Origin of the sequence: Chitinivorax sp. PXF-14, assembly GCF_040812015.1 — a bacterium.
In the GTDB taxonomy this organism is placed as follows: domain Bacteria; phylum Pseudomonadota; class Gammaproteobacteria; order Burkholderiales; family SCOH01; genus JBFNXJ01.
On record NZ_JBFNXJ010000005.1, the window covers coordinates 172,093 to 229,763 of the forward strand.

At 65.8% G+C, this 57,671-nt stretch carries 50 protein-coding genes (2 of these 50 only partly in view); 20 read left to right on the top strand and 30 right to left on the bottom strand.

Going from position 1 to position 57,671, the window contains the following annotated elements; genetic code table 11:
* The 4 genes from fusA to ABWL39_RS08515 all read left to right on the top strand — a co-directional run.
* Positions 1–1,355 carry the 3' portion of an elongation factor G gene (gene fusA, locus ABWL39_RS08500; RefSeq protein WP_367789031.1) on the top strand. The gene continues 691 nt to the left of window position 1, outside the view, so 1,355 of the gene's 2,046 nt are visible here — the last part of the coding sequence; its start codon lies off the left edge, out of view; the stop codon is at positions 1,353–1,355.
* Between the two features lie 43 nt (positions 1,356–1,398).
* Positions 1,399–2,298, top strand: a complete 900-nt coding sequence (locus tag ABWL39_RS08505) for a gamma-glutamyl-gamma-aminobutyrate hydrolase family protein (RefSeq protein ID WP_367789033.1) — start codon at positions 1,399–1,401, stop codon at positions 2,296–2,298.
* A 161-nt stretch (positions 2,299–2,459) separates the two neighbouring features.
* Positions 2,460–2,948, top strand: a complete 489-nt coding sequence (locus ABWL39_RS08510) for a YbhB/YbcL family Raf kinase inhibitor-like protein (protein WP_367789312.1) — start codon at positions 2,460–2,462, stop codon at positions 2,946–2,948.
* Between the two features lie 12 nt (positions 2,949–2,960).
* Positions 2,961–3,812, top strand: a complete 852-nt coding sequence (locus tag ABWL39_RS08515; protein ID WP_367789035.1) for a helix-turn-helix transcriptional regulator — start codon at positions 2,961–2,963, stop codon at positions 3,810–3,812.
* Position 3,813: 1 nt separating this feature from the next.
* Here the strand turns inward: ABWL39_RS08515 and ABWL39_RS08520 are convergent, their stop codons facing one another.
* Complete coding sequence (locus ABWL39_RS08520; RefSeq protein ID WP_367789037.1) at positions 3,814–5,214, bottom strand: sensor histidine kinase N-terminal domain-containing protein; 1,401 nt, start codon at positions 5,212–5,214, stop codon at positions 3,814–3,816.
* Positions 5,204–5,869 carry a response regulator gene (locus ABWL39_RS08525; protein WP_367789039.1) on the bottom strand — a complete coding sequence of 222 codons (666 nt, stop codon included), beginning with the start codon at positions 5,867–5,869 and terminating at the stop codon, positions 5,204–5,206. The genes ABWL39_RS08520 and ABWL39_RS08525 overlap by 11 nt, the downstream gene beginning before the upstream one ends.
* Before the next feature lie 272 nt (positions 5,870–6,141).
* On the opposite strand from ABWL39_RS08525, the gene ABWL39_RS08530 reads away from it, so the two are divergent.
* Positions 6,142–6,711 carry a FixH family protein gene (locus ABWL39_RS08530; RefSeq protein WP_367789041.1) on the top strand — a complete coding sequence of 190 codons (570 nt, stop codon included), beginning with the start codon at positions 6,142–6,144 and terminating at the stop codon, positions 6,709–6,711.
* Positions 6,712–6,751: 40 nt separating this feature from the next.
* On the top strand, positions 6,752–8,491 hold the full coding sequence (locus ABWL39_RS08535; protein ID WP_367789043.1) for an ArnT family glycosyltransferase: 1,740 nt from the start codon (positions 6,752–6,754) through the stop codon (positions 8,489–8,491).
* Here ABWL39_RS08535 and ABWL39_RS08540 read toward each other — a convergent pair.
* Entirely contained in the window at positions 8,463–9,425 is a 963-nt protein-coding gene (locus tag ABWL39_RS08540) for a LysR family transcriptional regulator (protein ID WP_367789045.1), read from the bottom strand. The genes ABWL39_RS08535 and ABWL39_RS08540 overlap by 29 nt on opposite strands.
* Positions 9,426–9,502: 77 nt before the next feature.
* Between ABWL39_RS08540 and ABWL39_RS08545 the strand changes: the two genes are divergently transcribed.
* From ABWL39_RS08545 to mgtA, 4 genes are all read left to right on the top strand, one after another.
* On the top strand, positions 9,503–11,005 hold the full coding sequence (locus tag ABWL39_RS08545) for an MFS transporter (protein WP_367789047.1): 1,503 nt from the start codon (positions 9,503–9,505) through the stop codon (positions 11,003–11,005).
* A gap of 142 nt (positions 11,006–11,147) precedes the next feature.
* Complete coding sequence (locus ABWL39_RS08550; protein WP_367789049.1) at positions 11,148–12,371, top strand: MFS transporter; 1,224 nt, start codon at positions 11,148–11,150, stop codon at positions 12,369–12,371.
* A gap of 233 nt (positions 12,372–12,604) precedes the next feature.
* Positions 12,605–13,048: a universal stress protein gene (locus ABWL39_RS08555; RefSeq protein ID WP_367789052.1), complete on the top strand. Its 444-nt coding sequence runs from the start codon at positions 12,605–12,607 to the stop codon at positions 13,046–13,048.
* A 122-nt stretch (positions 13,049–13,170) separates the two neighbouring features.
* Positions 13,171–15,738: a magnesium-translocating P-type ATPase gene (gene mgtA / locus ABWL39_RS08560; protein WP_367789056.1), complete on the top strand. Its 2,568-nt coding sequence runs from the start codon at positions 13,171–13,173 to the stop codon at positions 15,736–15,738.
* A gap of 10 nt (positions 15,739–15,748) precedes the next feature.
* Here mgtA and ABWL39_RS08565 read toward each other — a convergent pair whose 3' ends face one another.
* The 12 genes from ABWL39_RS08565 to ABWL39_RS08620 form a co-directional block, all read right to left on the bottom strand.
* On the bottom strand, positions 15,749–16,000 hold the full coding sequence (locus ABWL39_RS08565; protein WP_367789059.1) for a VF530 family DNA-binding protein: 252 nt from the start codon (positions 15,998–16,000) through the stop codon (positions 15,749–15,751).
* A gap of 98 nt (positions 16,001–16,098) precedes the next feature.
* Entirely contained in the window at positions 16,099–17,259 is a 1,161-nt protein-coding gene (locus ABWL39_RS08570; protein WP_367789062.1) for an NnrS family protein, read from the bottom strand.
* Positions 17,256–17,684 carry a hypothetical protein gene (locus tag ABWL39_RS08575; protein WP_367789064.1) on the bottom strand — a complete coding sequence of 143 codons (429 nt, stop codon included), beginning with the start codon at positions 17,682–17,684 and terminating at the stop codon, positions 17,256–17,258. The genes ABWL39_RS08570 and ABWL39_RS08575 overlap by 4 nt, the downstream gene beginning before the upstream one ends.
* A 10-nt stretch (positions 17,685–17,694) precedes the next feature.
* Entirely contained in the window at positions 17,695–17,958 is a 264-nt protein-coding gene (locus tag ABWL39_RS08580) for a DUF2249 domain-containing protein (RefSeq protein ID WP_367789067.1), read from the bottom strand.
* 43 nt (positions 17,959–18,001) lie between these two features.
* Positions 18,002–19,846, bottom strand: a complete 1,845-nt coding sequence (locus ABWL39_RS08585; RefSeq protein WP_367789070.1) for a nitric oxide reductase activation protein NorD — start codon at positions 19,844–19,846, stop codon at positions 18,002–18,004.
* Between the two features lies 1 nt (position 19,847).
* Positions 19,848–20,873 (bottom strand): 4Fe-4S binding protein, encoded by a 1,026-nt coding sequence (locus ABWL39_RS08590; protein WP_367789073.1) that lies wholly within the window; start codon positions 20,871–20,873, stop codon positions 19,848–19,850.
* Positions 20,867–21,247 carry a hypothetical protein gene (locus ABWL39_RS08595; protein WP_367789075.1) on the bottom strand — a complete coding sequence of 127 codons (381 nt, stop codon included), beginning with the start codon at positions 21,245–21,247 and terminating at the stop codon, positions 20,867–20,869. Before ABWL39_RS08595 ends, ABWL39_RS08590 begins: the two co-directional genes overlap by 7 nt.
* Complete coding sequence (locus tag ABWL39_RS08600; RefSeq protein WP_367789077.1) at positions 21,247–22,065, bottom strand: CbbQ/NirQ/NorQ/GpvN family protein; 819 nt, start codon at positions 22,063–22,065, stop codon at positions 21,247–21,249. Before ABWL39_RS08600 ends, ABWL39_RS08595 begins: the two co-directional genes overlap by 1 nt.
* 30 nt (positions 22,066–22,095) lie before the next feature.
* Positions 22,096–22,347: a cytochrome C oxidase subunit IV family protein gene (locus ABWL39_RS08605; RefSeq protein WP_367789080.1), complete on the bottom strand. Its 252-nt coding sequence runs from the start codon at positions 22,345–22,347 to the stop codon at positions 22,096–22,098.
* 19 nt (positions 22,348–22,366) lie between these two features.
* Positions 22,367–22,894 (bottom strand): cytochrome c oxidase subunit 3 family protein, encoded by a 528-nt coding sequence (locus tag ABWL39_RS08610; RefSeq protein WP_367789315.1) that lies wholly within the window; start codon positions 22,892–22,894, stop codon positions 22,367–22,369.
* 181 nt (positions 22,895–23,075) lie between these two features.
* Positions 23,076–24,452 carry a cbb3-type cytochrome c oxidase subunit I gene (locus tag ABWL39_RS08615; RefSeq protein ID WP_367789083.1) on the bottom strand — a complete coding sequence of 459 codons (1,377 nt, stop codon included), beginning with the start codon at positions 24,450–24,452 and terminating at the stop codon, positions 23,076–23,078.
* Positions 24,453–24,479: 27 nt separating this feature from the next.
* Positions 24,480–24,905: a cytochrome c gene (locus ABWL39_RS08620; protein WP_367789085.1), complete on the bottom strand. Its 426-nt coding sequence runs from the start codon at positions 24,903–24,905 to the stop codon at positions 24,480–24,482.
* Between the two features lie 252 nt (positions 24,906–25,157).
* On the opposite strand from ABWL39_RS08620, the gene ABWL39_RS08625 reads away from it, so the two are divergent.
* From ABWL39_RS08625 to ABWL39_RS08670, 10 genes are all read left to right on the top strand, one after another.
* Positions 25,158–26,882 (top strand): cytochrome D1 domain-containing protein, encoded by a 1,725-nt coding sequence (locus ABWL39_RS08625; protein ID WP_367789089.1) that lies wholly within the window; start codon positions 25,158–25,160, stop codon positions 26,880–26,882.
* Between the two features lie 98 nt (positions 26,883–26,980).
* On the top strand, positions 26,981–27,313 hold the full coding sequence (locus ABWL39_RS08630; RefSeq protein WP_367789092.1) for a c-type cytochrome: 333 nt from the start codon (positions 26,981–26,983) through the stop codon (positions 27,311–27,313).
* Positions 27,314–27,325: 12 nt separating this feature from the next.
* On the top strand, positions 27,326–27,688 hold the full coding sequence (locus ABWL39_RS08635; RefSeq protein ID WP_367789095.1) for a cytochrome c: 363 nt from the start codon (positions 27,326–27,328) through the stop codon (positions 27,686–27,688).
* Entirely contained in the window at positions 27,648–28,826 is a 1,179-nt protein-coding gene (locus ABWL39_RS08640; RefSeq protein WP_367789098.1) for a cytochrome D1 domain-containing protein, read from the top strand. The genes ABWL39_RS08635 and ABWL39_RS08640 overlap by 41 nt, the downstream gene beginning before the upstream one ends.
* A gap of 2 nt (positions 28,827–28,828) precedes the next feature.
* Positions 28,829–29,818, top strand: a complete 990-nt coding sequence (locus ABWL39_RS08645) for an Lrp/AsnC family transcriptional regulator (RefSeq protein WP_367789101.1) — start codon at positions 28,829–28,831, stop codon at positions 29,816–29,818.
* Positions 29,811–30,269 (top strand): AsnC family transcriptional regulator, encoded by a 459-nt coding sequence (locus tag ABWL39_RS08650; RefSeq protein ID WP_367789104.1) that lies wholly within the window; start codon positions 29,811–29,813, stop codon positions 30,267–30,269. Before ABWL39_RS08645 ends, ABWL39_RS08650 begins: the two co-directional genes overlap by 8 nt.
* Before the next feature lie 16 nt (positions 30,270–30,285).
* A complete protein-coding gene (locus ABWL39_RS08655) occupies positions 30,286–31,068 on the top strand; it encodes a type IV pili methyl-accepting chemotaxis transducer N-terminal domain-containing protein (RefSeq protein ID WP_367789107.1) in 783 nt (260 codons plus the stop codon).
* Positions 31,065–31,550 carry an AsnC family transcriptional regulator gene (locus tag ABWL39_RS08660; protein ID WP_367789110.1) on the top strand — a complete coding sequence of 162 codons (486 nt, stop codon included), beginning with the start codon at positions 31,065–31,067 and terminating at the stop codon, positions 31,548–31,550. The genes ABWL39_RS08655 and ABWL39_RS08660 overlap by 4 nt, the downstream gene beginning before the upstream one ends.
* A 13-nt stretch (positions 31,551–31,563) precedes the next feature.
* Positions 31,564–32,766 (top strand): heme d1 biosynthesis radical SAM protein NirJ, encoded by a 1,203-nt coding sequence (gene nirJ, locus ABWL39_RS08665; protein ID WP_367789113.1) that lies wholly within the window; start codon positions 31,564–31,566, stop codon positions 32,764–32,766.
* Positions 32,759–34,351, top strand: coding sequence for a cytochrome D1 domain-containing protein (locus ABWL39_RS08670; protein ID WP_367789116.1), 1,593 nt, complete (start codon positions 32,759–32,761; stop codon positions 34,349–34,351). Before nirJ ends, ABWL39_RS08670 begins: the two co-directional genes overlap by 8 nt.
* Before the next feature lie 69 nt (positions 34,352–34,420).
* Here ABWL39_RS08670 and ABWL39_RS08675 read toward each other — a convergent pair whose 3' ends face one another.
* From ABWL39_RS08675 to ABWL39_RS08745, 15 genes are all read right to left on the bottom strand, one after another.
* Positions 34,421–36,547 carry a phosphocholine-specific phospholipase C gene (locus tag ABWL39_RS08675; RefSeq protein ID WP_367789119.1) on the bottom strand — a complete coding sequence of 709 codons (2,127 nt, stop codon included), beginning with the start codon at positions 36,545–36,547 and terminating at the stop codon, positions 34,421–34,423.
* Positions 36,548–36,966: 419 nt separating this feature from the next.
* Positions 36,967–37,638, bottom strand: coding sequence for a carbonic anhydrase (locus ABWL39_RS08680; RefSeq protein ID WP_367789122.1), 672 nt, complete (start codon positions 37,636–37,638; stop codon positions 36,967–36,969).
* An 11-nt stretch (positions 37,639–37,649) separates the two neighbouring features.
* A complete protein-coding gene (locus ABWL39_RS08685; protein ID WP_367789125.1) occupies positions 37,650–37,979 on the bottom strand; it encodes a hypothetical protein in 330 nt (109 codons plus the stop codon).
* 42 nt (positions 37,980–38,021) lie between these two features.
* Positions 38,022–38,768, bottom strand: coding sequence for a peptidylprolyl isomerase (locus ABWL39_RS08690; RefSeq protein ID WP_367789128.1), 747 nt, complete (start codon positions 38,766–38,768; stop codon positions 38,022–38,024).
* A gap of 57 nt (positions 38,769–38,825) precedes the next feature.
* Complete coding sequence (gene narI, locus ABWL39_RS08695; RefSeq protein ID WP_367789131.1) at positions 38,826–39,509, bottom strand: respiratory nitrate reductase subunit gamma; 684 nt, start codon at positions 39,507–39,509, stop codon at positions 38,826–38,828.
* Between the two features lie 13 nt (positions 39,510–39,522).
* On the bottom strand, positions 39,523–40,170 hold the full coding sequence (gene narJ / locus ABWL39_RS08700) for a nitrate reductase molybdenum cofactor assembly chaperone (protein WP_367789135.1): 648 nt from the start codon (positions 40,168–40,170) through the stop codon (positions 39,523–39,525).
* A 155-nt stretch (positions 40,171–40,325) separates the two neighbouring features.
* Positions 40,326–41,882: a nitrate reductase subunit beta gene (gene narH, locus ABWL39_RS08705; RefSeq protein ID WP_367789139.1), complete on the bottom strand. Its 1,557-nt coding sequence runs from the start codon at positions 41,880–41,882 to the stop codon at positions 40,326–40,328.
* Positions 41,879–45,586, bottom strand: a complete 3,708-nt coding sequence (locus ABWL39_RS08710; protein ID WP_367789142.1) for a nitrate reductase subunit alpha — start codon at positions 45,584–45,586, stop codon at positions 41,879–41,881. Before ABWL39_RS08710 ends, narH begins: the two co-directional genes overlap by 4 nt.
* 190 nt (positions 45,587–45,776) lie before the next feature.
* Positions 45,777–46,025 carry a hypothetical protein gene (locus tag ABWL39_RS08715; RefSeq protein WP_367789145.1) on the bottom strand — a complete coding sequence of 83 codons (249 nt, stop codon included), beginning with the start codon at positions 46,023–46,025 and terminating at the stop codon, positions 45,777–45,779.
* Positions 46,026–46,244: 219 nt separating this feature from the next.
* Positions 46,245–47,300 (bottom strand): sigma 54-interacting transcriptional regulator, encoded by a 1,056-nt coding sequence (locus tag ABWL39_RS08720; RefSeq protein WP_367789148.1) that lies wholly within the window; start codon positions 47,298–47,300, stop codon positions 46,245–46,247.
* Between the two features lie 163 nt (positions 47,301–47,463).
* Entirely contained in the window at positions 47,464–48,486 is a 1,023-nt protein-coding gene (locus ABWL39_RS08725; RefSeq protein ID WP_367789151.1) for an FxDxF family PEP-CTERM protein, read from the bottom strand.
* Between the two features lie 147 nt (positions 48,487–48,633).
* A complete protein-coding gene (locus ABWL39_RS08730; RefSeq protein ID WP_367789154.1) occupies positions 48,634–50,877 on the bottom strand; it encodes a glycosyltransferase in 2,244 nt (747 codons plus the stop codon).
* Positions 50,878–50,880: 3 nt separating this feature from the next.
* A complete protein-coding gene (locus tag ABWL39_RS08735; protein WP_367789157.1) occupies positions 50,881–54,561 on the bottom strand; it encodes a DUF4157 domain-containing protein in 3,681 nt (1,226 codons plus the stop codon).
* Between the two features lie 3 nt (positions 54,562–54,564).
* Complete coding sequence (locus ABWL39_RS08740) at positions 54,565–56,631, bottom strand: ATP-binding protein (protein ID WP_367789160.1); 2,067 nt, start codon at positions 56,629–56,631, stop codon at positions 54,565–54,567.
* Positions 56,628–57,671, bottom strand: partial view of a hypothetical protein gene (locus ABWL39_RS08745; protein ID WP_367789163.1) — the 3' portion only. The gene runs 618 nt beyond the window's last position; only the last 1,044 of its 1,662 coding nucleotides appear in the window; its start codon lies beyond the right edge, outside the window; the stop codon is at positions 56,628–56,630. Before ABWL39_RS08745 ends, ABWL39_RS08740 begins: the two co-directional genes overlap by 4 nt.

Genomic DNA, 57,671 nt, shown 5'->3' on the forward strand with positions numbered 1-57,671 from the left:
GCCATCTGGTGCCGGTATGCTTCGTCTCGGCGCGCACCGGGGCCGGCGTGGCCGAGCTGATGGACGTGCTGGTCAGGCTCGCGCCCAATCCGTTGGAGGGCAACCCGCCGCTGCTGGTCAAGGGCGAAGGCGAGACGGCGCTATCGTTCCATGCCGAGCCATCGCCCGACAAGCATGTGATCGCCCATGTATTCAAGGTGATCATGGACCCCTTCGTCGGCAAGATGGGCATCTTCCGGCTGCACCAGGGCACGCTGACGCGCGACACGCAGCTGTTCGTCGGCAGCGGCCGGAAGCCGTTCAAGGTCGGCCACCTGTTCCGCATCCAGGGCAAGGTCTATACCGAGGTCGACAGCCTGCTGCCGGGCGATTTCGGCGCCATCGCCAAGGTCGAGGAGATCGAATTCGATAGCGTGCTGCACGATTCGCACGACGAAGACCAGATCCACATGAAGCCGCTCGAATTCCCCACGCCGATGCAGGGGCTCGCGGTCGAGCCCAAGCGGCGCGGCGACGAGCAGCGCATCTCCGAGGTGCTGCACAAGCTGCAGATGGAAGACCCCTGCTTCAAGGTCGAATACCATCAGGCCACGCACGAAACCGTCATGCGCGGCCTGGGCGAGCTGCACCTGCGCTACATCCTCGACCGCATGGCCGGGCAATACCATCTCGAAGTCGCCACCCAGCCGCCGCGCGTGCCCTATCGCGAGACCATCACGCTGACAGCCGAAGGCCACCACCGCCACAAGAAGCAGACCGGCGGCGCCGGCCAGTTCGGCGAGGTGTTCCTGCGCGTGGAGCCGCTCGAGCGCGGCGCGGGCTTTCAGTTCGCCGACGAGGTCAAGGGCGGCGTGATCCCGGGGCAATTCATCCCCTCGGTCGAAAAGGGCATCCACCAGGTGCTGCTGGCCGGCCCGCTGGCGGGATGCGCCGTCACCGACGTCAAGGTGACGGTGTACGACGGCAAGCACCATTCGGTCGATTCGAAGGATGTGGCATTCCAGGCCGCCGGCCGCAAGGCCTTCATCGATGCAATCGGCAAGGCGCGCCCCATCGTGCTCGAGCCGGTGGTGGCGGTCGAGATCACCTGCCCCGAGCACGCGATGGGCGACATCACGGCCGACCTCACCAGCCGCCGCGGCCAGGTCACCGGCACGCAGAGCCTGTCGCGCGGCATGGCCATGGTGAACGGCCAGGTGCCGCTGTCCGAGTTGAGCAATTATGCCGCTCGCCTGAAATCGGTGACAGGCGGCCAGGGCAGCTATACCATGAACCTCAGCCATTACGACGCGGTGCCGCAGGATGTGCAGCTGCGGCTGGCGTCGGAATACAAGGCCGCCCCCGATGAAGACTGATTGTGAGGAACTTGGGTACACCGTCGTGTGTCTTTGAAGGAGTATGGACAAGGCAATCCCCCCGCTACCCGGCACGAGCGGCCCGGCCCCCGGCTTTTATGACCGGCGCGCCAGAAAGCCGCTGAAGATCGGCCTGTCGCCGCGCATCCTGAACGAAGTGCCGGTCGAGCTCGGCTTCAAGAACCGCAAGCTGCAATACCTCGAGCAGTCGATGGCGCACTGGGTGCTCGACAGCGGCGCGCTGGTGTTCATGCTGCCGACCGTTGTCACACGCGGCGAGCTGACGCCCGACGACATCGACACCGCCGATTATGTCGATGCGCTCGATGGCCTGGTGCTGCAAGGCGGCGTCGACATCTGCCCGGTGAGCTATGGTGAATCGAATCGCCACGCCGACCCCAAGTGCGACTCGGTGCGCGACGATTTCGAGCTGGGCCTGCTGCGCGGCTTCATCGCCCAGCAAAAGCCGGTGCTCGGCATCTGCCGAGGCATGCAGCTGATCAACGTGGCCTGCGGCGGCAGCCTGATGCAGGATATCGGCAGCGAGCTCGCGGCCTGCACCTCGCACAACAGCGCCGAGCTGTATGACCACAATATCCATGATGTGCGTTTTCAGCCCGGCAGCCTGCTCGAACAACTCTATCGCGAGGAACCGAAGCGCGGCGTGGTGTCGATCCACCACCAAGCGGTCAAGACACTGGGCTCGCGCCTCGATGTCGAGGCCATCAGCCCATGCGACGGCATCGTCGAGGCAATCCGCCTGCAAGGCCCGGCCTGGGTCGTCGGCGTGCAGTGGCACCCGGAATACCACGACCAGTGCTGCGAAGGCGTGATGCCCGCGGCACCGTTGCTCGATGCCTTCCTGGATGCGGCGCGGGCGCGGCGCAACGCGATCTGGCCCAAGCGCGACGACACCCCGTTGCGCGAGCCGGCGCACACCTGAGCCGCCAGCTTGAGCGTTTCGGCACCAAACCTGATCGCCTGCGCGCCACAGCCTGGCTGCGCGCAAGCGATACTGGCCTGACTTCAACCGCCCGGAGCCAGACCATGTCGCGTCATCATCTGCTTGTCGCAGCCAGCCTCGTTTTCGCCTGCTCGTCCGCCATGGCCGGCGAGTTTCGCATCTGGAGCAACGACATCGCCGGCGGCCGCCTCAGCAAGACCCAGGAATACAACGCCCACGGCTGCAGCGGCGGTAACCTGTCGCCGCAGCTGGCCTGGGCCGATGCCCCGGCCGGCACGCGCAGCTTCGTGGTCACCGTCTACGACCCGGATGCGCCAACCGGCTCGGGCTTCTGGCACTGGGTGGTGGCCAACCTACCGGCCGACAGCCAGCGCCTGGCGGGTGGCGCCGGCAGTGGCAAGGCCAGCCTGCCCGCCGGCAGCCTCGAAACGCGCACCGACATGGGCGTGCCCGGCTTCGTTGGCGCCTGCCCGCCAGCCGGCGAGCGCCATCGCTACCAGTTCACCGTGCATGCGCTCAAGGTCGATCACCTCGATATCACGGCGGATACCAGCGCCGCACTCGTCGGCTTCATGACACATATGAATAGCCTGGGCCAGGCGAGTTTCACTGCCACCTACGCACGCTGACCGGAGATGACCATGCCCGCCGCCCCTCGCCCGCCAGGGCAACGCGTGATCCTTGCCCGCGAGGGCCATGGCGCCAGCGGGCGAATCGTCGAGTACGGGCTGCCGGTGCTGCGCGGCATCGCCATCGACCACCCGAGCCTGATCGTCGTGCTCAAGGGCACCAAGACGCTGCGCTGGGATGGCCACAGCTGCCGCATCGAAGCCGGCGAGGCCGTCGCGCTGGCCAGCGGCGGGCTGTTCGATGTCGAAAATCATCCCGCGCCCGACGGCGAATACCAGGCCAGCTGGTTTGCCTGGCATGGCGATGCGCTGGCCGCCCACGCCCCCGCGGTCGGCAGTCGGCCGGTGCGCGACATGCTGCTGCTCGGCGCCGTGGAGCCCGCCTTCATGGCGAGCTTCGAGCATGCGCGCGAGGCAATCGGCGATGCGGTTGGCGTGCCCGATGCGATCGCCCGGCACCGCCTGGCCGAGCTGCTGGCGTGGATCGCGTTGCGCGGCGGCCATTTCGCGACGAACCCCCAGGCCAGCGTGAAACAACGCGTGCGCGCACTGCTCGGCCGCGCGCCGGAGCAGGACTGGAGCGCAGCCGCCGTGGCAAGCGCGCTGGCGATGAGCGAAGCGACGCTGCGCCGGCGCCTGACCGCCGAAGCGAGCTCGTTGACCAGCCTGCTCGTCGACGTGCGCATGTCGCTCGCGCTCAGCCTGCTGCAGTCGACCGATCGCCCGATCGTGCAGATCGCCCAGGATGCAGGCTACGCCTCACCGTCGCGCTTTGCCGTGCGCTTTCGCGAGCGCTTCGGCTTTGCCCCGACCGCCGTCAGGGGCCACCAGCGGGATGGCGCCAGCCGCCCCGGCGCGGCTTAAACTAGGCAGCCGATGGCAGGGCTGGTCCGGCGGCAGGAAACAGCAGCAGCACGCAGGAGCCCACGTCCCCGTCGCCCGGCTCGATCCGCAGGCTGGCGCCGTGCCGCGCGGCGATCTCGCTGACGATGGCCAGCCCGAGCCCGCAGCCGGGCTCGACCGTATCCGTACCGCGATAGAAGCGCTCGCACACCCGGCCGCGCTCGGCTTCGGCGATGCCCATGCCGGTATCGTTGACGCGCACGGCAACCTGCCCGCCCAGCAGCGCGACGCCGACGGTGATCTGCCCGCCTGCGGGCGTGTAGCGGATCGCATTGTCGATCAGGTTGGCCAGCAACTCGGCCAGCAACATCGGCTCGCCGGCGACGAGGGCCGGCGTCGCGCACAGTTTGGCGCCGAGATCGTGGCCACGGGCCAATGCCGCGGGCACCCAGTCGGCCGTCACCTGCTCGGCCACCCGGCACAGGTCGACCGGGGCCTGCGGCACCGCCCCATCCCCCTTGCTGTCGGCGCGCGCCAGCGCCAGCAGCTGCTGCACCAGCCGCACGCCGCGATCGACGCCGAGCCGCAGCTGTTCGAGCGAATGGCGCACCTCGGCCGGATCGCCCTGCGCCAGCGCGAAGTCGGTCTGCGCCTTGAGTCCGGCCAGCGGCGTGCGCAGCTGATGCGCCGCATTGGCGACGAAACGCTGCTGCGCCGCGAGCATGCCGGCGGTGCGCGCGAGCAGGCCGTTGAGCGCATCGATCAGGCCATTGAGCTCGGCGGGCGCGCCGCCACGGTCGAGCGGTTCGAGATTGCTGGCGGCGCGCGCACCGACCACCGCTTCGAGCCGGCGCAGCGGCGCCAGGCCGCGGCGCACGCCGAGCACGATCACGCCGACAGCGATGGCGATCAGCATCAGCTGCGGCAGCACCACGCCGCCGAGCATCTGCTTCGCCAGCAGGCGGCGCTTGCGTAGCGTTTCCGCAGTCTGCACCAGCACGCGGTGCGCGCCGAAGTCGAGCAGCATGGCCGACACGCGAATCGGCTCGCCACCGGCCTGGCTGTCGTAGAAGAACGGCTGGCCATCGCTGCGGCTCGGCTCGGGCAGCGAGATGTCGGCCGAGCCGTCGAGCCGCTGGCCGGTGCTCAGGTCGTCGACGCGGAAATAGATCCTGTCGTATTGGTCCAGCGTCAGCATGTGCCGCGCCACCGCCGGCAGCACGACGCTGACCGCCGAGTTCTCCAGCCTCACCTGCGCCGACAGCGTCAGGGTGTTGTCGAACAGGCCGCGGTCGTAGGCGGTGTTGGCGTACTTGAGTGCCAGGCTGTAGGTGATCGCGCCACCGAGCAGCAGTACGGCCAGCATCGGCAGCAGCAGCCAGCGCAGCAGCAGTGCGCGCAGCGAGCCTGCGCTAGTCGGCATCACCGGCCTCCAGCAGGTAGCCCAGCCCGCGCACGGTGCGGATCGCCGCCCCCGCGCCATCGAGCTTGCGGCGCAGGCGGTGGACATAGACCTCGACCGCGTTCTGGCCGATGTCGCCGTCCCAGCCGGTCAGCATTTCCTGGATGCGGTCCTTGCCGACCACGCGGCCGAGGTTCATCAGCATCAGCTCGAGCAGCGCGGTTTCGCGCGACGACAGTGCCAGCGCGCCATCGCCGACATAGGCGCGGCGCTCCTGCACATGCCAGCGCAGGCGGCCACAGCCGATCACGTCGGCCTGGCCGCGCCGCAGCAGGGCGCGCAGCCGCGCTTCGAGCTCCTTCAGGTCGAAGGGTTTGCTCATGAAGTCGTCGGCGCCGCAATCGAGGCCGTCGATCTTGTCCTGCACCGTGTCGCGCGCGCTCAGGATCATCACCGGCAGCCTGTCCTGCCGCTGCCGCAGGCGGCGCAGCACGGCCAGGCCGTCGAGGCGCGGCAGGCCCAGGTCGAGTACGACGATGTCGAAGCTGGTGGCCGCCAGCGCGGCATCGGCCTGCTCGCCGTCGCTCACGCAGTCCACGGTATAGCCGGCCTGGCCCAGTGCGCGCTTGAGCACGTCGAGGATGACCGGGTCGTCTTCAATCAGCAGCAGTCGCATGGTTTCGCGTCAGTAAGGTTTTTGTAAGTCGCGCGCCGTAGCATGTGTCTTATTGCATGTTTGGATCACTGATCCGGGCATCCGGCTGCGGGCCCCCGCAGCTTACCACTGGGCAGCTCGGCTTTGCTTTGGCATCGACCGCAGAGCCGCCACCCGGTGCCGGGCACGTTGTTAGCGGACAGCAGCCGGCCCCAGGTGGCGTGCTCTCCGGCTCGGGCCATGCGCGAGCCGGCATGTGCCCCTGAGGCTGTTCTCGTAAAAGGTCACACACGATGTCTTCCCCTCTCCCCCAAGCCGACGGCAAGAAACGCTGGTATCGCCATCTCGGCCCCTGGCTGCTGATGGCCGGGCCGGCCACGGTCGTCGCCGCCAGCCTGTTCACCGCCTGGCTCGCCTACACGCGCCAGGATGACATGGTCGAGTCCGACTACTATCAGGCCGGCGAGAGCGTGAACCAGACGCTCAAGACCAATCGCTACGCACTGCAGCAGCATCTGGCAGGCCAGCTGCAGTTCACCGGGCAAGGCGCGGTATCGCTCGACCTGGTGCCCTGCCCCGACGGCCACTGCCCGCCGAGCGTGACGCTCGCGCTGCGCCACCCGGCCAAGCACCAGTTCGACCAGACCATCCCGCTCGCGCTCGACGGCGATCACCACTACGTCGGCCACGCCAGCCTGCCGCCGGCGCGGCGCTGGTATCTGACACTCGGCGACAACGAGCACCGCTGGCGCATCGGCGCCGTGTGGGATACCGCCAAGGCGGGCGTCACTACGTCGGGCGCCACTGCGCCGGGCATCGTCACGCTGCATCCGCTGCAATCGGTGTCGCCGGAAGACGACTGAGCCGGCTGCACGCCGCCGATCGACCGCCAACGTCACAGCCATGTCCGTGCAAAAAAGTCTTACCCTCCCCTCGCTGGCGCCCGCGGCGAGCCTGCCCGAAACGATCGCGGGCCGGCTGCAGCAGGCGGTGCCGGGCCTGTGGTACATGCTGTTCCTCGTGCTCTACCTGCTGCCGGGCGTGGTCGGCCACGACCCATGGAAGCAGGACGAGACCTATTCGTTCTCGATGGTGCTGCACATCCTGAGCAGCGGCGACTGGGTGGTGCCGACGGTCGCCGGCGAGCCCTTCATGGAAAAGCCGCCGTTCTACTACCTGGTGGCGGCCGGCAGCGCCTGGCTGCTCAAGGGCTGGCTGCCGCTGCACGACGGCGCGCGACTGGCCTCGCTGCTGTTCATGGCGCTGGCGCTCTGCGCCGTCGACCGCGCCGGGCGCGCGCTCCAGCCACAGGCGCGCCATGCCGCGCCGCTGTTGCTGCTGGCCAATCTCGGGCTGCTGTTGCATGCCCATACGCTGCTGACCGACATCGGCCTGACCGCCGGCACCGCGCTGGCCCTGCTCGGGCTGTTGCGCCTGCCCGAGCGGCCGATGCTGGGCGCGGCGCTGCTCGGCAGCGGCGGCGGCATGGCGCTGATGACCAAGGGCCTGCTGATACCGGGCGTGCTCGGCCTCAGCATCGTCGCCATGGCGCTCGCGCAGCCGGCCTGGCGCCGCCACTGGAACGTCCGCATCGTGGCCGCCACCCTGCTGTGGGCAGCCCCGTGGCTGCTGGTGTGGCCGTGCGCGCTCTACCTGCGCTCGCCCGAGCTGTTCCACGACTGGTTCTGGCTCAACAATATCGGGCGTTTCTTCGGCTTCTCGGTGGGGCAGCTCGGGGCTGCCAACGAGCCCGGCTTCTATCTGCGCAACGTGCCGTGGTTCACCTTCCCCGCGCTGCCGCTGGCGGCCTGGGGCCTCTACCGCCGGCGCCGCGAGCTGCCGGGCCGGCACGACTGGCAGCTGCTCCTGGTGTTCAGCGCCATCCTGCTGGCCGTGCTGAGCCGTTCGGCCAGCGCGCGGGCGCAATACCTGTTGCCGCTCCTGCCGGCGCTGTCGCTGCTCGCCACGCTCGGCCTCCCCGCCGGCGCACACGCCCTGCGCTACCTCGGCCGCGCCGCGCTCGCCCTGTCGATCGCACTGACTGGCCTGGCCTGGCTCTTGTGGGCGAGCATCACCCTGCAGCTGCCGCTCGTGCCGCTGAGCTGGCTCGCGCACTGGCTGCCGCTCCACTACCGCATGCCGGTGCAGCCCGGCGCCATCCTGCTCGCACTGGCCTTACCCTTGCTGCTGCTCGCCGCAGGGCGACAGCTCGCCGGCAGGCTGCCGCGGCCGCTCCTGCATTGGGTCGGCGCGCTGGCGCTGCTGTGGGGCAGCGTGATGACGCTGCTGCTGCCGTGGATCGACGAGGCCAAGAGCTACCGCACGCCGCTCGTCGAGCTGTCGGGCGAGCTGCAAGGTCCGGCGGCTTGCGTCGGCCGCATCAATGTCGGCGAATCGGAGCGCTCGATGCTCGAATACATCACCGGTACCGTGACGAAGACCATCGATCCGCAGGGCGCCGCGCGCTGCCCGCAACTGCTGGTCGGTGGCCGCAGGCGCCACATCGTCGAGCCCGACGCCCGACTGTGGCAGCTGCGCTGGGAAGGGCACCGCCCCGGTGACGACAGCGAGTTGCTGCGCCTCTACCAGCGCCGCAATCAGGTCAGCGCCAGCCTTACAGGCCCGCCTCGATCTCGCGGCTGATGTCGCCGATCAGGCCGCGCAGGTAGCGGTGCGCCGGTGTGCTGTCGAGCCGGTGGTGCCACACCATGTTGACGGGGATGCGCAAGGTGTCGCGCTCGAACGGCTCGATCACGATATCCGGCAGCTCGCGGTAGAACATCGTGACGAGCTCGGGCAGCACCGATACCAGCGGCACGCCGCGCACGACCTGCGGAATCGCCGCGAGCCCGGCCGAAGTCGCCACCTTGTCGCGGCGGTAGTCATGCTCGGCAAAGAAGCGGTCGATCATGCTCGTGTCGTCGCCGACATAGCTGGTGGCGATATGCGCACAGGCGGCGAGATCGGCCAGGCTGGCCGGCTGTGGCAGATTCAAGAGCGCCGGGTTGTAGACGATGTCGAAATACGCGTCCATCTGCCATTCGCACCGGTGCCAGCTGCGCAGCGCGAGCGGCGCGCCGGCAATGGCCAGGTCGATCTCGTCGTCGTCGAGCGCCGCCAGCAGGCGGTCGAGCGGCAGCACCTCGCTGCGGATGCGGATGCCGGGCGCCTCGCGGCGCAGCCGTGTCAGCAGGGGCGGCAACCACAACAGCTCGAAATGTTCGGGAATGGTGATACGCAGCGTCGCCTCGGCGCGCGCCGGGTCGAATGCCTGCGGCGGGCTCAACAGCGCCTGCGCGTCCTGCAGCCAGGCGCTGACCTGAGGCGCCAGGGCCTGCGCGCGCGGCGTCGGCTGCATGCGCGTGCCGCTGCGCACGAACAGCGCGTCATCGAGCAGCTCGCGCAGCCGGGCCAGCGCGTGGCTCATCGCCGGCTGGCCGATGAACAGCCTGGCCGCGGCGCGGCTGACATGACCCCCCTCGCGCACCAAGGCGTCGAAGGCGACCAGCAGGTTCAGGTCCCAGTGGCGGAAATCGCCGTGGCGCAGGCCGTACGCCTCATTATCGATATCATTCATACCAGACATCATAGCAATCGATTTCTTGCATGACATGCGCGGCGCGACAATGGCCCAACTCCCGACCGAATGCCGCCATGCCCGCCCAACCCGCTCCCCACGGCCCGCAACGCCTGCTGTTGCTGCTCAACATCGCGCTGCTGGTGTCGCTCGAATTCGTGCAGAACGGTGCCGTGTCGTTCGCGGCGGCCTTCATCTCCGGCGGCATCGGCGCCGCACCGGAGGAATTCAGCCTGGCGGCCGCCGTCTACGCGGCCACGGCGGTGGTGATGATCTTCAAGCACCGCTGGCTGGTGGAGCAGCTCGGCTACCGCCATTTCATCCGCCTGTCGCTGGCGCTGTTCGTGCTTGGGGGCGTGCTGTGCGCGCTGTCGAGCAATGTTGGCGAATTCATCGGCGCGCGCTTCGTGCAGGCGCTGGGCGGCTCGGCCTTCTTCACCGCCGGGCGCGTGCAGGTCAACCGTTTCCAGGGCGTCGATCGCGGCACCGCGGTCAAGTTCATGGTGTTCGGCATCGTGCTCGGCAGTGGCGCGACGCCGTGGCTCGCCTCGCTGCTGCTCGAACACCATGCCTGGCAGGGGGTGTTCCTGCTGCCACTGCCGCTGGCGGCCGGCGCCGTGCTGCTGTCGGAGGCGACGCTCGAGGATGTGGTGCCGCACGACAGCAGGAGCGAGCTGCATCTGGGCGGCACGCTGCTGCTGGCCGGCGCCGCGTTCGCGCTGCAGTTCGTGCTCGAGCGCATGCAGTACGACCTGTTCGCCGAGCCCAGGTTGTTGTGGCTGGTCGGCGCGCTGGCGCTCGGCGGGCTGCTGGCCTTCCTGTTCCATGAGCATGGCCGCGAGCGGCCGCTGCTGCCGTTTCGCCAGTTCGGCGGCGAGCGCTACCGCAGCGGCCTGGTGATGTACGGCATCTGCTACCTGGTGCTGTCGGCGAGCTATTACATGCTGCCGATGTTCATGACACGCGGCCTGGGCTTTGGCCTGCTGTCGACCGGCGCATTGCTGGGTGCGACCAGCGCCTTCGCGCTGCTGCCGGTGCTGGTGCATTTCAGGCTGGTCAGGCGCTTCCCGGCACAGCGCAAGTACATGGTGCTGGCCTTCCTGATGCTGGCTGGCTTCGGCTTCGAAATGAGCCGCATGAGCCCCGAGGTATCGCAGTGGCAGCTCGTCCTGCCGCTCCTGGCGCTATCCTGCTTCTCGGCCTTCGGCCAGGGCACGGCGGCGATGAATGCCTATGTCGGCATCGACGACGATGTGTTCTCGCACGCCTATCAGACCAAGAACATGCTGCGCGAGCTGCTCAACTCGACCGGCATCTCGCTCGCCACCATCGTGCTGCAGTCGCGCAGCAGCCTGCACTACCAGCGCATGGTCGAGCGCCTCGACGCGGTGACGCTGGCCAATGCCGGCATGCCGCTGGCCCATGTCCCGACGCAGCAGGACGCATCGCTGCTGCAGGCCTTTGCCAGCCAGATCGCGCAGCAGGCCACACAGCTCGCCTGCCTCGACTTCTTCCGGGCGCTGGTCTGGCTCGCCGCAGTGGCCACGGCCATCGCACTGCTGCAGCGCAAGATCCGCTGAGCCTGCGCACGGATACGAGGGGAATCGACAAGTGCGCCGACGCGCGCGCCGGGCGACAATGGCGGGCCCGGCACGCAGCGTGCGGTGCAGGCAAGCCCACCGCTCGTGCCAATCGCCCGATCACTCCCGACAAAGGCGCCAGATGACCGCTGACCACCCCCTCCGCAACCCTGCTTTCCTTGCCCTGCTGAGTTTTCGCCTGCTGGTGACGCTGTCCTACCAGATCGTCGCCGTCGTGGTCGGCTGGCACATCTACGAGCTGACCCACGATACGCTTGCGCTTGGCCTGATCGGCCTGGCCGAGGTGATCCCCTACTTCTGTTTTGCGCTGTTTGCGGGCTATGCCGTCGACCACTATTCGCGACGCCGCATCGGGCTGTTCGCCTGCGCCCTGCTGCTCGTCAACGCGACGATGCTGACTGCGCTCTCGGCGCGCGGCGTATCGGCCACCGAGGCCTGGTCCATCTATGGCGCCGTGGCCCTGTCCGGGATCGCGCGCGCCTTCATCAGCCCGGCCTACAACTCGATCTTCGGGCTGATCCTGCGGCGCGAGCAGTTCGGCCGCGCCGCAGGCATCGGCAGCTCGATCTTCCAGGGCGCCTTGGTGATCGGCCCGGCACTGGGCGGCGCGCTGGTCGGCTGGGCCAGCAAGACCGCGGCCTACGGCACGGCGCTGGCGCTGGCCGGCGCGGCGATGCTGGCGCTGGCACTGCTGCGCTTCATCGAGCCGCCGTCGCACGGCCAGCGTGCGCCGATCTTCGCCAGCATCGGCGAGGGGCTGCGCTTCGTGTTCGGCAACCAGGTCATCCTCGGCGCGCAGGCGCTCGACATGTTCGCGGTGCTGTTCGGCGGCGCCGTGGCGCTGCTGCCGGCCTTCATCCATGACATCCTGCACTACGGCCCGGAGGGGCTCGGCATCCTGCGCGCGGCGCCCGCCATGGGCGCGGTGGCGACCGGGCTGATGCTGGCGCACCGGCCGCTGGACCGCCACGCGGGCCGCCTGCTGCTGGCCACCGTCGCGGGCTTCGGCATGTGCATCATCCTCTTCGCGCTGTCGCGCAATTTCTGGCTGTCGGCCGTGCTGCTGCTGCTTTCCGGCGCATTCGACGGGGTCTCGGTGGTGCTGCGCAGCACCATCCTGCAGCTGGCCACGCCGGACGCGATGCGCGGGCGCGTGTCGTCGATCAACGGCCTGTTCATCGGTTCGTCCAATGAGCTGGGCGCGTTCGAATCGGGCGTGGCGGCACGCCTGCTGGGCCTGGTGCCGTCGGTGATATTCGGCGGCAGCATGACGCTGCTGGTGGTGGCGATCACCTCGCGACTCGCGCCGAAACTGCGGCAGCTACATGTGAGCCAGCTGCAATGAACGCGGCACGGGGCACGGCCCAGCGGGCGACTGGGCACAGACGCACCAGCTCCCGTCCGAGCTGCACGGTCGATGCCTCGCCCCATGCACGCCGGCGTGAACGGAGCTAGGCTGATACTGGGGAAAACCCCGAGCCGGCACCTCGGGCGATCTTGATGTCGGTCAAACAGTCAGGTCCGGCGCTACGTTACGGTTGACGCTATCTTCAACGCTGATGCACGAAGGACGACACCATGTTCAAACACATCCTCGTTCCAACCGACGGTTCGGAGCTCTCCAACAGTACCGTGGCCGCCGCCGTCCAGCTGGCCGCCACGCTCGGCGCCAAGATCACCGCGCTGTACGTGATGGAGGAATACCCGGTATTGCCGATTGCCGAGTTCGCGCCGGTCAACACGTTGTCGGTCGACGAGTTTCGCGATGCGCAGCTCGAGCAGTCGAAAAAATTCCTGAAACAGGCCGAACAGCTGGCCGCCGCCGCCAATGTGACGTTCGACGCCGCCGCCGTGGCCAGCCTGTCGATCTACCGCAGCATCATCGATACCGCCGAACAGAAAGGCTGCGACCTGATCCTGATGGCCTCGCACGGCCGGCGCGGGCTGGAAGGCCTGCTTCTGGGCAGCGAAACGCACAAGGTGCTGACGCATAGCAAAATCCCGGTATTGGTCTATCGTTAACTAACGACACCATATTTCCCCCACCGGCAGCAGCGCGAGCTTCTGCCGTTTTTTTGTTCATGCCACGGCAACGCCGGCGGGCTATGCTTGAGGCCCCACGGTTCTCCATGTACCCCACCACCATGCCCAGGTCCAAACCGATCAGCCCGGCCGGCGACACGGCAGCAGAGACATTCTGGAATTCGCCGCGGGCCGCGCTGTTCAGCGAGCTCGACGCCAGCGAACGGGGCCTCGCGCAGGCCCAGGCAGACGAGCGGCTGGCGCGCACGGGCGGCAATGTCGTGCGCGACCACCGCGAGCGGCGGCTCGTCGTGCAGTTCCTGTCGCGCTTTCTCAACCCGCTGGTGGCGCTGCTCCTGGTGGCCAGCGCGGTATCGGCGTTCACCGGCGACATCGCCGGCTTCGTCATCATCGTCGGCATCATCCTGATCAGCGTGACGCTCGATTTCGTGCAGGAATACCAGGCCGGCAAGGCCGTCGAGAAGCTGCGCAAGTCGGTGGCGACGCAGGTGCGCGTGCTGCGCGATGGCCAGACCGTGGCGCTGCCATCGGATCAGCTGGCGCCCGGCGACGTGGTGCTGCTCGCGGCCGGCGAGCTGGTGCCGGCCGACGGCCGCGTGATCGAGGCGAGCGATTTCTTCGTCAACCAGGCACAACTGACCGGCGAGCCCTACCCGGTCGAGAAGCATGCGCGCGAGCTCGACGCCGCCACGGCCGACATGGCGCAGGCCACCAATGCGGTATTCATGGGCAGCTCGGTGATCAGCGGCTCGGCGCGCGTGCTGCTGTGCCGCACCGGCAGCCACAGCGCGCTCGGCGGCATCGCCCAGTCGCTGTCCGGCCGGGCGCTGCCGACGGCCTTCGACCTCGGCGTGCGCCAATTCGGCCTGATGATCATGCGCGTGACCATCGCCATGGCGCTGTTCGTGCTGCTGACCAATGTCTTCTTCCATCGCCCCATGCTCGACTCCTTCCTGTTCGCCATGGCGCTGGCGGTGGGGCTGACGCCCGAGCTGCTGCCGATGGTGGTGACGGTGACCATGGCGCGCGGCGGCATGCGCATGGCCAGGCAGCAGGTGATCGTGAAGCAGATGGCGGCGATCCAGAACCTGGGCAGCATGGATGTGCTGTGCACCGACAAGACCGGCACGCTGACCGAGGCCAAGATCAGCCTGCTGCGCCACGTCGACGTGGCCGGTCGTGACAGCGACTGGGTGTTCCAGCTCGCCTACCTCAACAGCTATTTCGAGACCGGCCTCAGGAGCCCGCTGGACGAGGCGATCATCGAGCACGACCAGTTCGATGCCAGCGGCTGGCAGAAGATCGACGAGGTGCCGTTCGACTTCGAGCGGCGCCGCGTGTCGGTGCTGGTGGACGACGACAAGAAGCGCATCCTCGTCGTCAAGGGCGCACCCGAGGACGTGCTCAGGCTATCCACCCACTACGCGCCGGCCCCCGACACGGCGCCGCTGCCGCTCGACGACGCCAGGCGCGCCGAGATCCGCGCGCTGCACGATTCGCTCGCGGCCGACGGCTTCCGCCTGCTCGGCATCGCGCTCGGCCACGTGCCGCCCGAGCACCAGCACGCCAAGGTGACCGACGAGAGCGACATGATCTTCGCTGGCTTCGCGGTCTTTCTCGATCCGCCCAAGCCGAGCGCCGCACCGGCGCTGGCGGCACTGGCGGCGAGCGGCGTGGCGATCAAGGTGGTGACGGGCGACAACGAGCTGGTGTCGCGCCATATCTGCAAGGCGGTCGGGCTCGAAGTGACGGGCCTGCTGACCGGCGACGACATCCACGAGCTCGACGACCATGCGCTGGCCGCGCGAGTGGATCAGGTCAACCTGTTCTGCCGCGTCACGCCGTCGCAGAAGAACCGCGTGATCCTCGCACTCAAGTCGCGCGGCCACACCGTCGGCTACCTCGGCGACGGCATCAACGATGCCCCCTCGCTGCACGCGGCCGATGTCGGCATTTCGGTCGACAGCGCGGTGGACGTGGCCAAGGAGGCAGCCGGCATGATCCTGCTCAAGCAGGACCTGGGCGTGCTGCACGAGGGTGTGCTGGAGGGCCGGCGTACGGCCGGCAACGTGATGAAGTACATCCTCATGGGCACCAGCTCCAACTTCGGCAATATGTTCAGCATGGCGGGTGCCGCGCTGTTCCTGCCCTTCCTGCCGATGCTGCCGCTGCAGGTGCTGCTGAACAACCTGCTGTATGACCTGTCCGAGATCACCATCCCGCTCGACCGCGTCGACGATGCCTATCTCGCACAGCCGCGCCACTGGGACATGGCCTTCATCCGCCGCTTCATGCTGGTGATCGGGCCGGTCAGCTCGCTGTTCGACTTCCTCACCTTCTACGTGATGCTGCAGCTGTTCCACGCCGGCGAGGCCTGGTTCCACACCGGCTGGTTCGTCGAGTCGATCGCGACGCAGGTGCTGGTGATCTTCGTCATCCGCACCCGCGGCAACGCGTTCAAGAGCCGCCCGGCCATGGCGCTGGCCGCGACGTCATTGCTGACGGTGCTGGTGGCCGCGCTGCTGCCCTATCTGCCGTTCGCCCCGCTGCTGGGCTTCACGCCGCTGCCGGCCAGCTTCATGGCGGTGATCGCGGCGATGGTGGCGGTGTATCTGGTGCTGGTGGAGCTGGTGAAACGGGCGTTCTACGCCCGGCTGGGCATGCGCTGACGCGCCCGGCTCAAGGGAAATGGCTGCGGTAGAAGTCCTCGACCTGCTTGCGCGCCCACTGCGTGCGGCGCAGGAAGACGAGGCTGGACTTGATGCTGGGCTCGTGGTTGAAACAGCGGATGTGGATCAGCCGACCGAGCTCCACCCAGCCATAGTGGTCGACCAGCTTGTTGAGGATGGCCTCGAGGGTCATGCCGTGCATCGGGTCGGGGTTGGGCGTGGTCATGGCAGCGAGAATGGGGTTGCAATCGATACGCGCCATTGTACCCGTGCCGGCACGGCCTTACCCACCGGCCTGCGGGCAAGGCCTGGCGGGCAGGCTGCAGGCAAGGCCTGACACCGCCTGCAGCCCCGTGGCCGTCAGGACGCTGCGCCGGGCGCCTTGGGCCGGATGTACATCGGCAGCACGCGTGCCGCCCACAGCAGCATCAACACCAGCCACAACGCCGACGCCGCGTGCAACAGCGCCGTATTGCCGATCAGTGCCGCCAGCACGCGCATCAGCGCCACGCCATGCAGCCCGCAATAGATGGCCCAGGCGACGTTGTCCGCGGCCAGCGGACGGCCGCTATGGCCAAGCGTGACGCGGGTGACGAAGCCGACCAGCATGGTCATGAACATGCCGAGCCCCAGCGCATGCACCGGCGCCGCGCCCACGGCAACGCCGAGCCCGCCGAGCCCGAGCAGGACCATGGCCGGCGCGAGCCAGGCGAAGGCCAGGTGCAGCATCGCCAGCAGGCGGTTGTCGAGGCTCTTGACGACGCCCCAGCGCACGCTGGTGTAGCCGAACAGCCCAGCCAGCGCGAACGCCAGCGGCGCCTGCACGGCGTGCCATCCGAGCCATTCGAGCGCACCCAGCAACAGCGACCCGGCGATCCACACATCGAGCAGCCAGTCGGGCCGCCACATCTGGTAAGGCTTGATGATGTTGCCGCTGAAGAACGGGATCATGCGATGCGCAACCGTCAGGAACACCGGCAGCAGGAAACCCCACAACACCAGCTCGCGGCTCGCCAGCCACCAGCCGGCATCGCCGCTGGCAACCCAGACCAGCGCGGCCAGCATGGCGCCGATGCCGAGCAGCATCGCCATCAACAGGTAACGCGCATGGCGCTTGTCGGCCTGGGTGCTGCGCACGATCAAGCGCTGCCAGCGCCAGGTAACGAGAAACCACGCGAATGCCATCAGCGCAAAACCGGCCGCAGCCAGCCACGGTGCCTCGGTCAAGCCGATCAGCGCCAGCAGCGTGCCGCCGAAGTAGGCACCGCCGGCAAGCAGATAGCCTTCCGGCGGCTGGACGGCCAGCCAACGCGGGCCGGCGGTGAAAATGAAGCCGAGCATGAACGGCGGAAACACGCCGAGCAGCATCAACAGCGCGTGCGCCATCACCGGCGGCACGGCGGGATGCGCCTGGCCGCCGAACAGCAGGCTGCTCGACCACCACAGGAGCAAAATGCAACTCGCCAGCACACCGGAGAAGAAAAATACGCGGTGGGGCTCGATCGACTTGGATGAACTCATTTCTTGACACAATCCGTTGCAAGCCCGGCGGTGGCGACAGCGCCGCCGGGTGATTCGTACTGCTGCTCGAACAACAGGTGCGCCCTGAGCAGCGTGGCAAAGCGGCCCAGGCGCTCACGCAGCGGCAGGCTGTCGTCGCGCAGCAGCGCCTGCAGCGCTGCATGCTCGGCGCGCGCCTGCGACACCGCCTCGGCATGGCCGTTGCGGCGCAGCCTGGGCAGCAGCGACTGCTCTTCCACGCTCATGCGTGGTTCCAGGTGCATGGCCACCTGGTGTTCGAGGATGACCAGCCAGGTCGGCAGCTCATCGTCGGATGCCTGACGGACCGCCTGTTCGAGCGAGGTAATGACACGCCACAAGATGCCCCCCTCTCCGGGAGGCTCTCCGTCGGCCACCGCGACGCCGCTGCTGTCGATCGTATCCACGGCAGACGGCTCAGGCAACGACCTTGAAATCAATCACGATTTCACCGGGGTTGCGTGCCACGTACTCGATCGTGACGTTGTCGCCGAAATGCTGGTTGATCTGGTTCAGCAGCGGGATCGGGTCATGGTCGTTGCAAAAACGCATGGTCTCGCCCGGCATCAGCGCGGCGAGCGCGCCGAAGATCGCGGCGTGGCGGAAGCGCTTGGCGACGCCGCGCGCATCGAAACCGTAGACGCCGTTAACGAACTGGGGAAGGGAGCAATCGTGAGACATGGTGCGATCCTTTATCGGGTCGTGGAAAAAACCGGCGTCGCCATCAGGCGGCGCCAGTGAGTTGCCGGTAGCAGGCGATGAGCCGCTGCGGCAATTGTGCGGGCGATGACACCACGGCATAGCCGCGCAGGCCGAACAGGTGCGGCAGGTAGCGCTGGTGCTCGTGGTCTATCGTCACGCAGAAAGGGATCAGGCCCATCGCGCGCGCCTCTTCGACAGCCTTGCGCGTATCTTCGAGCCCGTAGCGGCTATCGTAGCGGTCGAGATCATTGGGCTTACCGTCGGTCACGATCAGCAGCAGGCGCTGCGCGCTGCGCTGGCGGGCCAGAATCGCCGCGGTATGGCGGATGGCGGCGCCCATGCGCGTGTAGAAGCCGGGTTTGAGCGCGGCGAGGCGGCCGCGGATGGCATCGTCGTAGCGCTCGTCGAAACCCTTGAGCAGATGGCAGCGCACATGCTCGCGCCGCACCGACGAGAAGCCGTAGAGCGCAAAGCGGTCGCGCGTGGCGGTCAGCGCCTCGCTGAACAGGTAGAGGCTGTCGCGCACGACATCGATCACGCGGGCATCGTTGTTGACCCAGGTATCGGTCGACAGCGACAGGTCGGCCAGCAGCAGGCAGGCCAGGTCACGCTCGCGCTTGCGCTGGTCGAGATACAGGCCGGGGTCGGTCGCCGGCAGGCCGCTCATGCGGTCGGACACGTGGCGGATGCACGCATCCACGTCGAGCTCGCTGCCGTCGTGCTGCGCCTTGAGCCGCACCGTCTGCGGCACGAGCGCCTGGAACTGGTTGCGGATGCGCTTGGCTGTGGGCTTGAGGTGAGCCGGCAAGGCGCACGGCGCAGCATCGCGCGCCAGCATCATCTGCACGCGGCAATAGCCTTCCTGCATGCGCTGCTTCTTGTAGTCCCATTCGGGCAACAGGATGCCGTCGGCGAGCACGATGTCGTCCTGCGCCGCTGCCGGCAGGTCGAGGTCGAACTTGACGCGGCTCGCGGTGCTCTGGCCATCGCGCATGATCGAAAGCTGGTCGAGGTCGTCGGCGGCACGCTCGGCGTCGTCGCTGTCGTTTTCGTCCTGCGGGCGGTTGACGTGCACATACTCGGCCCAGGTGAACAGGCTTTCGGCACGGAACAGCAGTGCGAAGCCATTCTTGCCGTCGGGCGCCTCGACGCGCTCGGCGCGGCGCTTGCGGCTGTCGCGCTGTTCCTTGCGCTTGGCCTCGGCCGACTCCGACTCGCTGACTTCGTATTGCCCGACCGGTGCCAGCTCGGGCACCGTCGGTGCCTCCGGGTGCAGCCACAGCGCGATCGGCGCCAGCGGCCGGCGGCTGGCGGGCAGCTCGTGCTGGCTGCCGGGCCGGTCGAGCGCAGCGCGCACGGCCAGTTCGGCGGCGCGTTCGTCGGGCGCCAGGCTGTCGAGCGGCGCGCGCGTCGCCAGCCAGGCATCGAGCAGCTTGCGGTAGCGCGGCACGAAGCCGGGCAAGGCGGCCAGCACGGCCTGGGCCGCGTGCTGGTTGCGGATGAACCACTGCGCATGCGGCATCACGTCGTGCGCCAGCAGCGCCAGCAGCCACAGGTAGAGATCGCGGTTGAGCTCGCGCGTGGGCAGCACGTCGAGCATCTTGGGCAACACCACGCTCGCGTCGTCTGACCAGGCCAGCTCGGTATAGTCGCCGATGCCGGCGATCCTTTCGAGCCAGCTGCGGCGCGCCTCGTGGCGTGTGGCAGTGCCAGCGACGAGGCTCAGGCCATGGTCGCCGCCGAGTGCCCGGAAGAACACCGGCGCAACACGCATCACCTCGGTGAATTCGACACGCGCCTCGGGGTACCCACGGTAGGCGGCACGTCGGATGAAGCGGTCCCATAGGCCGCCAACGATCTCTTCCATATCAGGCGTCCTTTGTTGTCAGGTTGTTCCGTGCCGCCTTCGCATCGAAAGCGGCCTCGGATTCGGCGGCCACCTCGTGCACCCAGTCGAGCAGCGGGCCGCGCGGGTTGTCGGCCTGGGTCTGGCCACAGGCGTCGAGACATTGCCCGCACTGCACGCAGGCGAACATCAGGCGCTTCACGTTGCGCGGCTTGAGTCGCATCGGGCAGACATGGTCGCAGGCCGAGTAGCAGCTCGCGCAATCGGCCGCACGCTGACGCTGGAAGCCGACCACCATGGCCTTGTCGTTGCCCATCCAGGCCAAGCTCTGGAACAGGCCGACGGCGCAGGCATAGCGGCAGAACAGGTGGCGCGCGAACATGAATTCGACAAAGCAGGCGATCGAGCCGGCCGTCAGGAAGACGGCCTGGTTGCGCGTCAGCGTGCCATGCCACAGGTTGCCGTAGACCTCGGCCGGCGGCAGCAGGTAGGTGAGCATCACCAGCGCCCACAGGAAGGCGCAGGCAACCACCAGCGGCAGCACCGCGAACCACCACAGCGGGTCACGCTTGAAGGCTGTGCCGTCCGGGTTGCGGTCGGGCATCGCTTTCGTATCCCACAGGCTCTGCTTGCCGATGGCGCGGCGCAGCGTGCGGTTGATCGTCTCCACCACAGAGAAATGCGGGCACAGCCAGCCGCAGTAGACCCGCCCCCACTTCCAGCTGACGTAGATCACCCCGCCGACAATCGCGACGATCGGCAGAAAGCCGCGCAGCACGATGTTCAGCGCCACCTGCATGGGCGTGGCGTGGCCGGCCAGGAAATCATCCAGGCCCAGCGTCCAGTCGAGCCCGAAAAAGATGAAATGCTTGAGATTGAGGTCGAGCCGGAACAGGTCGAACACCGGTGCCAGCACGAACAGCAGGAAGAAACCTGCCTGCGTCACGGTGCGCCAGTGCTGTACCGGCACACCGAGCCAGCCCAATGGCCGCGACGGCGGCGGTGCCACGACGATCTGGATGGTGCGACGCGTACCGGCGGTCACCATTTGCGCGCCCCAATCAGCGGGTAGGCGAATTCGCGTCCGGCCAGCGCGCGCGACATGGCGAACAGCGCCAGCAGGATCAAGGCCGAATGGCAGCTGATGAAATACAGCAACAGCACGACCCAGGTCGCCGGGTTGGTCAGACCGCCCATGGCCAGGATCAGCAGCGTCACCGCGCCCAGCAGCACACCGGCCCACAGGCTCGCGAACACCGCGCTGCGCACATGATTGCGCAGCAGCGACGACGGAGAGTGCCAGTGGGCGCGGGCCAGCAGCACCAGCAACACGAACGCCAGTACCGGCAGGAAGGTGATGTTGAGCAGGTTGTAGAGCTGCGCCCGGCCGGCGAGCGATTTGGCCTGGTCGTCGTCCATCATCAGCGCCCGAAGCTGGCCTTCACGACTTCGAGCAGTGCCTCGGCAGTATCCGGGTCGTCCGTCAGCGGCTCGACCAGCGCGGCCTCGCAGGCCGCCACTGGGTCGCAGCCGGCGCGGATCAGCGTGCCGGCGTAGACCAGCAGCCGTGTCGACGCGGCCTCTTCGAGGTCATGCCCCTTGAGATTGCGCAGCTGGCCGCCGAGCGTGACCAGCCGCTGAACCATGCCGTCGTCCAGCCCGGTCTCGGCCACCAGCACACGCCGCTCGAGCTCGGGTGGTGGAAAATCGAAGCTCAGCGCGACGAAACGCTGGCGTGTCGACGGCTTGAGACTCTTCAACAGGTTCTGGTAGCCGGGGTTGTACGACACCACCAGCATGAATTCGGGCGGTGCGACGAGTTCTTCGCCGGTGCGTTCGATCGGCAAAATGCGGCGGTCGTCGGTGAGCGGGTGCAGTACCACCGTCGTATCCTTGCGCGCCTCGACCACTTCGTCGAGGTAGCAGATCGCGCCCTGACGCACGGCGCGCGCCAAGGGGCCGTCCGACCAGTAAGTCGAGCCATCGCCAATGAGGTGGCGGCCGACGAGGTCAGCGGCGGTCAGGTCGTCATGACAGGAGACAGTGATCAGCGGGCGCCCGAGCTTGGCCGCCATGTGGGCGACGAAGCGTGTCTTGCCGCAGCCGGTCGGACCCTTGATCAGCAGCGGCAGTTGATTGCGCCAGGCATGCTCGAACAGCGCGCACTCCTGGCCGACAGGCTGGTAGTAAGGCGCCTCGATGGTGGCCGTGATGGCGGGATTAAGTCGGGAGTCGTTCATCTCGCGTCCTCAGTGGCCTAGGGATAGGCGCTATATGAAATTCAGGGCAATGGCACCCAGTACCAGCAACAGCCAGCAGTGCACCAGTGCCCGCCAGTGCAGCGCGGTATGGCGCAGCCCCATGAAATGGTCGATCACCAGGTGGCCCTTGACCAGCGTCAGCGGCAGCACCGCCGCCACCAGCACCGTGCCGTGGCCGAGCTGGCGACCCAGCAGAATCGTTGCCAGCGTCAGGCTCAATAAGACCATCCAGACCCAGGTGGAGGCTTTGATCTTCATCATATTTTCCTGAAAACGATTCTCAATGCAACACGTAAACCAGCGGGAACAGCACGATCCATACCAGATCGACCATATGCCAGTAGCTCGCGCCGGTCTCCACGCCGGCATGATCGGTGTCGCTGTAGCCGCCGCGCTGCGCCTTGATCGCGCAGGCCGCGAGAATGATCATGCCGAGCAGCACGTGCAGGAAATGGAAGAAGGTCAGCGATAGGTAGAACATGTAGAAGGTGTTGGTCGACAGGTTGATGCCTGCGCCAATTTTGTCGGCGAATTCGAACAGCTTGACCACTGCGAACACGGCGCCACTCGCGACGCCAGCCCACAGCCAGCGGGCACAGACGACACCATGGCCGTGGCGGATAGCCTCGACCGCGCGCACGACGAAATAGCTACCGGTGATCAGCACCAGCGTGTTGATAGCGCCTGACACGCGGTTCAGCGTGGCTTGCGTGGCATTGAACAACTCGACATGGTGCGCCCGGGTGAACGCATAGGAGATGAAGAAAACACCGAACGCCAAGAGCTCGGCCATGATGAAGAACCACATCGCCAGGTCGCCCGGCAGTGGCTGGGCTTCAGCGTGCGGCGCATGGGCTAGCGGTGCCGGCGCCGGAGTATCGTTGGCATCGTGAAACATGGTCTGCTCGGTTTTACTGTTGTTGCAATGGAAAAAACGGGGCACGGTAAACCGTGCCCCCCTGCCTTCAAGTGCTCAGTTCATGCAGCACTCAGGCAGCTTTCGCACTCTTGCCTCCGATGAAGAAGCTGATGATGTAGAGCACCAGCCCGGCAGCGAAGAACACGCCGGTCACTTCACGCATCCAGTAGAAGATGGCGACTTGGTCCTGCGCAGCCATGAACGGCATCGGCGTAGTCGACACGCGTTGCAGCCAGACTTGCAGGATGCCTGCGGCAGTCAGGAACAACGTAATGAACACCATGGCGATGGTCATGATCCAGAACGCCCACATTTCCACGATCTGCGACTTCTCGCTGTTGGCTTCGCGACCGCGCATTATCGGCATGGCGTAGCTGATGATCGTCAGCACCACCATGGCATAGGCGCCATAGAAAGCGATGTGGCCGTGTGCCGCGGTGATCTGCGTGCCGTGGGTGTAATAGTTGACCGGAGCCAGTGTGTGCAGGAAGCCCCATACACCCGCGCCGAGGAAGGACATCACACCGGTACCCAGCGCCCACAGCGTGGCAGCCTTGTTGGGATGCTCACGGCGGCGACGGTTGACCATGTTGAATGCGAACACTGTCATCATGAAGAACGGAATCGGCTCCAGAGCGGAGAACACGCTACCCCACCACTGCCAGTATTCCGGTGCACCGATCCAGTAGTAGTGGTGGCCAGTACCGATGAGGCCGGTCACGAGCGACATGGCGATGATCACATACAGCCACTTCTCGATCACTTCGCGGTCGACGCCGGTCACCTTGATCAGCACGTAAGCCAGCAGGCTGCCGAGAATCAGCTCCCACACGCCTTCCACCCACAGATGCACGACCCACCACCAGTAGTACTTGTCCTTGACCAGGTTAGCCGGGTTGTAGAACGAGAACAGGAAGAAGATCGCCAGCCCCCACAGCCCCAGCAACAGTACCAGCGAGATCGAGGTCTTGCGGCCTGCGAGCACGGTCATGGAGATGTTGTAGAGGAAGGCGAGCGCCACCACGACGATACCGACCTTGGTTGGCAACGGCTGCTCTAGGAACTCCCGCCCCATCGTCTGCAGGATGTCATTCCCGGAAAGCCGCGCCAGCTCAGCATAAGGCATGGCCAGATAGCCGATGATCGTCAGCGCGCCGGCGATCAGGAATATCCAGAACATCACCTTGGCCAGTGCCGGGCTATGCAGCTCGCGTTCCGACTCTTCCGGAATCAGGTAGTAGGCACCACCCATGAAGCCGAACAGCAGCCACACGATGAGCAGGTTGGTGTGTACCATCCGCGCGGCGTTGAATGGAATGGCCGGGAACAGGAAATCCCCCACCACATATTGCAGGCCCATGATCAGGCCAAACACGATCTGGGCGGCAAACAGCCCTATCGCGGCGATGAAATACGGCTTCGCAACCGCTTGTGACTTGTATTGCATGGTTTTCTCCGCTTGGTCCGTACCCGCTTAACCCTCGATATTAGGTGGCCACTTGCTGGTGTTGATTTCCGAGGTGTACTTCAGGAACGCAACCAGATCGTCAAGCTGGGCATCAGTCAGATGAAACTGCGGCATCTGACGGCGTCCCGGCGCGCCGGTCGGTTGCGCCTTGATCCAGGCCTTGATGAAGTCCGGCCCACGGCGTACGTAGACGTTACCGAGTTCGGGTGCGAAATAAGCGCCCTCGCCCAGCAGCGTGTGACAGCCGATGCAATCATGTGTCTCCCAGACTTTCTTACCGCGCGCCACTTGCTCAGTCAGATTCTGACTATTGTCGCGCTTGGGCAGGGTTGCATTGGTGTCGAACGTCAACGCGACGAACAACAGAAAGAAAAACATCGAACCGCCATAAAAAATATTGCGGGCGGTCGACTTCGTGAATGTCCCGCTCATGTATACCCCCTTATGCGAATTTGCAGGCTGACTTTACGAAACCCGCGCCACTACGCTCATTGACTCAGGTCAAGTGAATACTAGACATTGTAAAAGCTTAGGGTCTGTACTACCAAATATCTAGTTCTTCCGCTGGTTCGCGTTTCGACAAACCTTTGACAACAATCAAGGTCGTGGCGCCATGGCCTGCGCGATGCTGAGCGCCGTAACCAGTGCAATGCCTTCATAGTACGTTCCGATAAGGAGAACAATATGAGTCACAAGGGATTTAAACACATTCGTGGGCTGTTCCTGCTGGCCGCCATGCCGTTCGCGGTGAATCTGGCCTACGCAGAAGAACAGCACACCACCCAGCCGGAGGCCAATTACCAGGCCGGCAGCTCCCCCCTGGCGCAGGAAGAAATGCACCAGAACATCAACCCCAAGGCGCCACCGATGACGGCCAAGGAATTCGCGCGCGCCAAGCAGATCTACTTCGAGCGCTGCGCCGGCTGTCACGGCGTGCTGCGCAAGGGTGCGACCGGCAAGCCGCTGACCACCGACAAGACGCTCGCCAACGGCACAGACTACCTCAAGGTGTTCATCAAGTACGGCTCGCCGGCCGGCATGCCGAACTGGGGCACCTCGGGCGAGCTGAGCGACGACGAAGTCGACATGATGGCCCGCTACATCCAGCAGGAGCCACCGACCCCGCCGGAATACTCGCTGGCTGACATCGAGAAGACGCGCAAGGAATACATCCCGGTCTCCAAGCGTCCGACCAAGAAGATGAATAACTACAACATCCAGAACATCTTCTCCGTCACCTTGCGTGACAGCGGCGAAGTTGCGCTGATCGATGGCGACTCCAAGAAGATCATCAACATCGTCAAGACCGGCTACGCGGTGCACATCTCGCGTATCTCGGCATCCGGCCGCTACCTGTACGTGATCGGCCGCGACGCGCGCATCAACCTGATCGACTTGTGGATGGAAAAACCCGACAACGTCGCCGAGATCAAGGTCGGCCTCGAAGCACGTTCGGTGGAAACCTCCAAGTTCAAGGGCTGGGAAGACAAGATCGCCGTGGCCGGCACCTACTGGCCGCCGCAATACGTGATCATGGACGGCGACACGCTGAAGCCGAAGAAAGTGGTCTCGACCCGCGGCATGACGGTCGACAACGAATACCACCCGGAACCGCGCGTGGCGTCGATCGTGGCATCGCACTACAAGCCCGAGTTCGTGATCAATGCCAAGGAATCCGGCAAGATCATGATGGTCGACTATTCCGACCTGAACAACCTCAAGACCACCACACTCGACGCAGCCAAGTTCCTGCATGACGGCGGCTTCGACAGCACCGGCCGCTACTTCCTGGTGGCAGCCAATGCCTCGAACAAGATCGCCGTGGTCGACACCAAGGAAGACAAGCTCGCGGCACTGGTCGATGTCGGCAAGATCCCGCACCCGGGCCGTGGCGCCAACTTCGTGCACCCGAAATTCGGCCCGGTCTGGGCGACTTCCCACCTCGGCGCGGAAGACGTCACCCTCATCGGCACCGACCCGGTCAAGCACAAGGCCCAGGCCTGGAAGGTTGTCGAAGTGCTGAAGGGCCAGGGTGGTGGCTCGCTGTTCATCAAGACCCATCCGAAGTCGAAGAACCTGTGGGTCGACACGCCGCTCAATCCCGATGCCAAGGTCAACCAGTCGGTTGCGGTATATGACATCAACAACCTGTCGAAGCCCGCACAGATCGTCGACATCGCAGCCTGCGCCAAGGATCTCGGCGAAGGTGCGAAGCGCGTGGTGCAGCCTGAGTACAACCAGGCGGGCGACGAAGTGTGGTTCTCGGTGTGGAGCGCGAAGGACAAGAAATCCGCCATCGTCGTGGTGGATGACAAGACCCGTAGCTGCAAGGCCGTGATCACCGATCCGAAGCTGATCACTCCGACCGGCAAGTTCAACGTCCATAACACCCAGCACGACATCTACTGATGATCTGGATTTGCGCCGGATCAAGGTCTGGCGGGCCCATCAGCGCTAAGCTGGGCGGGCCTGTCAGACTGATAACTAACTTAACTCGGGAGAAAACCATGTTGATTCGTTCCCTACTCGCCGTCGCCGGTGTCGCCTGTCTGTGGATGGCCTCGCCCGCCCAGGCTGCGGTCGATGCCGCCAAGGCACAAGAGCTGCTGACCAAGAGTGGCTGCGTCGCCTGCCACGCCAAGGACAAGAAGCTCGTCGGCCCGGCCTTCCAGGAAATTGCCAAGAAGTACAAGGGCAATGCCGGAGCTGAAGCGCAGCTGATCAAGAAGGTCATGGAAGGTGGCTCGGGCAACTGGGGTGCCATCCCCATGCCGCCCAACAAGGGCAAGGCCTCCGACGCTGACTTCAAGGTCATGGTCGAGTACGTACTGGCTCAATAAGGGCTGACCGTCATGACCCTGTCGCCGCGGCCGACATCCCTCCTCCTCGGTCTCGTCGCGGCGACCTGGTTCACAGCGGCTATCGCGGCTCCACCCGAGCCGGCACGCCAACAGGCGCTGCTGCACCTGCTACATCAGGACTGCGGCGCCTGTCACGGCATGCAACTGAAAGGCGGGCTAGGCCCCGCACTGACGCCGGACGCTCTCGCCGGCAAACCCGTCGACAGCCTGATCGCGACCGTGCTGTACGGCCGACCAGGTACTGCCATGCCGCCATGGAAGCCGTTCATGAATGAAACAGAAGCGGCCTGGCTGATCCACTGGATAACTCAAGATGCGCCTACTGCCCCACCTGCTGGCGCCCCTGGCCGCTAGCCTGCTGCTCGGCGCCTGCGCCACCCCTCCCGCCGTGAATGCGACCGGCGACCTGGGCGTGGTGATCGAACGCGCGTCGGGCTCCGTCCAGATCGTCGAACGTGCCCCGCACCGCGTATTGAGCCGTGTCGAAGGACTCGGCGATCTGTCGCATGCCTCGCTGGTGTTTTCGCGCGATGCGCGCTTCGCCTATGTGTTCGGCCGCGACGGCGCGCTGACCAAGGTCGATCTGCTCGAACAGCGCATCGTCAAGCGCTCGCTGCAGGCCGGCAACAGCATCGGCGGCGCCATCTCGCAGGATGGCAAGCTGGTGGTGGCACAAAACTACACGCCGGGCGGCATCAAGGTGTTCGACGCCGATACGCTCGCCCAGCTCGCCGACATCCCCGCCGTCGATCGCGACGGCAAGCCGTCCAAGGTCGTCGGCCTCGCAGACCTGCCCGGCAACCGCTTCGCCTACGCGCTGTTCGAAGCCGGTGAAATCTGGGTGGTGGACCTCGCCGACCCAGCCAAACCCGCCATCGCCAAGTATCCCGCCGGCCAGCAGCCCTACGATGGGCTGGTCAGCCCCGAAGGCCGCTACTACCTCGCTGGCCTGTTCGGCGAGGATGGCATCGCGCTGCTCGACACCTGGCACCCCGAGCAGGGCGTGAAGCGCATCCTGCCCGGCTACGGCCGCGGCGAGGAAAAGCTGCCCGTCTACAAGATGCCCCACCTGCGCGGCTGGGCCATGACCGCCGACCGCGTCTTCCTGCCTGCCATCGGCCACCACGAGGTGCTGGTAGCCGATAAGCGCGACTGGCGCGAGATCGGCCGGGTCAAGCTGCTCGGCCAGCCGGTGTTCGCAATGGTCGAGCCCTCGCACCGCCGGGTATGGGTCAATTTCGCCTTCCCCGACAACGACAAGGTGCAGGTGGTCGATACCGAAACGCTGCAGGTGATCGCTACGCTGAAGCCCGGCAAGGCCATCCTGCACATGGAATTCTCCGCGCGCGGCGACGAGGTGTGGCTGTCGGCGCGCGACAGCGACGAGGTGGCGGTGTTCGATACGCGCACCCTGCGCGAGACCGCGCGCTTCCCGTCCAAGAGCCCGTCGGGCATCTTCTTCGCATGGCGCGCCAACCGGATCGGGATGTGATCATGGACAGCCTGCTCGATACCCCGCATGCAACCGCCACCGGCTGGCGCTTTGAATTGCTCAACGGCTTCCAGCGCGATTTTCCGCTCGATGCCCGGCCCTACCGTGTAATCGCCGAACGGCTCGGCCTCGACGAGGCATGCGTGCTCGACACGCTTGACGAATGGCAGCGCGAGGGCGTGGTGAGCCGCGTCGGCGCGGTGTTCCGTCCCAATACCGTGGGCCGCTCGACGCTTGCTGCGCTGGCGGTGCCGCCCGAGCGGCTGCAGGCCGTGGCGGCACAGGTGTCCGCCTGGCCTCAGGTCAACCACAACTACGAGCGCGAACACGGCTACAACCTGTGGTTCGTGGTCGCCGCCAACAGCCAGCGCGAGCTCAATACCACGCTGCGGCATATCCGCGAGCAGACCGGGCTGACGCCGTTGTCGCTACCGCTGGTGCGCGATTACCACATCGACCTCGGCTTCGACCTGCGCCACGGCAGGGCGCCACGCGCCGCGATGCCCCGCATCCAGATCGACCCGACGCCGCTGCAGCGCCTGCTGCTGGCCGAACTGCACAAGGGCCTGCCGCTGGTGCAGACGCCCTACCGCCACTTGGCCTTTGCCACCGGCCAGAGCGAAGCCTTCATCCTCGGCCAGCTCGACGCCTGGCAGCGCATGGGCGTGATCCGCCGCATGGGCTTGGTGCTGCGTCACCGCGAGCTCGGCTACACCGCCAACGCCATGGCCGTATGGGACGTGCCGGACGAACAGGTGGACGAGGTCGGCGCCCGTCTCTCCACGCAGCCCGGCGTCACGCTCTGCTACCGGCGCCGGCGCAGCCTGCCGGACTGGCGCTACAACCTGTTCTGCATGGTGCACGGGCAGGATCGCGAACGCGTGTCGGGGTTGATCGACGAGCTGAGCCGTCGCCTGGGCCTCGGTGAGCACGCTCATGCCGTGCTGTTCAGCCGCCAGCGCTTCAAGCAATGCGGGGCCCGCTATGGCTGAGCGGCGTTTCGACGATATCGACGCGAGGCTGATCAACCGCCTGCAACTGGGCCTGCCGATCTGCGCCACGCCCTATGCCGAGGTCGCCACCGAACTTGGCATGAGCGAAGCGGCGCTACTGGCGCGCCTGCAACGCCTGCTCGACGACGGCGTATTGAGCCGCGTCGGCCCGATGTACCAGATCGAGCGCATGGGCGGCCGCTTCTGCCTTGCCGCCATCAGCGTGCCACGCGAGCGCTTCGACGAAGTGAGCGCCATCGTCAATGCATTCCCCGAAGTCGCGCACAACTACGAGCGCGAACATCGACTCAATATGTGGTTCGTCGTCGCCACCACCACGGCTGACGCCACAAGCGCCACACTAGAGCGGATAGAAGCCGCCACTGGCCTGCATGTCTATGCCATGCCAAAGGAGAAGGAGTTCTTCGTCAATCTCTATCTCCCCGCCTGACGGGACGGAAACCACCATGAAAACCAGTCCACGCCTTGCCCGCCTCCTTCTCGCCACCTGCGCCACCCTGCTGGCCGGCAGCGTGCTCGCCGCCGACATCGCCTACCCGCAACTGATCAACAAGTCCGGCCGCCAGCGCATGCTGTCGCAGCGCATCGCCAAGGCCTATCTGCAGATGGGTGCGAACGTGCAGCCCGAGCAGGGCCGCCAGTTGCTCAGCGAGTCGGTCAAGCTGTTCGACCAGCAGCTGGCCGAACTCAAGCAGGCCAACCTGCCAAGCGACGTGCAAAACGCGGTGAAGCGCGAAGAACAGCAATGGGCGAGCTTTCGCGAGCTGGCCACAGGCCCGGTCAACCAGGCCACCGCCAGCAAGCTGATCAACCAGAGCGATGCGCTGCTGGGCGCCGCCAACGACGTGACGATGGCGCTGCAGGACAGCTGGGGCCAGACCACCGGCCGCGCCGTGAACCTGGCCGGGCGCCAGCGCATGCTGTCGCAGCGTCTGTCGAAATACTACCTGGCCAAGCAGTGGAACGTGGCGCCGGCCGACAGCGACAAGGCCATGCAGGAAGCGCGCAGCGAATTCGTGCGCAATCAGCGCCAGCTCAGCGCGCAGCCGGAGCTCAACGCCCAGTTGCGGCAGCAGCTCGAGTTGGCGCAGACGCAATGGGTATTCCTCGACACCGCGCTGCAGCAGCCGCGCAGTACCAGCAACGCGCAGAACGTCGCGAGCAGCAGCGAGCGCATCCTCGAAGTGCTCGACGACGTCGTCAGCCGCATCGAAAAGAACCGCCCATGAGCCACGCGCCCGACGATCTCGATCTGCAGCTGATCCGCCATACCCAGGGCGGCCTGCCGCTGGTCGCCCGGCCTTACGCGCAGATCGCCACACAACTGGGCATCAGCGAGGAGGCCGTGATCGAACGGCTCGCGGCCATGCAGGCGCGCGGCGCGATCCGCCGCGTCGCCGCAGTACCCAACCACTACGCGCTCGGCTATCGCCACAACGGCATGACGGTGTGGGATGTCGACGATGCGCTGATCGACGAGCTCGGCCAGCGTATCGGCGAGCTGCCCTTCGTCAGCCACTGCTACCGCCGCCCGCGCCACCTGCCCGACTGGCGCTACAACCTGTTCGCGATGGTGCACGGCAGGCAGCGCGACGATACCGAGCGGCAGATCGCCGAGATCGCCGCCGTGCTCGGCGACGCCTGCCGCGCCCATGACGTGCTGTACAGCACGCGCATCCTGAAAAAAACCGGCCTACGCCTACCGGAATAATCGGAGTAAGACCATGTTCCGCATCAGCCAATACATGCAGGAAGTGCTCCAGCCCACCCCGCTCGCCCCCAAGCGCAATCCGCCCGGCCCCGTGGTGATCTGGAACCTGATCCGTCGCTGCAACCTGACCTGCAAGCACTGCTACTCGATCTCGGCGGACAAGGACTTCGCCGGCGAGCTGTCGACCGACGAGGTCTACACGGTGATGGATGACCTCAAGCGCTTCCGCGTGCCGGTGCTGATCCTGTCTGGCGGCGAGCCGCTGTTGCGGCCGGACATCTTCGACATCGCCCACCGCGCCAAGCAGATGGGCTTCTACGTCGGCCTGTCGAGCAACGGCACGCTGATCACCGAAGACAATATCGAGCAGATCGCCAAGGTCGGCTTCGACTATGTCGGCGTCAGCCTCGACGGCATCGGCGCCACGCACGACAAGTTCCGCCGCAAGGAAGGCGCCTTCGACGCCTCGATGCACGGCATCAAGTTGTGCAAGGAACGCGGCATCAAGGTCGGCATCCGCTTCACCATGACGCAGGACAACGCGCCGGAGCTGCCGCTGCTGCTGGAGCTGATGGAACGCGAGGGCATCGACAAGTTCTACTTCTCCCACCTCAACTACGCCGGCCGCGGCAACAAGCACCGCGGCGACGACGTGATGCACCAGACCACGCGCTGGGCGATGGACCTGCTGTTCGAGACAGCCTGGAAAGATGCCCAGACGGGCCGCCACCGCGAGTTCGTCACCGGCAACAACGATGCCGACGGCGTCTACCTGCTGCAATGGGTACGTGAACGCTTTCCCGAGCGCGAAGCCCAGCTGCGCGCCAAGCTCGCGCAATGGGGCGGCAACTCGTCGGGCGTCAACATCTCGAACATCGACAACCTCGGTAATGTCCACCCTGACACGATGTGGTGGCACCACAACCTCGGCAACGTGCGCGAACGGCCGTTTTCAGAAATCTGGGCAGATACCTCCGAGCCGCTGATGGCCGGCCTCAAGGCTACGCCACGCATCGTCAAGGGCCGCTGCGGCGAATGCCAGTATTTCGACATCTGTGGCGGCAACACCCGTGTCCGCGCCTGGCAGGTATCGGGCGACCCGTGGCAGGAAGACCCGGCCTGCTACCTGTCGGATGCCGAGCTCGGCATCGAAGGCGAACGCGAACGGCTGGCAACGACAGCCTGGGTGCCGATCAAGAAGGTGAGCCATGCTTGACTGGTTGGAAAGAAATAGCCCGGCTGCGGGCCGCAACCCCGCCCTGAACCTGCTGCGCGCTGCGCTCCTCACAACAGCCGCCAGCCTCGCCACACCAGCGCTGGCAGCCTCCCCCGCCGAGCTCTACCAGCAAAACTGCCTCGCCTGCCACGGCGCATCGCGCACCGGCGCCATGGGCCCGGCCCTGCTGCCGCAAAGCCTGGAGCGCCTGAAGAAGGCCGATGCGCTTGCCACCGTGACTCAGGGCCGCGCCGCCACGCAGATGCCGGCCTTCCAGGACAAGCTCTCGGCCGACGACATCAAGGCGCTGGTCGACTACCTCTACACCGCACCGGAGCAGCCACCGAGCTGGCAGGACAGCGACATCACCGCCTCGCGCATCGAATACGTCAAGCCCGGCGCCCTGCCCGCCAAGCCCGTGTTCAAGGCTGATCCGAAAAACCTGTTCGTCGTCGTCGAAGGCGGCGACCACCACGCCTCCATCCTCGATGGCGACAAGCTCGAACCGATCTACCGCTTCGCCACGCGCTATGCATTGCACGGCGGCCCCAAGTTCACGCCGGATGGCCGCTATGTCTACTTCGCCTCGCGCGACGGCTGGATCAGCAAGTTCGACATCTGGAACCTGAAGCTGGTGGCCGAAGTCCGCGCCGGGCTCAACACGCGCAACATCGCCGTGTCCGGCGACGGGAAATACGTGCTGGCCGGCAACTACCTGCCGCAGACACTGGCGCTGTTCGACGCCGATCTCAAGCTGCTGCGCAGCTACCAGGTCGCAAGCGAATCCGGCAAGCCCTCGCGCGTCTCCGCCGTCTACGACGCCGCACCGCGCAAGAGCTTCGTCGTTGCGCTCAAGGACCTGCCAGAGGTGTGGGAGATCCCCTACGACAAGGAGGCCCCGCCCACCTACAAGGGCTATGTGCACGACTACAAGATGGGCGAGGCGCTGGCCCTGCCCGGCCAGTTCACGCCCAAGGTGATCGAGCTCGACACCGTGCTCGACGATTTCTTCTTCGACCAAAGCTACAGCCACCTGATCGGCGCCTCGCGCGAAGGCCGCGCCCAGGTCGTCAACCTCGACATCCGCCGCAAGATCGCCGACCTCGACCTCGCAGGCATGCCACACCTGGGCTCGGGCATCACCTGGGAGTGGCAGGGCAAGCCCGTGCTCGCCTCGCCCAACCTGAAGGACGGCACCGTCAGCATCATCGACATGACGACGTGGAAGACCGTCAAGCAGATCAAGACCAACGGCCCCGGCTTCTTCATGCGCAGCCACGAAAACACCCCCTACGCCTGGGTGGACAGCATGATGGGCGTGAAGAAGGACACGCTGCAGATCATCGACAAGCAGAAGCTCGAAGTCGTCGGCGAAGTCCGCCCCGAGCCGGGCAAGACGCTCGCCCACATCGAGTTCACGCGCGACGGCAAGTACGCGCTGGCGAGCCTGTGGGAGATGGACGGCGCGATCATCGTGTTCGACGCCGCAACGTGGAAGGAAGTGAAACGCCTGCCGATGAGCAAGCCGGTGGGTAAGTACAACGTCTACAACAAGACCACGCGATCGGCCGGCACGAGCCACTGAGCCAGTGTCGCCGCAAGCCAGCAGGCCGCCCATCGGGCGGCCTGTCGTTCTTTCAAGGTACAGCGGGCATCACATGCCCATAGCCGGGTCGCTGATGCTGTGGCGGCCGGTTTCCACGCGGGCGGCGAAGCGCCGCGCGAAACTGGTGGCGCCGGCCACGCTCACGCTGTAGTCGTACCAGCCGCCCTGTGCGCTGGTCGGCCAGCTGCGGCGCAGCGCCTGCCCCGGCGGCACCTCGAAGCGCCAGCTGGCGCCCTTGTTGTAGGCGTTGGCGGTGACCTTGAACACGCACGGCAGCGCACCGTGGTTACTCATGGCGAGGATCACGTCGCCGCTGGCGCGATGATGTTCCGCCGCGACTTCGGGGCGTGGTGCGAGCGGCAGGCGCTCGTCGCTGCAGTTGCCCTTGAAGTGACGGTGGAAGCCATTGGGCCCGAGCACCCACAGGTCGTAGGCACCGAATTCGAGGTCGATGGTGAGCCAGCTCCCTTGCAGCTGCTTGCCCGGCTCAACCGTGTAGCGACGCGGCACGCGGGCCAGGTAGCGGCGGTTGTAGACGTGGAACACGGCGGCCTGCTTGCCGTGATTGACGAAGCTCAGGTTGACGTGCATGGCACCGGGCTCGACGCTCGCAGTCACCTGCAGGTCGTAGGGCAGCGCGCGCGACGGACGCACGCCGGTGTCCTGTCGCGGCAGCGGCCCCGGGGCCAGCACGACGGGCAGTTTCTGCGTCTTGACGGCGCGGGCGCGATCCGCCGCATAACGCGTGTCGGGGAAGGAGGAAAAAAACTCGGTATCGTTCGGGTCTGCGAAGTTGAAGCATGACATCAGGTCACCGCATACCGCGCGGCGCCATGAGCTGATGTTCGATTCGACGACGCCGAAGCGCTGCTCGATGAAGCGGATGATCGAGGTATGGTCGAATACCTGCGAGTTGACCCAACCGCCGCGGCTCCACGGCGACAGCACATACATTGGCACGCGCGGACCGAGGCCGTAGGGGCGGTGCAGGTGCAGGCCGTCCTCGTTGTCCTGGCTGCGCGTGTGGTGGTATTCGCGCTCGGTACTCACGGTCGAGTCGCCGGCAAGGTAGCTGAGCCCGGGCACCGGGCTCCATGGCTCGTAGGACGGCGGCGCGGGCGGCGGCATGTGGTCGAAGAAGCCGTCGTTCTCGTCGAAATTGACGATCAGCACGGTCTTGCTCCACACCTCGGGATTGGCCGTCAGCGCATCGAGCACCTTGGCGGTGTATTCGGCACCCTGCGCCGGGCTCGACGGCCCGGGGTGCTCGGAGCCCGCGGCGGTGGCGATGATCCACGACACCTGCGGCAGCGCGTTGTTGAGCACATCGAGCTTGAGATGGTCGAGATCGCGATGGCCGATGCCGCGCTGCACCAGCTCGGGGTTCAGGCCCGGCGTGCGGGCAGCGTCGCGGAAGGTCTTGAAGCCGACCAGCGGGTTATCGGTGAAGTTGTCGTTGTAGTTCTGGTACACCTGCCAGCGGATGCCGGCCGCCTGCAGGCGCTCGGGGTAGGTCTTCCACAGGTAGCTGCGGCCGTAGTTGTCGGCGTCGATCGAGTCGTGGCTGTTGCCGATCACCGGGCCGTTACCGAGCGGTGGCGCACCGTTACTGCCGGTCCAGTGGAACACCCGGTTGGGGTTGGTGCCGGCGTGCATCGCGCTGTGGTAGCTGTCGCACAGCGTGAAGGCGTTGGCCATGGCGAACTGGAAAGGGATGTCGGCCTCGGTGAAATAGCCCATCGAGTGGTTGGTCTTCACCACCGGCCAGAAATCCATGCGCCCGTGGTTCCAGGCATCCTGCGCATCGGGCCAGGTGTGCGGTGTGCCCTGCACGCGCATATAGCTGAAATCGAGCTCGGTATTGAGGCGGAACGGCGTCACCACCGGCGGCACCAGCCCGCCCTGCTCCCACACCGTGCGGCCCGACAATTGCGGGATGGTGAAGCGATCGCCAAAGCCGCGCACACCGCGCAGGGTGCCGAAGTAATGGTCGAAGGCGCGGTTTTCCTGCATCAGGATCACGATGTGCTCGACATCCTGAATGGTGCCGGTGCGCCGATTGGCAGGAATCGCCAGCGCGCGCTGGATCGCCGGTGGGAACAGGGACAAGACGCCAGCGGCGCCGACGGCCCTGGTGGAATTTTTGAAGAAACGTCGCTTGCTGTGATCGGTCATGTTGGTCTCGGCTGGGTGGGTTCCAATCCGCGGCCATGACAGTACGATCGTTGCCTGGCGCGGCGCTGGCGTAGACATGTAGATGTCTGCCGGACGCCGATCATAGACAGGCGGCGTTACAGCCACGTCACCGATTCATGACATTCACAACGGCCACGCGCCCGTCGGCGAGGCACATGGAAACGACTGAAAAATGGAGTAGCGAAAGCAAGTGTGCTCGGATGCAACCGTAAGGCGAAATCCACGGTTGCGACGGCCAGTTGCCAGCCCGCCAGTACCGGATGCCACGTATCTCCCCAGATTCCACGGCACCATATCCGGGCTACAGAGGGGGGCACAGGGGCCGGCGTCGATTGGATCTGAGATATGGCAGGTGGCTTGGCTGCGGCCCACGTGCTACCAGCGTTGCCGCCGCAGTGCTAGGCCGGCTTGCGCTTGGGCCCGACACCGAGTGGGCAGACGACAGGCAGAAAGCTGTCGGAGCGTGGCGCATAGGCAAGCAGCGCGCCGGCTTCGAGGTCGAAGTACCAGCCATGCAGCGTCAACAGCCCCTTTTCGACGCGCTCCGCAACCCAGGGGAAGCTCTGCAGGTTCTTCAGCGACACGAGTATGGAGGCCTGTTCGCAGGCACGCTGACGCTCGGCGGGGGTGGCGTCAGCCAGCGTGGACATGACGTTGTCGCGGGCCGAGGCCGCGATATTCATCCAGCGGCCGATGAAATCGAGCTCGCCGTTGATCGAATAGCGGTTTTCCAGCAAGGCGCGGATACCGCCGCACTGCGCATGGCCGAGCACGATGATGCGTTCGACCTCGAGTTGCTGCACCGCGAACTGGATGGCGGCGGAGACACCCTGGTGGCGCGTGCCGGCAACGCATGGCGGCACCAGGTTACCGATGTTGCGAATGGTGAAGATGTCGCCGGGATCGACGCCGAGCAGCAGCGCCGGGTCGACCCGCGAATCGCAGCAGCCGATCAGCAGCGTGCCGGGGCGCTGGCCGCCCCGGAGCTGCTCGAACAACTCCGGTGTTTCTTCGAAGAAATGTTGCTGAAAGCGGCAGAAACCATCGATGAAGCGCTGCAGATCACTCATGCTTGGCCCTCTCAGGTGCCGCCGGCGACGAAATCTGTTCCTGGCTGGTTTTCAGGCAACTGGGATTTGACGATGGCTTGCCTCGCCTCCTCGATGCTGACGATCAGCTCGGCGGACAACTTCGCCCGCGCATCCTGGATCGCGGCGTGCAGCAGATCGGCCGCCAGGCAATGCGGATCACGGTTCAGCACCATGGCGACGGCGCGCAGCTCCAGGTTCAGGTCGGCACGCAAGGGTACGCTCAGCGTTCGCACGCCGGAGCTCTGGAAGTCACAGCTGTATTCGTTCAGCTCGCGGGTCTCGCAGAGCTTGTTGACAACGGTAGTGAGTTGATCGCCCATCCTGTAACTCCTCAAGTCGGTGAACCTGGAAATAAACGCGGATTACTGTACGAGCGGCGAATCAGCCGCCGGCAGCTCGATGCCCTCGATTTTCGCCTGTCCGGCAAGGAGCTGTAGATACTGGTTTAGCGCGCGACTCTGCGAGGCGTCAACCAGATATTCACCAATCTGCTCCGCCACGTGTTCGAATGCCTGGCGCTGCCCCGGAATATGACGCAGCACGCGCACGATGTGCAGGCCGAAACGGGTCTCGACCAGCTTGGAGGCGATCTCGCCACCTTCGAGACGGAACAGCACGCGCTCGAACTCGGGTACGGTCTCGCCGCGCTGCAGTTGCCCAAGATGCCCGCCGACCTCGGCCGACGCGCAATTCGAATACTGCCGTGCCAGCTCGTCGAAGCGCTCCGGCGCGGCCTTGACTTCGGCAAGCACGCTTTCGGCCAACTCGCGCAACAGATCGAGCGGCACTTTCTCGGTTACCTGGAACAGGATGTGCTGCGCCTCGACCAGCTCGCCCTCGACGAATTTCTCCGGGTGGCCATCGTAGTAGCGGCGGCAGGCCTCGGTATCGGCCTCGGGGACGGCCACTTCGCGTGCGATGACAGCATCGATGCGCGCATCCTCGTCCGCGTCGTCGAGCCCCAGCTCATCGGCCTTCTGCAACAGCAGCTGACGCAGGATCAGCTCATGTACGGCGGCCTGCAGCGGGTTGGCAGCGCCGTCGTGGTGCGGCAGTTCCTTCTCTACGGCAGCGTCGGTAATCTCGACGCCGTTGACACTGATTCCCATGGCGACCTCCTTGGACGCGGTAGCGGGGCGGGCCGTCGCGGCCCGCCCGTCAAGCCATTAACGCGTGCGTACCAGCTGCCAGGCGCGGGTAACGTAAGTCACCGATGCCAAGCCACTCCAGATGTGCACCAGACGCGTGAACGGGAAGATCGCGAAGACCGACATGCCCATGAACAGGTGCAGCTTGAAGATCAGCGGCGCTTGTTCGATGATTTGCGCGGCACCACCCTGGAAGGTGACGATATGTTGTGCCCAGGTCATCAGCAGCACCATCATGTGACCGTCCATATGGCCGGCGGACACGGGGATGGTGGACAGGCCGAGCAGCAGCGTGGCGAGGATCCAGAACATCACCAGCTTGTCGGCAAACTTGGTCTGCGCGGCGATGCGTGGCTCGGTCAGGCGACGATGCAGCAGGATCAGCAGGCCGATCAGGCACGACGTGCCGAAGATGCCGCCCATGGTCATCGCGAAGCCCTGCTTGAAGCTGTGGGTGACGCCAAGGGTATCCCACACCGCAACCGGCGTGAGCAGGCCCACCAGGTGGCCGAAGAACAGGCCGAGAATGCCCAGGTGGAACAGGATGCTGCCCAGGCGCAGGTTGCCGCGCTTCAGCAGCTGCGACGAGTCGCTCTTCCAGGTGTATTGTTCGCGCTCGAAGCGCACCAGGCTGCCGAGCAGGAAGATCGTGCCCGCCAGGTAGGGATAGATCCCGTAAACGAATTGTTGCAAGTAGTCCATTTGTCTCTCCTTCTCAGCCGCAAGCCGCCGCTTGCGAATGCCCCTTCGGGTAGAACTTGACCGCCTGTACGCCCGGCTTCAGCAGGGGCTCGACGCCATCGGCCGAGGGGCCGAACATTTCCATTGCCTCGTCCATGTCGCGCACTGGCGGCTCGGTCAACGGCAGCGGCTCGACACTGGTGAGGTTTCTCAACGCATCGAACACCACATGATAAGTGCTGTCGTTGCTCTTGAGCTTGTCACCGATCAGCGCCAGCACGTGGATCGCGTCGCCGAGCAGGCGCTCGGCGTCGGCCGGTTCGATCTGCGACAGGAACTCGAGGAACAGCGGCACGTAGTCCGGCAGCTCATCGGGCGTCATCAGCAGGCCGTAGCGCTTGTACTCCTGCAGCAGGTCAACCATGGCCTGACCGCGGTCACGGCTCTCGCCGTGGATGTGCTCGAACAGGTGCAGGCTGTGCTTCGGGTTGCGGTCGAAGGTGGCAACGTAATTCTCTTGCAGCTCGACCACGCCGTGCTCGCGCAGGAAGGCAAACAGCGGCGCAAGCTTGGCTGCCAGCTCAGGCGCTTCGGCGAGCGAGGCCTCGAATTCGGGCATCGCGTCGAGCAGCTCCTGTTCCGGGTAGGTCAGCAGGGCTGACAGGACTTGAAAGTGTTGCATGGTGTTCTCCATAGGCATTGCGTATCGGTTGATGCAGGCCGGCCCGCCTGTTGCGCAAATCTGCGAGCATCTGCCGCAAACCTGCGCAACCGTCAGACCGCGGGGGCCACCCCTCTCACTAGGAAAGAGAGGCTACGCCCCGCCTACTGCACACTTCACGCCCCTTCCATTTCCTTTTTCTTGCGAGACTTCGGCATGTCGACAAAGATCGCGCTACCCTGCTTCTTCTTGCCGAACAATGTGCCGTCCGAAGTACCACCCGAGCAGCCGTTGCCGAAGGTAAAGCCGCAGGAACCCTTCTCGTTGAAGCTGTCCTCGACCATTTCCTTGTGGCTGGACGGAATCACGAAGCGGTCTTCGTAGTTCGCGATCGCCATGATCTGGTACATGTCCTCGACTTGCGCCTCGGACAACCCGACCTGCTTCAGTACGGCGCTGTCGACCTGCTTGTCCACCACCTGCGAGCGCTTGTAGGCGCGCATCGCCAGCATGCGGTCGAGTGCGGTAACCACCGGCGCCTCGTTGCCTGCAGTCAGCAGGTTGGCGAGGTAACGCACCGGAATGCGCAGCGACTTGGTGTCGGGGATGTAGCCGTTCATGCCCATCTTGCCGGCCTCTGCGGCCGACTGGATCGGCGACAGTGGCGGGATGTACCACACCATCGGCAGCGTGCGGTATTCCGGGTGCAGCGGGAAGGCGACCTTCCATTCGCACGCCATCTTGTATACCGGCGACTTGCGGGCCGATTCCAGCCACGAGTCGGGGATACCCTGGCGGCGTGCTTCGTCGATCACTTCCTGTGCGTTCGGGTCGAGGAAGACCTTGAGCTGTGCCTCGTACAGGTCATGCTCGTTGGCCACCGATGCGGCTGCCTCGATGCGGTCGGCATCGTACAGCATCACGCCCAGGTAGCGGATACGGCCTACGCAGGTTTCCGAGCAGACGGTCGGCTGGCCGGCCTCGATACGCGGGAAGCAGAAGGTGCACTTCTCTGCCTTGCCCGAAGACCAGTTGTAATAGATCTTCTTGTAAGGGCAACCGGAGATGCACATACGCCAGCCGCGGCACTTGTCCTGGTCGACCAGCACGATACCATCGTCGGCACGCTTGTAGATCGAGCCGGACGGGCACGAAGCCACACAGGTCGGGTTCAGGCAGTGTTCGCACAGGCGCGGCAGATACATCATGAAGGTGTTCTCGAAAGTCGAGTACATCTCCTTCTGCACGCCCTCGAACAGGGCGTCACGGCCACGCGAGCTGAATTCGCCGCCGAGATCGTCTTCCCAGTTCGGGCCCCAGTTGATCTTTTCCATCTTCTGGCCGGTGATCACCGAGATCGGCCGCGCGGTAGGCGGCGTCTGCGACAGCGGCGCGTTTTGCAGGCGCTCGTAGTCGTAGGTGAACGGCTCGTAGTAGTCGTCGATCTCGGGCAGGTTCGGGTTGGCGAAGATGTTCGCCAGAATCCGCAGCTTGCCACCCTGGCGCGGCTCGATCTTGCCGTCCGCGCGGCGCTTCCAGCCACCGTTCCACTTTGCCTGGTTTTCCCATTCCTTGGGATAACCGATACCGGGCTTGGTCTCGACGTTGTTGAACCAGACGTACTCGACGCCGTCACGGCTGGTCCACACGTTCTTGCAGGTGATCGAGCAGGTATGGCAGCCGATGCACTTGTCGAGGTTCAGCACCATCGCCACTTGTGCGCGAATTTTCATTTCGTTGCTCCTTCCTCAACCAGCGGGCCTTCGAGCCAATCCACCTTCTTCATCTTGCGCAGAATCACGAACTCGTCGCGGTTGCTGCCTACGGTGCCGTAGTAGTTGAAGCCGTAAGCGAGCTGTGCGTAGCCGCCGATCATGTGGGTAGGCTTGGTCACCGCGCGGGTCACCGAGTTGTGGATACCGCCACGGAAGCCCGATGTCTCGGCGCCCGGTACGTTGATGATCTTTTCCTGAGCGTGGTACATCAGGCACATGCCGCGCGGTACGCGCTGGCTCACCACCACACGGGCGGTCAGCGTGCCGTTGACGTTGTACACCTCGACCCAGTCGTTATCGACGATGCCGGCTTCCTTGGCTTCCACTTCCGAGATCCACACGTGCGGACCGCCACGCGACAGCGTGAGCATGCGCAGATTGTCGGAATAAGTACTATGGATACCCCACTTCTGGTGCGGCGTGATCCAGTTCAGCACCAGCTGCTTGTTGCCGTTGCCGAGCTTGTCGATCACCGGTGTCACAGTCTTGGTATCGATCGCGGGCTTGTACACGCACAGCTCTTCACCGAACGCGATCATCCAGCGGTGATCCTGGTAGAACTGCTGGCGGCCGGTGATGGTGCGCCATGGAATCAGCTCGTGCACGTTGGTGTAGCCGGCGTTGTAGCTGACTTCCTCGCTCTCGAGGCCGGACCAGGTCGGCGAGCTGATGATCTTGCGCGGCTGCGCCTGTACGTCGCGGAAGCGGATCTTGTCGTGCTCGCGCGGCAGTGCCAGGTGCGTGTGGTCACGACCGGTGATCTTGGACAGCGCTTCCCAGGCCTTGACCGAGACGTGGCCGTTGGTTTCCGGCGCCAGCGTCAGGATCACTTCGCAGGCATCGATCGCGCTCTCGATCTTCGGCAGGCCCTTGGATATGCCCTCTTCGCGTACCACCTTGTTCAGCTCGCCAAGCTCATGCACTTCGTGCTGGGTGTTCCACGAGATGCCCTTGCCGCCGTTGCCGACCTTGCTCATCAAGGGGCCGAGCGAGGTGAACTTCTTGTACACGTCACCGAAGTTGCGTTCCACCACAGTCATCGACGGCGCGGTCTTGCCTGGGATCAGGTCGCACTCGCCGTGCTTCCAGTCCTTCGGCTCCATCGCCTGGCCGAGTTCGGACGGGGTGTCGTGCATCAGCGGGGTCAGCACCAGGTCCTTGCGCGTGCCGAGGTAGTCGCCGGCGATCTCGCTGAACTTCTTGGCGATCCCCTTGTAGATTTCCCAGTCGGTCTTCGACTGCCACAGCGGCTGCACGGCCTCGCTCAGCGGGTGAACGAACGGGTGCATGTCGGAGGTGTTCAGGTCGTCCTTCTCGTACCAGGTCGCGGTCGGCAGCACGATGTCGCCATACAGGCAGGTGGTCGACATACGGAAGTCGAGCACCACCATCAGGTCGAGCTTACCTTCTGCTGCCGGGCGCACCTTGACTTCGGACGGCTTGATCGCGTCGTTCTCGTCTCCGAATACCGCGTTCTGCGTGCCGAGCAGGTACTTGAGGAAGTACTCGTGACCCTTGCCGCTGGAACCCAGGATGTTGGAACGCCAGACGAACATATTGCGCGGGAAGTTGGCAGGATTGTCCGGGTCATCGCACGACATCTGGATCGTGCCGGACTTCAGGCCATCAACCGTGTACTTGACCGGATCGACGCCGGCGCTTTCGGCAGCCTTGGTGATCTCGATCGGGTTGGTCTGCAGCTGCGGTGCCGACGGCAGCCAGCCCATACGTTCGGACTTGGCGTTGAGGTCGAGCAGCGACATATTGCTGTACTTCGACTTGTTCGCGGTCGGGCTCAGGATTTCGTCGACATGGAGCTTCTCATGGCGCCACTGGCTGGTGTGAGCGTAGAAGAACGAGGTACCGTTCATCTGACGGCTCGGACGGTGCCAGTCGAGGCCGAAGGCGAGCGGCGCCCAGCCGGTCTGCGGACGCAGCTTTTCCTGACCCACGTAGTGGCACCAGCCACCACCCGATTGGCCGATACAGCCGCACATCATCAGCATGTTGATGATGCCGCGGTAGATCATGTCGTTGTGGTACCAGTGGTTCAGCGCCGCGCCGACGATGACCATGCTCTTGCCATGGGTCTTGTGGGCGTTTTCGGCGAACTCGCGGGCAACCTGGATCACCAGGTCACGCTTGACCGTGGTGTGCTTTTCCTGCCAGGCCGGAGTGTAGGGGACGTCGTCGTCGTAGGAAGTCGCGACATTGCCGCCGCCCAGACCTTGATCGACGCCGTAGTTGGCCATCATCATGTCGTAGACGGTGGCGACCAGCGCCTCGGTGCCGTCTGCGAGCGTGACCTTCTTCACCGGCACGTTGCGTACCAGCACGTCCTTGGCATCCTTGCCGCCGAAGTACGGGAAGCCGACACCCACCACGTCGTCGCGGCTGTTGACCAGCGACAAGAGCGGATCCACTTCGCTGTCGTCATGACCGTTGCGCGGTTCGAGGTTCCACTTGCCGGCTTGGCCCCAGCGGAAACCGATCGAGCCGGTCGGCGGGACGATCTGCTGCGTCTTCTGGTCGATCAGCAGCGTCTTCCAGTCGGGGTTGTTCGCTTCACCAAGATTGTCGGCGAGGTGCGAGGCGCGCAGGAAGTGGTCGCCCACATAGTTGTCGCCCTCTTTCTTCAGCAGCACCAGCATCGGCATGTCGGTGTACTGCTTCACATAGCCGGTGAAGTAATCGCTCTTGTTCGGCAGCAGCCATTCCTTGAGGATCACGTGGCCCATCGCCATCGCGAGCGCGGCGTCGGTACCCTGCTTCGGCGCCATCCAGATGTCGCCGAACTTGACCATTTCGCCGAAGTCGCTCGACACGGCAACGGTCTTGGTGCCCTTGTAGCGCACTTCGGTATAGAAGTGGGCATCCGGGGTACGGGTCTGCGGTACGTTGGAGCCCCATACCATCAGGTAAGTGGAGTTGTACCAGTCAGCCGACTCGGCCACGTCGGTCTGTTCACCCCAGACTTGCGGGCTCGACGGCGGCAGATCGCAGTACCAGTCGTAGAACGACAGCGGCACGCCACCAATCAGGCTCAGGTAGCGGCTGCCGGCGGCATAGCTGACCATGGACATGGCGGGAATCGGCGAGAAGCCGACCACGCGGTCCGGGCCGAATTTCTTGATGGTGAAGGCGTTGGCAGCGGCGATGATCTCGTTCGCCTCATCCCAGGTCGAGCGTACGAAGCCACCCTGGCCGCGCACCTTCTTGTAGCGCTCGGCGTTCTTCGGGTTCTGGCTGACGTGTTCCCAGGCAGCCACGGGCGCCATGGTCTTGCGTGCCTCACGCCACATTTCGGCCAGGCGGCCGCGAATCATCGGGTACTTGACGCGCTGCGCCGAGTACACGTACCACGAATACGAAGCGCCACGGGGGCAGCCACGTGGCTCATGGTTCGGCAGGTCGGGACGGGTACGCGGATAGTCGGTCTGCTGGGTTTCCCAGGTAATCAGGCCGTTCTTTACGTATACCTTCCACGAACAGGAACCGGTACAGTTCACCCCGTGCGTCGAACGCACGATCTTGTCGTGCTGCCAACGACTACGGTAGGCGTCTTCCCAGGTGCGGTCTTCATCAACGACAGCGCCGTGGCCATCGGAGAAGGTTTCCTTCACCCGGCTGAAATATTTCAAACGATCGAGAAAGTGGCTCATTGTGCCTCCAAGCAGTATGCGGGCCGCGCAAACGCGGATTCGTCATGGTCGAAGCATATTGTGATGAGGGTCAGACCAACATTCGTCGGAAGTGGTCTGGGCCAAGCGCATTGGGACTAGGCCACCTACCCATTTGAGATAGACCGTCTAGTCCGAAAGAACTAGACGAGAAAACAATGCCCCGTGGCAGCTAGCGATTGCGCACATTGCGCTGGCGGCTGTAGATCACTTTGCCGTCCGGCAGGCGGTGGCGCGTGACGGCGCCGGCCTCGGCGAGGGCATCGAGCGAGGCCTCGACGCGGCTGCGTTGCTCGCCATCGGTGACGCCGAGCCACCAACCGAGGATGCCGTCGATCGTGTCGCCAGCCCCGGGGTGGGCCTGCAGATAGGCCAGGATCGCGAGTTGCAGTTCGCTGTCGTCCCTCTCCGGCATGGTCATGGGCTTTGCTTGCGGTCGATCGGCGATCTAGAGCAAGGCCCGTGCCCGTGGCGGCAAGCCACGGCCAGCGCGCGCTCCAAGCCGCCTGGGCGGCAGGCTGGGCGGCTTTCTCCCCAGGGTGCAAGCCGGCGCCACGACAGGCATTGGGGATCGGTCGGGTCGGCATTGCCCCAGGTCTGGGCCATCGACGGCCAACTGCGGTGCGCGGGTGGTGCACGCTCAGCAGGCCGAGACGAACAGCATGCGGTCGATCTGGTATTTTTTCAGCAGACGGCCAAAGGCGCGGCGCTCCTTGCCGGCCAGCCGGGCGGCAGCCGACACGTTGCCGCCGGCCCGCGCGACGATCTCGATCAGGTAATGGCGCTCGAATTCAGACAGCACGCGCGCCTTGGCCTCGCCGTAGCTGAGCCCCTGGTAGTCGGCCTTGCGCCGGTCCGGCCGGATGCGCCGCTCCTTGCCGCTGCCGGCCAGATCGGCAACGCGGATCGGCTCGCCATCCGACAATAAGAGCTCGCGGTAGACCAGGTTTTCGAGCTCGCGCACATTGCCGGGCCAGGCGTAGCGCTCGAACCAAGCCAGCGTGTCGGGGTGGAAATGGCAGGGCGCCACGCCGAAGCGCTCGGCGCCCTGCTGCATGAAGTGATGCGCGAGGATGGACGGGTCGCCCGAGCGCTCGCGTAGCGGCGGCATCTCAACGAATAGCAGCTTGAGCCGGTACAGCAGGTCGTCGCGGAACTCGCCGCACTCGACGCGTGCCTTCAGGCTGCGGTTGGAGGCGGCAATCAGCCGCACATCGGCGGTGCTGAAGCCCTGCGCGCCGACCGGGCGGTATTGCCTGTCCTGCAGGAAGCGCAGCAAGGCCACCTGCCCGCGCGGCGACAGCGAATCAATCTCGTCCAGGAACAGCGTGCCGCCGTTGGCCAGCGCCACCAGGCCTGCGTGGTCGAACTTGGCATCGGTGAAGGCGCCGCGCCGGTGGCCGAACAGCTCGCTCTCGATCAGCGCATCGGGGATCGCGCCGCAGTTCACCGGCACGAACATGCGCTCGCGCCGCCGGCTCTGGTAGTGAATTGCGCGCGCCGCCAGCTCCTTGCCGGTGCCGGTTTCGCCTTCGATCAATACGGGCGCATCGTGCGCTGCAAACTTCTTCAGGTAGCACAGCGTCTTGAGCAAGACAGGTGAGGCGCCGATCATCATCCACTCCGCGACTGCCGCGCAGCCAGCGATGATGCGCTGCAGCGGCTTCTTCAGGCAGCCTATGAAGCGCCGCAGCAAAAATCAAATGCCCCTTCGCGTATAAACAGGCTGATCAAGCGCTTACACGCCAGGCAGAACAGATACGGCCAAGCGTGCACGACGACCGGCCAGGCACGCCGTACGGATGAAAACGACAACGGGGAGCCCAGGGCTCCCCGTTTGCTGCGGCTTGGCGCGAGACTCAGGCCGAGCGGCGGCGGGCCGCGAAACCGACGATACCAAGCCCCGCCAGCATCATCGCGTAGGTTTCAGGCTCCGGCACCGGTGCCACGCCGAGGTTGTAGTGGTAGCCGCTTTGCGACACGAGCGTGCCACCGAGCGCCCTGGCCCCCAGGTAGAAGGAGTTGCTCGAATCGTTCGACGACACGCAGCTGTTGGCCATGAAGCAGAACGAGTTGAGGCTGAACATGGCGTCCAGGTGAACATCCTCGTTGGTGGGCAGCAGCGCGGCGAAAGTCAGCTCGCCGCTCCAGTGGCCCTTGGTGCCCGCAGTTTGCTGCTGCGAGTTGAGCGCCGACCCCGAGAAGGCTTCATAGTAGGAATAGCGCACGTTGCTGCCGCCATTGCTGCTCGGGTTGGTGAATTCGGCAAAGCTCCAGAAGTTGCCATCCTGCCCGCCGAGGTTTTCGCGGATCGTCTGCGACGACTCGCCACCCTCGACATAGTAGGGATTGGCGACGTCATGCCACAGGCCGAGCGAGAAGTTGCTGTCGGTGTGGCGGATGGGGTATGGCGACGAGGTCTGGTAGCTGTTGGTCGAAATCGGCGCGGTGTTGACGACCGAGTCGTAGCGCACGGTGAACTGCACGGTCTCGAAGGCGTTGGCCGAATTGACACGGATCATGTCGTTGATGCCGCCCTCGGCCCAGGCTGCGGTGCGATCACCAGCATAATTGGTCGATTGCGCAAATGTTTTTCCCTTGAACGCGCCGGTAGCCGTATCGAGCCTGGCCCATGCGCTTGCATCGCGCAGGCCGCCATCGGCCACGACAGAAATCGACTGCTGGCTGGTGGTGCCGGGTGCAACATTCCACAGTGCTTCGTAATGGTCGCCACTACCGGAGGGCAGGCCTTGGTACAGCGCGCGGGTGCTCAGGTAGCTGTCGGCGGACGCGGCGCCACTCATGAGCAGAGCGGCGATGGACAATGCGATTGTTGTTTTATTCATGGCCTCGATCAAATATGACATTGCAAAGTTACGCATTATACATATGGCATTTATTTGATCAATAAACCGTTTTTAATAGTAAAAATACTCTAAATTTCAGTGTAGATTCGCAAAAATTATATTTTTGTCATTTCATATAAGACATGGCCCTCGGCCGGCATCGGCCAGTGCCGCAAACCGCTGTCAGCCTGGCTGGGCCGCCGCGCAGCTGCTGCGCGACAGGTAGAAGGTGCGGTCGGCGGTGAACCAGTCCGGCTCGGCCACCCGGCTCCAGCCGCCCGGGTCGAGGAAATCGCCACAGCCGAAGCGCCAGGAATTGGTGCCGTGGCGCAGGTAGACCAGCAACTCGCCGCCCGGAACCCGCGCCAGGCGGGCGCCGCGGGCGATGGCGGCATTGAGGAAGGCGGCATCCTCCGCCAGCGAGACATCGGGATAGCGCAGGCCCTCCGCCCACAGCCGGCGGCGGTAGGCGAGCGAGCCGCCGAACACGTCATACGCATACATGCGCCGGTGCAAGGCCGGGCTGCAGCGCCAGAATGTCCACTGCGCCAGGTCGAGATACAGCTCGTCGCCGAGGCCGCAGACTTCCGCCTCGCGTCGCAGCAGGGGGGCCAACTGCCGGCTCAGCCGCGTGGGGGCGTACCAGTCGTCGTCATCCCAGTGCACGATGAACTCGCCGTGCGCGTGCTGGCAGGCCAGATTGCGCTTGGCGCCGATGCTGCGCCGCGCGCCGGCCAGCAGCACGCTGACGCCGGGCTGGCCGCGCACGGCGTCGGGCACGTCGGCCTCACTGTCGGCAACAATGATCAGCTCGTACTGCGCATAATCCTGCCGCGCCAGGTAATGCACGGCACGAGCCACGTAATCGGCCCGGCCGCGCGTGGGCATGATGCAGCTGACCAGCGGCAGCAGCAGCCGGGCGGGCGCTACGGCGCCAGCCGGCTCGTACAGCCTGATCAGCGCCTCGGGCGCGAACTCGGGGCAGGCGTCGCCGGTGCAGTGCGTATCGTAGCGGCCCGGCTCGCAGCGTAAGCGCCGCGCACAGAACTTGTCCTGGTAGCGCCGCTTGCTGGCCTCGAACAGCCGCGCCTCGTCGGCCTTGCGCCGTGCCGTGAACGGCTCGCGGTAGACAAAGGCCGCCGGCACCCAGGCGAGCTCGAAGCCGGCGCGCGCTGCACGCACGTTGTAATCCATTTCCCAGCACGGGCCGCAACCATAGCCCTCGTCGGCCAGGCCGATGGCGGCGATCACCTCGCGCCGCACCGCATAACAAAAATCGCCGAGGCAGTACAGCGGCGCGGTGCTGCGCCAGCCCTCGCCATGCTGTTGCGCGAGCTTGCCGGCAAGCCGGGCGACCGCCTGCGGGCTGCCGTCGCACGGCCCGGCCTGTTGCATATTCCAGGCGCGATTGGTCGATGGCCCGCACAGCCCTACCCTAGGCTCACGCATCGGCGCCAGCAGCCGCGCGAGCCAGCCGGGGCCGGGCTGCGCACCGGCTTCGAGCAGGATGATCACCTCGCAGTCGGCATGCTGCGCCAGCAGGTTAAAGCAGGCTGCGCCACCGCGTGCGGTGTCGAAACCAAGCAGGCGGTAGCCCGTCAGCATGGCGAGCCGCGCGTGAGTGGCGGCATCGACACCATCGGCGATGAGCACGATGGCGATACCGGTCGGCGTTACGCGGCGCAGCGCATCGAGCGTCGCCTGCAGCCGCGCGGCGTCATCGTCGACCACCACGCCGATGGTCACGCCGGGCCCCTGCCAGGCGGGTGCGCAGCGAGTCAGCGCGGCGACCACGGCGGGGTCGACCGGCCGCCAGCGCGCGTCTGCCGTCAGCTTGCGGCTGGTGTTGGCGGCATGCACGCGGCCGACGAAAATCGACATGTCGGCGAGGCGCAGCAGCTGCGGCGGCGGCACCTGCCAGACGAAACGGTTGTCTTCGCCGATATCGATGTCGGCAAAGCGGTGCGTCTGCCAGAAGCCGCGCCGGTAGCACAGCGTTGCGCCGCAGGCCCAGGGCCGCTCCGACTTCGGGTAGACATATTCCCATGCCTTGCCCGAAGCGGGCTCGTGGAACAGCACCTGATCGAGCCCGCACAGCACGGCCTGGCTGCCCTGTAGCGCCTGCACCTGCACGCTGAGCCGCTGCGGGGCATACCAGTCGTCGTCGTCCCAGTGCGCGATCAGCTCGCCGCGTGCCTGCTCGCAGGCCAGGTTGCGCTTGGTGCCGATGCTGTGGCGCCCTTCGAGGCGTAGATAGCGCACACGCGGGTCGGCCGGCATCAGGTCGGCCACGCAGTCGTCGCCATCGTCGATCACCAGCAGCTCGCGGTTCGGGTAGTCCTGCGCCAGGAACAGCGCGATCGCCGCCGGCACGAACTCGCGGCGGTTGGCGGTGGGCATGATGCAGCTGACGAGCGGGCTATCCATCGCTCAGCTTGGCTCCGGCACGGTGAGGACGACGGTTTGCGGCGTTTCGGCGTTCTTCTTCGGCTTGTTTTTCAGATAGCCCCATTTGCAGGTGATGGTGTGCGGGAAGCGCAAGGTCTGGATCTTGTTGCCCTTGCCGTACTGGTCGGCCTTGCGGTAAGCCACCGACACCTTCATCCACAGCACGGCCTTCTTGCCCGGCATCATCGGTTCGTCGCCGATCATGTTCTTGATCGGCGCCTCGTAATCGCGCTCCATTTCCGAATTGTTGTCCTGCGAGCCGGGCACCAGGTTCTGCTTCTGCCCGGGCCCGCCGAGCCGATGATTGATCAGGTGCAGGCGGCGGTAATACGGCGCGCCCTGAATCTGGTCGCTGTCTCCGAGATAGCCCCAGCCCAGCGGATTCTGGTACGGCGCCGAGCCCATCGGCCGGTTGGCCGACAGATCCTGCACCTCAGCGCCATCGGCCTTGTCGCCGTCGAAATCGAAGCTGTAGCTCGGGCGCGGCAGCGAGCCCACATCGGCCGCGCCACTGAAGCCGGCCTTGCGCAGGATGCCGGCCATCGCGCCCAGCGCCTTGTCCAGCTTGTCGCTCAGGTCTTCCATTTCGGTCTGGTCGTTGGCGGCGCCGACCTTGCCGCGCGCGCCGGCGGCATCCAGCTGGCGGATCAGGCTCTCGATCTCCTTGCGCTTGGTTTCCGCAGCAGACTGGTGCGCCGCCGGCAGCTGACCGACGATGTCTTCGAGCCGCGCGCGGTCGCTGGCGACGTAGACGGTCGGGCTGGTTTCGCTGCCCGCAAGGAATATCTTGTGCGGCTCGCCGTCTTCATCGTCGAAATCGACCTTCTTGTTCCACCAGTCGAGCAGCGCCTTGACGCCGGCCTTGCCGAGACTGATCGCCGTCTCGATCAGCGCTTTGAGCTTGTCGATCAGCCACAGGATACCCTCGTCCACCTTGGCGCGCAGGCCGTCGATGATGTCGCGCAACGCCTGGCCAACTCCCGTCAGCCCGACCTGATCGGCGAGAAAACCGATCACCACCGGCATGCCTTTATGCAGGATTTTCTCGAACGCCTCGCCCACCTTGTCGATCTGGCCATTGGCAATATCCAGCACCTTGTCCAGCGTCTGGTCGACCATGTCCAACACTTTGCGCATCCAGCGTTTGGCGGTGAGCATCGCCTTGTAGATGCGGCGAAACACGTCCAGCACCTCCGATAGCCCGCCGGATGCCGCTGCCGCAGTGGCGAGAATCGCCAGCTCTTCGCCAACCTTGCCGGCGATCCATTCGGCGATGCCGGTGAGCACGGTGGTACCGAAATCCTTCGCGCGCTCCACCAGTTGCTTGGTGTTCTCGGCCGGGGTTTTCGAGGTATCGATCAGGCTGGTGATCCAGTTCCAGGCTTTTTTGGCATAGCCGTAGATTTTCTTCGCCCGGTTCACCTGATCTTCGTTAAAGCGCTTTTTCAGCAGATCGAAGATGTGATCCATGTTCAGGCCGAGCACATCCAGCACGAAGCCGAACACGTCTTTCGGATTGGTCCAGCTCGCCGGCAGGGTGATGCCCTTATCGGAAATCTCGCCCAGCAGCCAGCCCTGCACGCCGAATTCCAGATGGTCGAGAATGTTGTCCCACAGCCGTTTAAAGCCGTTGCCGATGGAACGCACGGTGTTCTTGATGAACTCCAGCGGCTTTTTCGACACCGTATCCCACGCTGCCAGCGCCTTGTTCTTGATCTTGACCAGGAATTCGATCGGGATGTTGAAAATCCGCAGCACGAACTCGAACGCCGCGCGCACCGCGCCTTTCAGGTCGCGATCCTTGAACACCAGCCGCACCAGCCGGTTGACCTCGGCCTTGGTGCGCGCCCAGGCATCCTTGTCGGCGGCCAGATCGCGGAACAGCTCGATCTGGCGCAGGATGATGGGGATGATGAAATCGACCACCGGGTCGCGGATACACGCCGGAATCCAGTTCCACACCTTTTCCGCCAGCGCCAGCGGCAGGCTGTAGACGTCGAGAATGATATTGCCGACGCGCTTGAGGAACGCGAGAAACTTCTCGAATGCGCTCTGCAGCTTATCCAGCGCCGATTGCAGCCAGTCGGTCAGCCCCAGCAATTTGCCGCTGGCCCACAAGGCCAGATCGTTGATCTGATCCGCCAGCCACTGCGCGCCTTTCACCAGAAACGACAGCGCGCTGCCAGCCGCCAGCCCGACCAGCCCACCCACGCTGGCGGCAAAGCGGCTGACGTGATCGCTGATCTGCTTGGCTACGCCGTTGACCGCGCTGCCGACCTGCTTCGCCGCACCCAGCAGCGCCGGGATCAGCGTCTGCTGCAGATACAGCCGCGACTGCACGACGATGTTGCCGCGCCAGTTGGTCTTGATCCACTGCACCGCCTTGACCACGCCGTAAATCGCCGCGCCGGCGATAATGAACGGCCCGGCCGGCGAGAAAATCAGCGCCACCGCGCCGACGATTTTCGCCACCGCCAGTATCTGCGCCTGATATGGCGCGAGCTTCACCTTGATCTTATCCCACACCGCTTCCAGCTTGGCCTGCACCCACTGCAGGATGCCGTTCTGGCCCTCCGGCCCTTCGCCGATGCCGAGCTTGTTCTTGATCCAGGTCCACGCCTTGGCGATTTTGCTGCGAATCCAGGCGGTGTTGTCCCAGATCCAGTTGCCGAGCTTTTTCAGCATCTCCCACTGAAACGCGGCGTATTCCTTGATCCAGCCCCAGATCGGCGCGCCGATCTTGTCCCACAGCTTCTCGCCCCACTCCTTCACCTTGGTGAACACGGGCTGCAGCTTGTCGACCAGATAGCCGATGACCTTGGTCGCCACCGCCTCGATCTTGTCGGCTGCCTCACGCAGCGGCGAGCAATCGTTCTGCGAAATCTTCACCGCTGCATCGCGCAGCCACGCCAGCCACGGCGTGAATTGCGCCGATAGCTGCTTGCTGATGCCGGTGATCGTGCGAACCGGCGCCATCACGGTATCCACCACCGCCTCGAACGCCGCGCTGGCGCGGTCTTTCAGCCAGTCGAGCACGCCCTGCGGGCCCTTGCGCACGATCGGCACCAGGTCGGGCGAATATTTCTCCAGCAGGCTCCAGGCCAGGTCTTCGGTGAAGTCGAGCGCGTCGCCGACGCCCTGCTTGATCTTGTCCCAGGTGCTCGGTGGCTTGTCCTCCAGCTGCGGGGTGGGCCCGGTGCTGCCCGCGACGCTGAACGACTCGCCGCGCGTCACCGCGGACGAGGCCCGGCCTGCCTCCCGCTCGAGACTGCCGCCAGCCGCCGTGCCGGCCGCCTGCCACTGCAGCCCGGCGCGCTGCTGCACCACATGGGCCGCCTCGTGCGCCATCAGTGCGAGGTCGTCGTCGCGCTCGCCGGCGCCGAGGTAGATGTCGGCGCCATAGGTGACGGCGCGCGCATCGAAACCGGCCGCCACCTGGGCGCCCTGCCCGCCCGCATGCACCTCGACGCCGCCCATGGGCTGGCCGAGGCTTTGCTCGATGCGGGCGCGGACGCCGGCCTCCATCGGCTGCCCACCCTGGCGCGGCAATGGCAGCGGCGTGCTACGCGCGCGGTGCAGGCCGCCCGTGGCCATGGCCGTGCGCCGCGCGGCGGGCGCGGCTTCGGCTTGCCGGGTGGGCGCGGCATGCAGGCTGGCGCGCATCGCCTAGCCCTCCTCGCGCAAGGGGCAGACGCCGCCGGCCTTGCGGTATTCGCGCTGCACGGCGGCGAGCAGCACCCGCGTGTCGAGCGCGCAGGCACCAGCGAGCGCCAGGAGCCGCGCATGCTGGGCCGCATTGCGGATCTGCCCGCCGGACAGCTGGCAGCGCCAGGCGAGCTCGTCGAGCAGCCTGCCGGCAACCGTGTGGCCGGCAGGCAGGTGCAAGGCCCAGATCGCGCGCCGCGCTTCGTGGTCGGGCAAGGCGAAATCGACGACGATATCCATGCGCCGCTGAAACGCCCCATCGATGTTGTCGCCGAGATTGGTGGTGACGAGCACGATGCCTTCGTGGCTTTCGAGCCGTTGCAGCAGGAAATTGGTTTCGAGGTTGGCGTAGCGGTCGTTCGCGCTGCTGACCGCGGTGCGCCGGCCGAACAGCGCATCGCCTTCGTCGAACAGCAGGATCGCGTCGAGCGCCTCGGCGCGGTCGAACAGCCGCGCGAGCTGCTTTTCGGTCTCGCCGACATATTTGCTGACCACCTGGGCGAGGTCCACGCGGTATAGCGGCAGTTGCAGCGACGACGCCAAGAGCCGCGCGGCGAGCGTCTTGCCGGTGCCGCTCGGGCCGCGCAGCAGCGCGCGCACGCCGCAGCCCGCGTGGTCCTGCGTGTCGAGCTGCAACGACTCGCGGTGGCGGCAGCGGATCTCCAGCACCTGCAGCTCTTCGCCGGTCGCGGCGTTGACCACCAGCCGGCTCCAGTCGCCGGCCGGGGTCAGGCGCTGGGCCAGCGTATCGAGCGGGCCCTGGTCGAGGCCTGCATCCACCGCCAGCAGGTCGGCCAAAGACGGTAGCGCACGCCCGGCCAAGCGCGCCTGGGTGGCCGCCGCGCGCGCCAGCCGCACGATGCCGCCGCTGACCAGGCGCCGGCGCTCGGCGAATTCGGCGCGGCCCGCCGCCGGCAGCTCGGGCAAGGCCAGCGCCCATAGCTGCTCGCGGCAGTCGCGCGGCGGGATGGGCAGGCTCAGCACGGCACAGCGCCCGTCGAGCTGGCCGCCAAGCCCGCCGTGGGGCCCGAGCAGGCAGGCCTGCCAGCCACCCGGCAGCGGCGCTGGCAGCGTGCCGCCGCGCCATACCGGCACGGCGCCGAGCAAGGCGGACAGCGCCGCGAGCAGTGCCGGCGGCGGTGCTTCGCCAGGCCGTGTGCCGTCGCGCCCCAAGCTGGCGTGCCCCGGACTATCGCGTCCCGGGCTATCGCGTCCCGTGTCATCGAGCAGCAGCGTGCCTAGCCCCTGCTCCGCCGCCAGCGCGGCGACCAGGCTGCGCCGCCCGTTACCCTGCGGCCCGCGTAGCAGCACGCTGTCGATCGCCTGTTCGGCCAGCAGTTGCTGCAGGCGACCCACCTCGGCGCGCAGCGCTGGCGCGAGCACCAGGCCATCGAGCCGGGTCGCGGCGGCCACGGGCTGGTATTCAAGGCCGGCCGCCAGCCAGCCGGGCGCGATATCGCCGCGCAGCGCCTGCAACAGCAGCGGCGGCAGGCGCGCGCACCAGCCGCCCTGTGCCGTGCCGGGATGGCTGCCGAGCAGCAGCCCGCGCCGCATCAGGCTGGCCGCCCGGGGCGGCGGCTCGGCGGCCTGCGGCTCGGCCCAGCGGTCGAGCATGGCCAGCGTCGGCCACGGCTCGTCAGCGATGCCGTGCAGCGCCGCGAACACGGCGCCGAAGCGCATGTCCTGCTCGACCAGCGCGGCGCCGGCGAGCACCACCAGGTCGCCGCCGTCGAGCCCGCAGCAGGCCGCCAGCCGGCTCAAGGGCAGCGCCGCGCCGGCCGAGCGCTCCCACTCTTGCAGCAGGCGGCGCCAGTGCTGCGGCGCGGCCTGCAGCTCGACGCCGGCAAGGCCGAAGCGCGCCAGCTCGTTGATGCAGCTGATCAGGAAGGGAAAGCGCTCGCCGACCGCTTCGAGCGACTCCATCGCCTCGACCGCCTGCTGCATCAGGCCGACCACGGCGGCATAGCCGTAGAGCCGGAACTGGGTGTCGGCGCCCGGCTGCAGGCGGGTATCGGGTTCGCGGTTCATGGTTCGAAATGAAAGCGGATGGTGCGCGCGGCGGCCGGCACCCAGCCCGGGTCGCGGTCGAGGCCGGCGACGCGGATCTCGATCGGCAGCGTGTCGAGGCCCAGGTGGATGTCGAGCGTGTCGTCGCCGACGCTGAGCTCGGCATCATGCCGGCACAGGCGCGGGCCGATGTCGTCGGGCGCGCAGCCGAGCTGCAGCGCAAGGCGTGGCGTGATGGCGGCCACGAGCCAGCCGAGCCACGGGCCGAGCTGCGCCGGCATGGCCCGGCCCGCCTGCCAATCTGGCGGCAGCCGCCAGCCCGCCGGCGGCGCATGGCCATCGCCCGGCTCGGCCCCGGCGGCACGCCCGGCCAGGCAGGCCAGCAATGGCCACAGCGCATCGTCGCGGAAGGCCGGGCCCACCAGCCGCTCGCCGAGCAGCGCGAGAAAGTCCCACGGCGGCAACGCCCAGCCCGGCCGCCGTGGCTGGCTGAAGTCGCCATACAGCCCCAGCACCAGGGCCAGGTTGATCAGGTAGAACACACCGCCGTAGCGCGTCCGTATCCGCGCCGGCTCGGCCGGCGGCAGGGCCGGCAAGGCGGCGGCGGCCGCCACACCAGGCATCGTCCCTGCTATCGCGAGCGGCAGCGCCATGGGTGCGGCAGGCACTGCTTGCTGGACGGCTGTCGGGATCGTTGTGTCGTCTGCGGCGAAGATTTCGATGGCTTGCCGAGCCGCAAGCGGCGGCACCGGCGCGGGATGCGAAACGGCCGTATCCAGCGGCTGGCGATCGGCATCAACTTCAACAGAAACAGTTGGTGCCACGGCTGGCGCGGGCGGCGCCACGACTGGCTGGGGCTGCGATTCCTCACTACCCGCGCCAGCTGCAGCCAGGCAATCGCGCAGCCAGCGCTCGGCGGCCAGGGCGAACGCCGTCTGCCGTGCCGCCTGCGGCTGTTGCGCCAGCGTCAGCGCCAGCCCGAGCAGGGCCTGGCGCTCTGGGCCGAGCCCGGCTACCGATGGCGCGCCGGGCATGGCCAGCCACGGCGCAGGCCGTGGCGC

Bases quoted from the DNA above. Each gene is read 5' to 3' on its own strand.
- ABWL39_RS08715 (WP_367789145.1), bottom strand. From the start codon at position 46,025: ATGACCATGCCGGAGAGGGACGACAGCGAACTGCAACTCGCGATCCTG.
- mgtA (WP_367789056.1), top strand. From the start codon at position 13,171: ATGCCCAGGTCCAAACCGATCAGCCCGGCCGGCGACACGGCAGCAGAG.
- ABWL39_RS08710 (WP_367789142.1), bottom strand. From the start codon at position 45,586: ATGAGCCACTTTCTCGATCGTTTGAAATATTTCAGCCGGGTGAAGGAA.
- ABWL39_RS08675 (WP_367789119.1), bottom strand. From the start codon at position 36,547: ATGACCGATCACAGCAAGCGACGTTTCTTCAAAAATTCCACCAGGGCC.
- nirJ (WP_367789113.1), top strand. From the start codon at position 31,564: ATGTTCCGCATCAGCCAATACATGCAGGAAGTGCTCCAGCCCACCCCG.
- ABWL39_RS08545 (WP_367789047.1), top strand. From the start codon at position 9,503: ATGCCCGCCCAACCCGCTCCCCACGGCCCGCAACGCCTGCTGTTGCTG.
- ABWL39_RS08735 (WP_367789157.1), bottom strand. From the start codon at position 54,561: ATGCGCGCCAGCCTGCATGCCGCGCCCACCCGGCAAGCCGAAGCCGCG.
- ABWL39_RS08585 (WP_367789070.1), bottom strand. From the start codon at position 19,846: ATGGAAGAGATCGTTGGCGGCCTATGGGACCGCTTCATCCGACGTGCC.
- ABWL39_RS08730 (WP_367789154.1), bottom strand. From the start codon at position 50,877: ATGGATAGCCCGCTCGTCAGCTGCATCATGCCCACCGCCAACCGCCGC.
- ABWL39_RS08530 (WP_367789041.1), top strand. From the start codon at position 6,142: ATGTCTTCCCCTCTCCCCCAAGCCGACGGCAAGAAACGCTGGTATCGC.
- ABWL39_RS08670 (WP_367789116.1), top strand. From the start codon at position 32,759: ATGCTTGACTGGTTGGAAAGAAATAGCCCGGCTGCGGGCCGCAACCCC.
- ABWL39_RS08685 (WP_367789125.1), bottom strand. From the start codon at position 37,979: ATGGGCGATCAACTCACTACCGTTGTCAACAAGCTCTGCGAGACCCGC.
- ABWL39_RS08595 (WP_367789075.1), bottom strand. From the start codon at position 21,247: ATGATGGACGACGACCAGGCCAAATCGCTCGCCGGCCGGGCGCAGCTC.
- ABWL39_RS08655 (WP_367789107.1), top strand. From the start codon at position 30,286: ATGAAAACCAGTCCACGCCTTGCCCGCCTCCTTCTCGCCACCTGCGCC.
- ABWL39_RS08635 (WP_367789095.1), top strand. From the start codon at position 27,326: ATGACCCTGTCGCCGCGGCCGACATCCCTCCTCCTCGGTCTCGTCGCG.
- ABWL39_RS08555 (WP_367789052.1), top strand. From the start codon at position 12,605: ATGTTCAAACACATCCTCGTTCCAACCGACGGTTCGGAGCTCTCCAAC.
- ABWL39_RS08625 (WP_367789089.1), top strand. From the start codon at position 25,158: ATGAGTCACAAGGGATTTAAACACATTCGTGGGCTGTTCCTGCTGGCC.
- ABWL39_RS08505 (WP_367789033.1), top strand. From the start codon at position 1,399: ATGGACAAGGCAATCCCCCCGCTACCCGGCACGAGCGGCCCGGCCCCC.
- ABWL39_RS08590 (WP_367789073.1), bottom strand. From the start codon at position 20,873: ATGGTGACCGCCGGTACGCGTCGCACCATCCAGATCGTCGTGGCACCG.
- narJ (WP_367789135.1), bottom strand. From the start codon at position 40,170: ATGCAACACTTTCAAGTCCTGTCAGCCCTGCTGACCTACCCGGAACAG.
- ABWL39_RS08645 (WP_367789101.1), top strand. From the start codon at position 28,829: ATGGACAGCCTGCTCGATACCCCGCATGCAACCGCCACCGGCTGGCGC.
- narH (WP_367789139.1), bottom strand. From the start codon at position 41,882: ATGAAAATTCGCGCACAAGTGGCGATGGTGCTGAACCTCGACAAGTGC.
- ABWL39_RS08640 (WP_367789098.1), top strand. From the start codon at position 27,648: ATGCGCCTACTGCCCCACCTGCTGGCGCCCCTGGCCGCTAGCCTGCTG.
- ABWL39_RS08725 (WP_367789151.1), bottom strand. From the start codon at position 48,486: ATGCGTAACTTTGCAATGTCATATTTGATCGAGGCCATGAATAAAACA.
- narI (WP_367789131.1), bottom strand. From the start codon at position 39,509: ATGGACTACTTGCAACAATTCGTTTACGGGATCTATCCCTACCTGGCG.
- ABWL39_RS08650 (WP_367789104.1), top strand. From the start codon at position 29,811: ATGGCTGAGCGGCGTTTCGACGATATCGACGCGAGGCTGATCAACCGC.
- ABWL39_RS08680 (WP_367789122.1), bottom strand. From the start codon at position 37,638: ATGAGTGATCTGCAGCGCTTCATCGATGGTTTCTGCCGCTTTCAGCAA.
- ABWL39_RS08610 (WP_367789315.1), bottom strand. From the start codon at position 22,894: ATGTGGTTCTTCATCATGGCCGAGCTCTTGGCGTTCGGTGTTTTCTTC.
- ABWL39_RS08580 (WP_367789067.1), bottom strand. From the start codon at position 17,958: ATGTCTCACGATTGCTCCCTTCCCCAGTTCGTTAACGGCGTCTACGGT.
- ABWL39_RS08660 (WP_367789110.1), top strand. From the start codon at position 31,065: ATGAGCCACGCGCCCGACGATCTCGATCTGCAGCTGATCCGCCATACC.
- ABWL39_RS08600 (WP_367789077.1), bottom strand. From the start codon at position 22,065: ATGAACGACTCCCGACTTAATCCCGCCATCACGGCCACCATCGAGGCG.
- ABWL39_RS08630 (WP_367789092.1), top strand. From the start codon at position 26,981: ATGTTGATTCGTTCCCTACTCGCCGTCGCCGGTGTCGCCTGTCTGTGG.
- ABWL39_RS08740 (WP_367789160.1), bottom strand. From the start codon at position 56,631: ATGAACCGCGAACCCGATACCCGCCTGCAGCCGGGCGCCGACACCCAG.
- ABWL39_RS08690 (WP_367789128.1), bottom strand. From the start codon at position 38,768: ATGGGAATCAGTGTCAACGGCGTCGAGATTACCGACGCTGCCGTAGAG.
- ABWL39_RS08605 (WP_367789080.1), bottom strand. From the start codon at position 22,347: ATGATGAAGATCAAAGCCTCCACCTGGGTCTGGATGGTCTTATTGAGC.
- ABWL39_RS08550 (WP_367789049.1), top strand. From the start codon at position 11,148: ATGACCGCTGACCACCCCCTCCGCAACCCTGCTTTCCTTGCCCTGCTG.
- ABWL39_RS08510 (WP_367789312.1), top strand. From the start codon at position 2,460: ATGGCCGGCGAGTTTCGCATCTGGAGCAACGACATCGCCGGCGGCCGC.
- ABWL39_RS08525 (WP_367789039.1), bottom strand. From the start codon at position 5,869: ATGCGACTGCTGCTGATTGAAGACGACCCGGTCATCCTCGACGTGCTC.
- ABWL39_RS08565 (WP_367789059.1), bottom strand. From the start codon at position 16,000: ATGGCGCGTATCGATTGCAACCCCATTCTCGCTGCCATGACCACGCCC.
- ABWL39_RS08535 (WP_367789043.1), top strand. From the start codon at position 6,752: ATGTCCGTGCAAAAAAGTCTTACCCTCCCCTCGCTGGCGCCCGCGGCG.
- ABWL39_RS08615 (WP_367789083.1), bottom strand. From the start codon at position 24,452: ATGCAATACAAGTCACAAGCGGTTGCGAAGCCGTATTTCATCGCCGCG.
- ABWL39_RS08570 (WP_367789062.1), bottom strand. From the start codon at position 17,259: ATGAGTTCATCCAAGTCGATCGAGCCCCACCGCGTATTTTTCTTCTCC.
- ABWL39_RS08515 (WP_367789035.1), top strand. From the start codon at position 2,961: ATGCCCGCCGCCCCTCGCCCGCCAGGGCAACGCGTGATCCTTGCCCGC.
- ABWL39_RS08620 (WP_367789085.1), bottom strand. From the start codon at position 24,905: ATGAGCGGGACATTCACGAAGTCGACCGCCCGCAATATTTTTTATGGC.
- ABWL39_RS08540 (WP_367789045.1), bottom strand. From the start codon at position 9,425: ATGAATGATATCGATAATGAGGCGTACGGCCTGCGCCACGGCGATTTC.
- ABWL39_RS08520 (WP_367789037.1), bottom strand. From the start codon at position 5,214: ATGCCGACTAGCGCAGGCTCGCTGCGCGCACTGCTGCTGCGCTGGCTG.